This is a genomic window from Corynebacterium sp. H127, from assembly GCF_037482665.1.
Classification (GTDB): domain Bacteria; phylum Actinomycetota; class Actinomycetes; order Mycobacteriales; family Mycobacteriaceae; genus Corynebacterium.
In genome coordinates, this window is the sequence record NZ_JBBHKY010000012.1 from 1 (window position 1) to 57,262 (window position 57,262).

A 57,262-nucleotide genomic window follows, 5' to 3' on the forward strand; every position below is an offset into this window, starting at 1 on the left:
CGACTTCACCAAAGCCTGGACTACCGTACGCCGGCTGAGGTCGAGCACGAATTTTGGATGAGTAGCCCAGAACAAGAAATAATAGAAATCAAGGCAAACGCCTAGGAACAAAACCCGGGGCACTTCAATGCTATTGACGCGTCAGCAGTATTTAAAAGCGCGCTCACCGGCAGTTGAAGTGAGGTATCCACGAAAAATGTCAGTGATTTTACTACGAAAATGCATTGGCTGAAGTCGTCTACGGGCTGAGCACGAATGAATACCGACTCCACGAAAACCTCGGCTGTCGTACACCGTTGGAAGTTGAAGCGGAATATGCCGCCACCATATGTCGAACAGAAGCAATAAAATCGAGGGCTCTAATCTAGTTAGCAATCCGGGGTGGTTCATTGCATGGGTTTTCTTCTGCTCCCCAACTGCGGCATCCAGAACAATACGGGCTCGAGCAGCCACGCGCTATACGCGCTAGGCCTTCCGTGCGAAGTCCTGGTACTTGATCATCGTGCCGGTCACGAAGTCCCAAGCTTCCACCCGGACGCGGTCGCCGAAGACTTTGACGCGGAGACCGGTGGAGTTATCGCCATCCAGTTTGTATTCGTCGTGGTCGCCGTCGGGCATCGTGTTGTTCAGGAGCGCACCGGTGTTCACGACTGGGAAGCCAGCGTGGTTACCGGTGGCATCGTCGCGGTAAACGCCCCACCAGTCTTCGAGATCAAAGGAAGCGTGGGTGTGGGAGGTGAACATGACCACGTTCTGGTATTTGCCCACCACGGCAGAGAAGTCATTAAGGCTGGCGAAGTCATTTCCGTACCAAGCCGAGTGTGTCAGCGACACAGTGTTCGGCAGGACGAGGTGGGAAAAGAGCAAGACCGGTGTGCCTTGGGCTTCCCAGTATCCCAGGCGCTCGTCGATAAATCGGAGCTGTTCTTCAGACAGCACAACGTAGGGTTCTTTGCCTTCGCGCAGCCGGTCTTCGTAGTGCTCGGTGGAGATGGTGATGATCGGCTGGCCGTTCACGATTTCCTCGCGCCACACGTGCTCCTGACCAGTCATGTCCAGGAAGCGCTTCAGGTAGACATCGGATCCTTCTTGGCCGAGCATCTCATGGTTGCCGATGGTGAAGTATTCGCGCCCCGAGGCATGTGGGTACGCCTTGCGATCCGCCATGAAGGCGTCGTAGTCCTCTTGCGCGCCGACATCCACGTAGTCGCCGTTGAAAACGATCGCCCCGGCCGGGTCCGGCTGCGAGTTCAGGGTGTTCATGGCCCGCGCGTACTTTTCGGTGTGACCGTGAGTATCGGATAGGACGTCGATAATCGCGCTCGGCTTGTCGGCGCTGGCCCCCAGTGGCTGCGTCAGCGCCAGATTGTCGACGGCCCAGAACCAATCATCCTGGGCGTTGGCGTAGTCGAAGGTGAAATGAACACTCGTTGCGCCGGCTGGAGCATCCAGTGGCAGCACCTCGTGGGAGGAGAACTTGGTGGCATCCAGCTTAAGAAGTTCTTGGGTCGCGCCAGTGTTGTAGTGGGCGGTGACCTGTGCGAAGTTCTCTGCGGAACCCTGCTTGTAGTGAGAATCGAACTCAAAGGCAGCGCCCGGCTGGAGCGGGATCTCCGGGGTGCGCAGCGTGGTGCTCATTTCCTCGGGAGCTGCGATGCGGTGATGCTTGGATTCCGCCACGGCGTAGGAACCATGCCCGCGGGTGAAGTAGTGCCGCTCCTCGGTGCCCACCGCCCAGGTCCAATCGCGAGTGTTCGTCCAGGTCCAGCCCTTCCAGCGCTCCTCGCCAGACTTGATTTCGTTGGTGGCTACTGAGAACCCGCTCGGACCCTGCTTGTTGAAGCCACTCGTGGTGTCCACATCGTCGAAGCTTTCCTGCCACAGCACTGGACGGGTGGTGTCGGTCGCATAGGCCTGGTTGCCGGAGCCAGTCGGTGTGGTGCCGGTGTCGCTGCTCAAGGAGCCGCTGCTGCCAAAGATGTCGGAGCTGCTGAGGGCACTGGCAGGGATTGGGAACGCAAACAACGCGCTAGCCAGGATCAACGCCGGGATTCTTTTCATTTCATCTCACTATTGTTCAACAGGTATAGAGGGGACGAATGAAACCTAAACCCCGCAGCAGGCCGGAGGGATAAGTTCAGGTGAATATGAGATGAAAACTTCTGGACCGGGGCAAACGTTGCGATGCTTAAGGCTGGTACGGCGCTGCCACCAAGTTCGTCAGCGTCGGCGTGTTACCAACCAGCTCTAGCTCACTGTTCACCTGCATCACCGATGGCATCGCGCCGGGAGAACTCGCCACCCCGATCCACTGCACATGCAGGTTGCTCGCATCCCATGTGATGTCCTGAACTGACGCCTTGTATGCCTCGGCGCCGTTGATGTTCCAGCCTCGATACGAGGCCACAAAGTTCAGGTCATTGTCATAAATCAGCAGCGTATCTGGCCAGGAAGTGCCACCCATGTCGCAGTTGTAGGCCAGGACCGCCTCGTCTTTAGCATCACCATTGATGTCCGTGTAGCCGCCGAGCGGGGAGTTGTCATCGCGCCGCACCAGCTGATGGGTGCCGCGGTTGTCAGTCGGCAGGCGTCCACCGACCAGGTTGCCGGCGGGGTTTTCGCACAGCTCCGGCACCCACACCGACTCCAGCGCCTCAACCGGGATCTCCTTGTTGTCCGGCGCACGCCCCGCGAAACCAGCAGGCTGTGTGGGGCTGTGCTTAGCGACGTCCGGAGTCGCCACAGGCGGACTTTGCGCTTGCGTAGTTAAGGTCATAGTTTCAGTGGCTGTTGTTGTGCTTGGTGCTGCAGGCCGCAAAGACTGCAAGTCGGCGCAACCTGAAAGCGCGAGCCCCGCTACTGCGAGCACACCAGCGACGACGCTGAACGGTTTCCGATCAGTAGTGTTCATGAATCGGAGACTAACAAGCTATCTATTAGTCGGCGAGTGATGTTATCGAGCTGGTACGTAAAATGGCGGGAATGAACGCCGCCGAGTCGCATCCCAAAGGAAAACGGAGTCCAAAAGAGTGGGGGATTCCACTTTGTTTGTTAGCAGTGTTTTTGGCGCTGCCACCAGTAATGCAGCTGTTCATTGATCCGCCCGCGTTGGGCTGGGCAATTGTGGCTGCCTTGGCGGTGACGTCGATAAGCGCGGGCTTCATCGACGCCCGCAAGTTTCGCCCCACGGCGTCGTTCCCGATCCTGCTGGCTGTTGCATTCTTCTTGACGATGCGGTTGTACTTTGACGATCGAGCCTTGATCTACCTCCTGCTGTTTACGCTGTTGGCTGCGGCCGGGGAGTGTCTGGGTGGCCGGAAGGAAAAGGTGTAATCCGATGGAGATTTGGCAGCTTAACCACCCCAAATTGGGCCTGATTGAGGTCGAACGTGGTTTTGATGAGGAATTCCGAGAGCACTATCCTGACTGGCCTGCCGCGCCCTCGGAGAAGCCCTTCACTCACTTGGATGCCGATGCGAACCTGAAACAGCGCATGACTGCTTGGGTTCGCAACCCGCCCGCCCGTGTTCAAATCAAAGTCGCAGGCATTCCGATGAGCCGGATAAAGAAGGTTCCCAAAGCAAAATTTCCGCTGCAGGAGAAAGATCTGAGCAAGCTTGCCGACGGCGATGCGGTAACCATCCCAGGGAAACCGCAACTTGAGTTCGTGCGCAGTGCTTTCGACGAGATCCTCTCCATCAGCTACCGCGAGGGCGCGGAGATCGTGGAATTTGATCCACCTCCGGGATCCCGGGGCGCAAAACGCAAGCAGGCGATGGCAGAAAGCTCCTTCAAACGGATGGCATTCCCACTGCTCGCAGGCTTGGGGAAGAGCGGTTGGGCGATTTCCGTTCTCGTCCTTGGCCCGCTGGTGGGCCGGCTGATCACCTGGATTCTAGGTTTCCTCCCCGACCTGAATGTGCCGCAGATTTCCTTGCCGAAGCTGCCGGAGCTACCGGAACTACCCAAACCGCCCTATATTGCTTTGCCTTATCCGCACTGGTCGCTACCGGGGATAAGTTTCCCGCAGCTGCCAGAACTGCCAGCGTGGGTGCTCTTTCTCATGGAGTACTCGAAAGTGTGGGTGCCCGTTATCGTTGGCATCTTCTTAGCGATCATGGCGATTCGCAACCATAAGAAATCGGAGCGAATCAAACGCGAGTGGGAGAACCGCAGAGATCAACAGCCGGAGGAGACCTCCGGCGAGCAGACCTAAAGTGATGCCGCTTGGGTGCCTAGAGCTCCTCGATGGAGTAGTTCCCTGTTGGTGCGATGCGGGGGCCGCCCAAGGGCAAGCTGGCGTCTGACTGGTACCACATTGAGTCGCTGTTGATGCTCAAGCGGACGCGTTTGCCCACGTAGGGGCGCCATGGCCCGGTGGTATCTTCCGGGGTTCCGTAGGGCGACTCCTCGTGGTCCCCCAGCGCCAGGTAGGTCGCGGACTGCGTGGTGCTTTTCCCAGGTGAGCCACTTTTTGTTCCGGTGATTTCCTGGGGTGCGTCGAACATCAGCATGAGGTACTCGTTGTTCGGGCTCTCATTGTTCGGCGGGGTTTTGCCGTTGAGTACCTCGGCGGTGCTTTTGGCAACCACGGTGCCCTCTAAGGCGTATTCATAGGAGGATGCCGCAACCTGATCCGCGGTAGCGGGGGTCAGAACTACCAGGGCATTATTTCCGCCCGTGCAGCTGATGCGTCCTTCGGCTGCAGTGCAGTTCATGGAGTAGTTCTGTCCATTGCTGGGGCTGGTTGCTTGCACACTAAACGCCCCAGTTCGCTCCGGAGAGGCAGCTACGGCGCTTGCTACTGCTTTGGAGAACCCACAGGAGGTGGCCGCAGTGCCGGCGTGAACATTCACTGCGCCGACCGTGCCGCAGTTTTCCCCGGCTTCGCCCTGCGGAGTAGGGGCGCTGGCTTGCTGGCTCACGACGCCAGTTCCGCCACGTAGCTCAGCAAGGGCACTGCGATCTGATGCCGGGATCCACTTGACCTCCCGGTGCTCGGGGTCCGGAAGGAGCTTCAAGGGGATTTCGGTTTCGTCGCCAGTCTTGGTTAGTTTGCGGTCTGCCACCACGAACTGTTGTAGCGTCGCGTTGGGCCTGAGCGAATGCCACACGCTTTGGTACAGCCCCTGGCCGCTGGCGGAGACCATGACAGCTGACCTGCTGCCGCCAGCGGATGCTACTCCGCTAATAAGCACGTCCTGGGTATTAACCACTTCTCCCTGTTCAGGCTTAGTAAATACAGAAACTGGAGCAAAGTAATCTGTGACGTCGGCGCGGATCAGTAGCTCGGGGGAGTCGTCGCCAGTGGCCTCTGCGAGAGCATAAGAATAGGTGCCCGCGGGCTGGAATGGGTCGGTTTTATTGAATTGGTACGCGTCGGGGTTATCCAGCACTTTCTCATAAGCGTCGGCGAGTTGGGCACCGGGAGTGGGGCTGGCAGCAGTGGATTCATTGCCTGCTTGGCCCGCGGCCGTGCTGTCGGCACCGGACGGAGAGGCCGCATCGTTAGCGGAACAACTGGCAAGAGCAAGTGTGGAGGCCAACACCAGCACGGATAGGGGAGTACGTCGCATGGCGGTTCCTCGTCGGTAGCTATGGGGACGGTGATAGGGCCTATGGTATCCGGCGTTTTCGGTGTGCGGGGCCTTTTGGAGGTTCTTGGCCGCAAGATAAGGATTAAGCCCCCTGTTGCTCGAGCAGTGATCGGCACGTTCGCGGGCTATGTCTAAGGGGAAGGCCGTGGAAGCGGCGACGAATCACCATTCGTGCGGAATCGTTAGATGAGGGGCTAGGTGGCCTGGAGCACCCTCCTGACTATTGCTTCATAAATTTCGCAGAGTTCGTCGAGGGTGCGCTCTTCCTCTGGTCGGTACCAGTTAGCAATCCCGGTGCCCATATCTATGAGGAGGAAAGCTGACAATTTGGACTCTGTGGTGTGTAACTCCCCGGCGGCCACGCCATCGTTAATAATGGATACCCAGCGCTGCACGTAGTCGCGACGCAGTTGGCGCACGATGCTGGAATGTGGTTCTTGTAGCGCTTTGATCTCCCGGTGTCCCACTCGTACTTGCGCGGCATTGTCTGCGTGAAAGCGGGCGTGATTGCGCATGCTGGCCACCACTTTTGCTGTGGGTGAGGTGAGCCCTGCCATGGCGGCCGCGTGATCTCGCAGGAGCTGTTCGGTCACTGAGACGCAAATATCTGCGAGAACTTCCTGCTTGGAAGGGTAGTGGTTGTACATGCTGGAGGCGCGAATCCCCACCGCCTGCGCGATGTCCTCCATGCTCGTGCCGTAGAATCCGCGTTCGTCGAAAAGCTTGATGGCAGCTTCATAAATCTGGCTGCGGCGTGGTGGGCGAACCATGGCGTCCTTTGCGTGTGGGGGTGTCTTTTCAATTATGGTCAGAAACTCCTTGACAGTGAATGAGTCCTGGATCACACTTTAGGCTAACGGCCATTCGCTAAAAGTGTGAATTGGCCGCGCAGTAGCTCGCATTGCCCCCTTAGTCGCTCGCTTCCACGAAAGGCTCCCACATGGCCCACGAATTACTCGACCCCGCCACAGATTTCTACGCTCTCTTCTCTGATGTCTCTGGTGCAGACCTGGATTTTTGGAAGCGAGCCCGCACCTTTAGTGAAGAAGCCCAGCCGGAAGTCAATGATGCGTGGGAAAAGGCCGAGTATCCGCTGCACCTGATCAAGCGTTTGGGTGAGCTGGGTTTGGTCAATGATGGACTCGACGTACCCGGACGCGAGAAAATGTCACCACTTGCCGCTGGCCTAGTCCTCATGGAGGTCGCCCGCTGCGATGTCTCGCTGTGCACCTTCTTGGCCATCCAGGCTGGGCTGGTCATGCGTTCCATTGCGTACTGCGCCAGTGAAGAGCAAAAGGACGAGTGGCTGCCTGCGCTTGCCGACGTCGATAAGCTTGCCAGCTTCGGTCTCACCGAACCTGACCATGGTTCTGACTCTGTGGCGCTCGAAACCACGGCGCGCCGTGATGGGGATGACTGGATCATCAACGGCGAAAAATACTGGATTGGCCACGGCGCAATCGGGGGTCTCACCGTGGTGTGGGCGCGCATGGATGACGGCGAAGTGGGAGGCTTCCTCGTGCCACAAGATACGCCTGGTTACACCACGGAACCAATAACCGGCAAGGTCTCAGTTCGACCGATTCCCCAGGTCAAAATCATGATGAATGATATGCGCGTGCCGGAATCCTGTCGGATGCCCAATGCCAATTCCTTCAAGGATGCTGCTTCCGTGCTCTTTGCTACCCGCTCTGGCGTCTCCTGGATGGCGCTGGGTAGCGCAATGAATTGCTATGAGCAGGCCCGCAAGCATGCCCTCGAAAGGATGCAATTCGGTCGCCCGCTCGCCGCGAATCAATTGATCCAGCAGCGGCTGACCAACATGTTGCAAGACATCACGGCGATGGCGCTGTTCTGCCGTCGTATGGCAGAGCTGGATGCAAGTGGCAATATTGTGCCGCAGCAAGCCTCATTGGCCAAGCTGCATAACACTCGTGCGGCCCGCCGCGTAGCTGCTGAGGCTCGTGACCTGCTCGGCGGCTCCGGAATCCTGCTGGAAAACAACGTGATTCGGCAGATGGTGGATATCGAGTCCATGCACACCTTCGAGGGCACAGAGTCCATCCAGTCCCTCATCGTGGGCAAGAAGATCACCGGCATCGGCGCATTCCGCTAGCTGTTCGGAGTGGCATCGCTACTAGCGCGTATTCCCGCATTGATGCTGATGGCTCGGGAGAGGGTCGCCTTTCATTTCTAAACTCCCGGGCAAGCGCCGGGTGCGACAAATGAATGAGGATTCGCCCTCTACTGTAATCGGCATCACTTTCTACCATCAATGGGTAGGCTCGACATCATGAAGCTCATCCTCACCTCATTCCTGCACCCACGTTTATCTGAATACGCTTCCGGCACCCTTGCTTACATTGGCGATGCCGCCCGCAGCTATGGCGATGCCCCGTGGGTGCGTGCCGAACGCGAGGCCCTAACACAGCAGGGATTTGAGATCGTGGACTTAGCAGTCGCCGATACGCCTTTAGGGCAGATTCGCGAGGTCTTGGGGAGTGTTGATGGCGTATATGTCGCCGGTGGCGAAACCTTTGATCTGCTCCACGTGCTGCGCACCACTGGGGCCTTTGATCTGCTGGTGGAAAAGGTGCGTGCCGGGCTGACCTATATCGGCACCAGTGCCGGTTCAGTTGTCGCAGGTCCGAGCATTGAACCGATTTCCTTGATGGACTCGCCGGAAAAGGCGCCTGAGCTGGTTGATCGTGCGGGGCTCGGACTCACTGAATTCTGCGTGGTGCCTCATGCCTGTGGCTCCTTGAAGCCATATCCGATTTCAGTGATCGCCGAGATAGTGTCAAAGTATGGCGAGGGCTATCCGCTGATGCTGTTGCGTGACGGTCAGGCATTGGTCATCGAAGACGGCACAGTCACCCTGATTTAAGTGGTCGCTTGCGGCGCATTATTAGTATCTTTATTCCGTGGATACCCTGTACCTAATAGCGCTGCTGTTTTCTATCGTCGGAGGCTTGGCTGCATCTTTGCTGCGCCTACCACCGCTCATCGGCTTTCTTGGGGCAGGCTTTGTTGTTAGTGCCATAGGGTTACAACAGATTCCTTTCATTGACGTGATGGCCGATCTGGGCGTGACCACGCTGCTCTTCACCATCGGATTGAAACTGAACCCGCGCGATGTAGCCGGTCCCCGGGTGATTGGTTCGGCAACGGGTCACGCAATAGCTAATACCCTCATCTTCGCCGTCTTGTTTGGTCTGGCGAGCTTGCTGCCATTCGCGGAGCTCAGCGGGTTGGATTTGCGCTCGTTGATCTATATCGGCATCGCAACTTCTTTTTCCTCAACCGTCTTCGTGATGTCTCAGTTGGAGGAGCAAAACCGCAGCGGTTCCTCGGTGGGGCGCATCGCAATCGGTGTGCTCGTGCTGCAAGACATCATCGCAGTGGGAGTTCTCGTAGTATCCTCAGGTTCCACGCCCGAAGTTTGGGCGGTACTGTTGCCGCTGCTGCTGCTGTTCCGGCCACTGATCAAGCACATGCCGGATCGCATGTTCCGCCGAGAGATGTTGGTGCTCACTGGCATCGGCATCGCTGTCGGCGCATATTCACTCTTCGAACTTGCGGGGATCTCCGGTTCCCTCGGCTCACTTGTCGCGGGCATCGTACTTTCGGGACACCCTGTGGCCGAGCGGCTTTTCGACGCCCTCATCAGTATCCGCGAGCTGCTGCTAGTTGCCTTCTTTATCAAAATCGGCCTTGGCGGCTTGCCGGGGCCCGGCGGCTTCCTCATCGCGGGCATTTTGTTGTTATTCCTACTGGCGAAGGCCGCAATCTACATCGTGATGATCCACCGCGTTGGCATGTCCGCGCGCACCAGTGCGCTTTCCGGTTTGACGCTGGCAAACTACTCCGAGTTCGGGTTGATCGTCACGGCGGTGGCGGTGAGCAATGGGGCGTTGCCGGGGACGTGGACGTCGATAATGGCGATCGCCGTGGCCGGCAGCTTCATTATTGGTTCGCTCGTGACGGCCCGGGAAGAAGCCCTGCTGCACTGGCTGCTGCGCTGGATTCCGGAACGACCAGCCCACCGACTCGCACCCGATGAGCGACCTGTCCATATCAGCGAGGTTGATGCGCTCGTCTTCGGAATGGGCCGTGTCGGTGCCGGCGTCTATCACCGGCTCAGTGAGGAATACGGTCTGTGTGTCTACGGCATCGATTTTGATGAAGAACGTATCGAGCGGCTCCGCGATTCTGGGCACCGCATCATCGCCGGCGATGTGACCGACTCTGAATTGTGGCGGCGCATCAAAATGGAACAATCACCGCGCCTCATTGTGCTTGCGCTGCCGCTGCATCATGACACCGTGCATGTGTTGCGAGGCATCCGCGCCGCCAACTCCACCGCCGTCATCGCCAGTACCACCCAGGTGCGGGACCATTGCAGCGCGCTTCGCGACGGCGGGGCGGACGTAGCCGTCTACCTTTACGACGGTGCTGGTGAAGAACTCGCAGATCAGGCTATGCGGGCACTGCTCGAACGCTGAGCATTATCACCCACTGGGAACACTAATCCGGCCACCATTACGTGCATGGGGGTGAAGTCCTACGTCTGTTCTTACCCGAGTTTTATGGTACTTAGAGATGTGTGAAAGTACACATTTGGTTTCTTCTTATTGTCCTGGCCCGCTAGACTGACCACCGTATCTTCCTTCCTCGGGTGTCACTGATGTGATCAGGCATTACCGTGAATTTTCTCTGATACGAACAACTCGCTCCGCCGTCGGCACTGACAGGCAGGTGGCGTTGACCCCAGAGGAGGACCGCAATGGCTGAACTACGCATCATTCGTGTGCTGAGTAATAATGCCGTCCTAGCTGCAGGTGCGCCACACCCAGAGTCCGGAGCCCGTCCGGCGAACCGCGTCATCGTGGACAAAGGCATCGGCTTTGGTCGAAAAGTGGGGGATCAGCTACCGGAAACTTCTCGGCATCCGGAGGGGAAGGCAGAATACATTGAGCTCAGCCAGGAGCACGAGGATCTGCTCCAATACTTGGGAGATATCCATCCCCGCCTCCTTGAGGTGACAAGCGCCAGCATTGACCTCGCCGTCGATATCCTCGGGCCACTACACCCATCTGTGTATGTGATCCTGTCCGAACATCTTTCTTTTGCAATCGAACGCACCGGCCGTGGTGAGGTCATTCGCAGTACCCTGATCTCCGAGATGAAAGCAGCCTTTCCCGCCGAATTCTTCGCGGCCAGCCTTGTCTTGGACCATTTGAACGCGCAGTTGGGAAGTGTCCAGCTTCCGGAGGATGAAGCAACCTTCATCGCCTTACACCTGCGCGCGGCCCGCACTGGCGAGACAGTCAAACGCCCCTTGGAAACAGCCAATACTATCAATCGTGCCCGCACACTGGTGGAGAATCGGTTGCGCGTCGATCCCAGGCTGAACGCAGAACCACTATCCGTGCACCTGACCTTCATCCTGCGCAGGCTGCGCGAAGACAGAATGCGCACCAACGCCATCGCCAGCACGATATCCGCATCGTTGCCGGTGGAGATGTCCTTGGCGGAGGACGTGATCCGCATCCTGCTCAACGCCACAGAACTGCCTGCTGACATCGAGGGAGAAGCGGCGTTCCTCGCAGTATTCCTGCACGGCTGTCGCACCTGAAACCACAGCTAAAACTTCATTTTCAACCACTCCCGAAACAATCAACGAGGTGGAATCCACGTTATGAATGCAATAATGACCGCTTTGCAGCGGCTCGGTAAAGCCCTGATGGGTGCCGTCGCGGTGCTCCCCGTCGCCGCGATATTGATGGGCGTCGGCTACTGGATCGACCCGGAAGGCTGGGGCGCAGACAACGTCGTTGCCGCAGTCTTCATCAACTCTGGCTCCGCAATTCTGGATAACCTCGGATTGCTCTTTGCCATCGCCATCGCCTTTGGCCTGGCTAAAGACTCCAATGGTGCCTCCGCACTGTCCGCCTTCATCGGTTTTACCACCGTCACTAAGCTCATTGGCCCTAAAGCGGTGGCCTCCTACCAGGGGATTGAAGATCCTAAGAAGCTCAGCGGACAAGCCGCAATCGATTGGGCCTCCCATGGTTGGGACGCCGTCGGCCCGTCGAATGTGCTGTTCGGTATCATCGTGGGCGTATTGGCGGCGTGGGTCTACAACAGGTTCAGCAACGTCAAACTTCCGGACTACCTGGCATTTTTCTCCGGGCGTCGCCTAGTGCCAATCTTGACCTCGCTGCTGTCCATCGCGCTCGCCGGAATCCTCTACGTGGTCTGGCCAGTGCTTTACGGTGTGCTCTTTGACTTTGGTACTTGGATCCAGGGGATGGGCGCAGTGGGCGCCGGCATCTACGGCCTGATCAATCGTCTGCTCATCCCAACGGGTTTGCACCACGCACTGAATTCGATCTTCTGGTTCGATGTCATCCACATCAATGACATCGGCAACTTCCTTGCCGGCGGTGAGACCATCGCGATCGCGGCGCAAGCCACCGACGCTGCCAGCTGCCCTGGCATTTGGGAAAACGGTGCCTGCACCGTCGACGGCGTCATCGGCCGCTACCAAGCTGGTTTCTTCCCTGTGATGATGTTTGGCCTGCCGGGTGCCGCATTGGCCATCGTCATGCGTGCCGACGCCAAGCGTCGGAAGACTGTCGGTTCGCTGATGCTCGCCGGTGCGCTCGCATCCTTCCTGACGGGTGTTACCGAGCCGCTGGAGTTCTCGTTCATGTTCGCAGCTCCACTGCTGTTTGTGGTACACGCAATCCTCACGGGCATCTCCGTCGGTATCGCCGCAGCATTCCACTGGACCGCCGGGTTCGGCTTCTCTGCCGGTCTGATTGACATGGTGTTGTCTTCCCAGAACCCTCTGGCCAACCAGTGGTGGATGCTGTTGCTGCTGGGAGTGGCGTACTTCGGTATTTACTTCCTCGTCTTCTACAGCCTCATTGGTTGGTTCAATCTCAAGACTCCTGGACGCGGGGCTGATGAAGATAGCGCAGCAGCTGAGACGGACGATGCCGCCGACATGGATACGGCGAGCCAGGCACGGCAGATTCTTGCCGGTCTTGGTGGCTCCGCGAATGTCGCGGCCCTGGACTATTGCGCCACGCGGTTGCGGGTGACTGTGCATGAGCCCGCGCTGGTTGAGGAAGCGGCGATCAAGAAGTCCGGTGTTATCGGAGTTATCCGCCCTTCTCACTACAACGTCCAGGTCATTATCGGGCCTCAGGTACAGTTCATCCACGACGAGGTAGCACGTCAGCAATCGCTGGCCCGCCCAGACTCCACCATCAACTGAGTAGGAAAACCATTTGCATGTTTGGTCTAAAGAAGAAAACTGCAGTGTTCGCTCCCTGCGCCGGCAAAGTTTGTGAACTCGATATTGCCCCAGACCCTGCTTTCGCAGAGGCACTCATCGGGCCGGGTTTCGTCCTCGCTCCGGAAAATGAAGTGACGAATGTGTGCGCCCCGGTGGACGGCGAGCTGGTGACTGTTTTTCCCACCCGGCACGCCTTCGCGATGCGCACCGACGATGGTCTCGAGGTATTGGTCCACATCGGGATCGATACTGTCCGCCTCGGCGGGGCAGGATTTGAGGTCCTCCAGGAACAAGGCGCACGTTTGAAGCAGGGAACCCCAGTAATTCGCGCTGCCATTCAGTGCATCAGCACGGCAGGCCTGTCACCGCTGATCCCGGTGGTGATGACGAATAAGAAGAAGATTGACTCCGTCACCGTCAAGTGCCGGGAATCTGCGACGAGCGAGGATGTCGCTTGCCACGTGGCGTTGCGCTAGAGGCGTCGATAAGCCCGCTCGAGCAGTGCTTCGAGTGGGCCCCAGCCTCGCCTAGTGGCGGCGAGGGCGCACAGGGCGAGGGCAGCCAGTCCGATGAGTGGGTTGGTCCAGGACACAGCGTTAGCGAGAATGCCTGAGAAACTCGAGGTGGCGGGCAAATGGACGGCATCGCTGAGCGGCGAGTACATCGTCCAGCCAAAGGAGACAGAGCGCTCTTCTCCGAAGAAACGCGCAGTCAGCATGGTGACCACGTAGATCGAAACGGCATGCATGCCTATCGACGCCAACGGCCGCCATGCTGGCAGCATCCTGATCGCGCTCATGATGAGCAGTCCGATTCCCAGCAACATTGCCGAGGCTGTGACTACCGATGTGTCCAATTGCTCGTTGCTCATGAAAGAGATACCGGTATCGCTGAGCTGCCACCAGCCAAGTGGCAGGAAGACGACGCCGAGCACCCACCCCAGCGCAGGAGGGGATTTGAACATCACTATTCCGAGCACAGTGGCCAGAATCAGTAGAAACGGATCTGAATGCGAAATGTGGAACTGGGTAACCAGCACGTGGCCAAGAATAGTGAGTAGGGCGGTAGTGCCGAGCGCCCACCACGATTGGCCCACAAGCAGAGCTGCGACAATGAGGGCGATGCCCGCATGCTGAGCGAGGTCTTCAAATGTGTAAATCGTGTTTCCGGTGAGCCAAGCGAAGGCGATGAGGCCGCAACCTGCTAGTACCAAGCGGAAGCGATCTACCTTTGTCTGGGGAGCGAATTCAGCGACCGCGTACCCGATTCCGACGGACAACGCCCCAACTGCGGAATTCCACACGAAGAACTCTCCCAGCCCGGGGAGGCTAAAAAATCGCCACACCACGAGCAAAAGTGTGCCGACACCGATTGTCATCAAACCCTTCATAGGGATTGATCTTAGCCGGTCATGTGGGAGCAAGATTAGCGGTGAGTTGCCAGATTGACAAAGGGCTTCTCTGCTGGTCCCCAGGACTTGTGGCAGGCCACCAGAAAACACACAACTACTGCTGAAATCGCCAACACCACGCTCGGAGCCGCAGTCGCGGAGGTGAACATGTCGAGGAAGCTGGAGCTATAGCGGGCAGATCTGTCAGGAATCAGCACGTCCCGGAGCGTGCCGCCAGTATCAAAGGCGCTTTTCGCGCGTGCCGCGAGCATGGTGACAAAGTAAACGCTGACGCAGTGCTGTCCGATGCGCGCGAGTGGCCGCCAGGATGGTACCAAAATCAGCATCCCGATCACGATAAGCCCTGCGGCATGCATGAGTGCGAAAGTGATGGAGAAAGACTCGAAGAAGTCAAAGGCCTCCACAAACTGCGACGGCAGCTGGGAGATTCGCCAACTCCCAATCGCGAGGAGGAACGTTCCTAGGGCGAGAGCGCTTCCGGCAGCGATGTTGCGTGGCAGCTGCCCTAGGACCAGGCCCGCAAATGCTAGGAGTAGCCAGGTCCACGGTGCATCCCCAAACGCGCCTGCCGCAAAGTAGCCGAAGGTAAGAAACGCCAGCACAATGCCTGCGGCGGCGTAGTACCACCACCGTCTGCCCACCAATAATGCGCTGAGGATGATGCATAGCCCGGCGTTCAGGGCGAGGTACTCTTTGTTTACTGAAGCCCAACCCAGTATCGCTAAGGTGGCACCAGCCCACACCAGCACCCACCGAGTTCTGTTGTTGAAAGCCGGCGCTTCCGCAATGGCGTAGCCGATTCCAACGGCGATGCTTCCGATGCTCACGCTCCAAAGCAGCGCGTCCGCCCACAACGGGAGACTAAGGAAACGCCACAACGGCAGCAGGAGCGTACCGATGCCAATAGCCACTAAGCCTTTCATTAGGCCAGGTTACCTAAGATTTATAGGCGTGGTAGAACTGCTTGGACTCGATGGCATCCACCACGAATTTTGCGTCGTGCCAGCAACCGTAGATGAAACTGGATGCGCGTCGAGACTGCCAGGGCAGACCGACGAAGTAGACACCGTGCGCCGTACCGATTCCACGGTGGTGGCGCGGGTTGCCGTTTTCATCGACGGCGCCCTCAACTTGGAGCCAGTCATAGTTGCGTGAGAACCCGGTAGCCCAAATGATGGTGGAGATGCCAGCCTCTGCAAGCTGCAGAGAGCGGATCGGCTCCGTCAAACAGGTCGGATCTTCAGCGATGAGATGCGCTTCTGGTTCTGCGGGGAGGTCAATATTATTGGTCGCCACGTATTCGTCCGCCTCACGCAGCAACTCGAGGTAGCGGGCATCGCCGTCATGGATATTTTTGGCGAGGTCATCACCGAACTGCATCACGCCGTCAGCAAAGGATTCTGCGCGTCCCACCAGCTGCATGCCGCGGTTGCAGAGCTCACGGAAGTCCACAGTCAAGCCGCCCTTGGCGCCAGACATGGCCATGGCGACGGGCTTATCGTCGAGCGCATAGAGCGCATCGTCCCAGCGGTGCAGGGCTCCCATCCACCAAATGATGTCGCGGTCACGGTAACGCCGCGGAGGTCGATCATGTGGCCCAACGGCAAGATAGACTTCTCGGCCCGCATCCAACAATTCCTCGGCGATTTGGACGCCGGAAGAACCAGAGCCCACCACCAACACGCCACCAGCGGGAAGATCGCGTGGGTTGCGGTACTCCTCGGAATGGATCTGATTGATACCCGAATCGGCGGGCACCACCTGCGGCATGGTTGCCACTTGGAAAGCGCCAGTCGCCGCAATGACATAGGTAGATTCGAAGTCGCCGGCGGTGGTGCGGGTGAGGAAGCCACGGCCGTCGTTAAGCCGCGTGACACTCAGTACCTTCGTGCCTTCGCGGAAATCGCCGCCGTGGGTGTCGGCGTAGGAGGCAAAGTAGTCGGCCACCTGGTCTTTGGGGACGAAGCTGTCCTGGTGGGCAGCGTGACCTTTGCTCGGGAAGCGATCATGCCACGCCGGACCGTTAGTTACGAGGGAATCCCAACGACCGGTGCGCCAGCGCTCGGCCAAGCGATCCTTTTCCAAGACCACGTGACTCATACCTTTGGTGGTGAGGTGCTCGCTGGCGGCGATTCCTGATTGGCCGCCGCCGACCACAACAACGTCTACCTTTTCAACTGACATCTGGCTCCTTCTAATAGTGCTTAGAGGTGTGCTTAAAGCTGCGCCGCTTTTCAGCATGCGGCAGCGCGCCGGAACGCGCAGTGCAGAATCGCCTAATTTACCGCACAGTTGCAAAGATTGTGTAGTTGACTACGCATGCCAGTTATAAGCTCGCCGTTATTTTTCTGTTCAAAACAGCATGTGATGCTCGGTGTGAAAAGTCCACCTCAGTGCGCATTTCTGCGCGATGTTTTCCCGCGTGGATACACATCAAAATGTTGAACATCGGTGGCGAATTTATGCAGTTTGTTATGTCTAACTGTGCTGCCGCACCGCCGCTTCCACCATGGCCCAGAACTTATCAAAGTCCAGTTGCACCGCCGCCTGGGTGTGGCAGTCCGCAGGTGCGGGAGCGCGGAAGTCCGCCACGGTCATGCCCGTGGTCAGCGCTCCGGAAAGCTCAACGTCAATAGGCACCTTCACAGTGCTAAACACCGTCGGGTCAATAACATAAGCCACCGCGCACGGGTCATGGACTGGCGGGTTATCAAAGCCCTGTGCGTCCTGGTAGTTCTTACGGAACGCTGCAAACAGTGCGACCACAAAATTGGCGACATCGGAGCCGATATCCGCAATCTGCTTCTCGACGGCAGGAGTTGCCAACGCCTGGTGGGTGAGGTCAAGACCGACCATGGTGAGCGGCCAAGCCTCATTGAAAACGATGTGTGCAGCTTCCGGATCGATCTTGATGTTGAACTCGGCAACTGGCGACCAATTGCCGGTGTGGTAGCCGCCGCCCATCAATACCACTTCTTTCACCCGCTCCACAATGCGTGGCTCCTTGCGGGCTGCCAGGGCGATATTGCTCAGTGGGCCAGTAGGAACGAGAGTGATGGTGCCCGGCTCGTGGGCCATGATCGTGTCAATAATGAAGTCCACGGCGTGCTGGTCCTGCACTGAAACCGTCGGCTCGGGGAGTGGGTAGTTGTGGATTTCCATGCCGGTGTCGCCGTGAATATCTGCTGCGACCTCAACATCACGCACCAGTGGGCGGGTGCAGCCAGCGTAGATCGGGGCGGTGATCCCGGCGATGGTCGCCACCACTCTCGCGTTGTATGTCACCTTCTCCAGGGTCTGGTTGCCGCCGATGGTGGTGATACCGAGGAGGTCGATGTCCGGGTGTGCCGCTGCGAGCAGCATTGCCACGGCATCATCATGGCCTGGGTCGCAATCTAGAATGATTTTTTTCATGTTATGAGCGTCCTTCCGCGAGCTCAGCAGCCTTCTTGGCGGCCAGGGTATCTGAAATGGTCTCTGGTTTCGGGATGAAGAGGGAGGTTGCGAACGCGCAGGCGAGGATTATCGCGCCAGCTAAAATGCCGGCATGGTAACCGCCGCCCTCGTCTGCGAAGGCAGTAGCCACCGCGAAGAGAATAGCGAAGGAGATACCGGCGCCCAGGTTGAAAGCGCCCGCATTCATGCCTGGTAGGTAACCCTGGTTGTTTGCGGGGGAGAGCACGATGCCAAGACCGTTGAGCATGATGTTGGCGATGCCTGCGTAGGTGATGCCCACAAAGATAGAGATGATCAGCAGGGAAACCTTGCCGATGTTGTCGCTGAGCACTGCAGCGCCGATTAGGCCGAAGAGCGTGCCGAGGAGGCCGATCTGCAACACCGTCTTGTAACCGAGCTTGGCGGCTGCGGATCCGGCGATTGGGCCGAAAACCAGGCCAGCTAGGGCGTATGGGGTGAGAGTCCACCAGGAGACAACGTCGGCAGACATTCCGGCGCCGTTGACGGCGTCCTGCGCCAGATTGGGGATCAAACCATTCATGACTGCGAAGACGCCAGTCATGGTCAGCAGCGTGGTGAGCAAAAGCGCCCAGGTGCGTCGCTGCCCCAGGTACTCAACAGTGACCAGGGGATGCGCCACGCGCTTTTCCACGTTCCAGAACACCACGACGCCGATGATGCCGATGAGCGCTAGGGCAGCCACGAGCCACCAACGGGCGTCGGCAAGCTTGCCGGCCTCGTTGAAAGCAATGAGGAGGGCGCCGATCGCCACGGCCAGCGGGGCTACACCTGCCCAGTCCATTGGCGCGGTTTCCTCGGCGGTGGACTCTGCAGTGAAGAGCTGCACTACCAGCACCGAAAGCGCGCAAATGCCGGCCATGACCCAGAAGATGGAACGGAAGCCAAAGCTGCCAGCTAACCAACCTCCGAGCAGCGCGTCCACTCCGCCGATGCCACCGTTGACCGACGTGAGGATGCCGAGCAGTAGCGCGTATTGCTTTTCATTCGCCACCTGTTGCCGCAGCATAATCAGGCACAGTGGCACAGTCGGTCCAGCAACGCCTTGGATCACGCGGCCGACAAATAGCATCTCCACGTTTGGGGCGAGGGCGGAAACCACACAGCCTGCGGCGGTGAGGGCCATCATGCCGACGAGCACTTTGCGACGCCCGATGAGGTCGCCCCAGCGCGGCAGGAACAAGGAGAAAAGCGCAGCTGCGGTAAAGAACGCTGTTTGGCTCAAGCCGATTTGAGCGGCGGTGGTGCCCAGTTCCTTCTCCATCGTCGCCAGGGCCGGGGACAGCATGGACGCGTTGAGTTGGAAAGCAAAAACCGCGGCCAGTAGTGCCAGCATGAGCGGCACGGTGCGGGCTGCGGAAATCTTTGGGACTGCATAGTCCGGACTCATGAGATCTCCTAGTGGATCGATTCAGTATCTCTCAAGCATATGTCCGTTCACCTGGAGTTCTTAGGGGTTTTCTGGTGGGATGTGTTGCATTTGTTCTGGGGAGTGGCGTTGCCGAGCTAGGTGGCGGCCGCCGATGGCCATTCCCAGCAGCCAGCTCAGCCCGCACACGCCGATCCCACACCCGAACCACCAGGCTGACAATTCAGCCGTGGCACGCCGGTTTCCCGCCGAACATGACGCTCGAAATCCGCGGGATTCGCAACTTAAAACTGCAGTAAGTGCGTAATTTTCACGGTGTGCGGGTGCCACGACCGGCGGATAGCCCAAATATTCAATTGATTATTTGAAAATGAAGGCACATGCCGGTAAGAACTAAAGGAACATTGTTCTTTCGAAAGTAGGCACCATGCGCCGTGCGCTTCCCGTACTCACCCTGTTGGCACTGACTGGGTTGGGGGTGAGTGCGTGTGGCGACCCGGGGGCGACCTCAGCGGCCGTCGATAAGCAACACCCCACCCGCCTGGTGCTTGCCGACGGCGAATCCGACGTCAACTACCACCCGGCCACCGGATACGGACAGGCCGGCGTCAGCCCCGTCTACGACGGGCTATTGCGCCTCGCGCCAACCCAGCCGGGAAGAATTCCAGACTTCAAACCGGCGCTCGCACAAGACCTGCCACAAGCAAACGCGGATGCCTCGCAGTGGACAGTAAAGCTGAAGGAGGGCATCAAGTTCTCAGACGGCACCGACTTTGACGCCAATGATGTCAAGGCCAGTTATGACGTAGCTAAGGATCCCGAAACCGGCTCTGAGGTCGCTGCGGTCTACAACGTGATCAAGGACGTGCAAGCTCCAGACTCACACACCGTGGTGTTCACGCTGCAATACCCGCTTTCCCAGTTCAACTCATACCTGACGTATGCCATCGCTCCCTCGGAGCGAGTGGCGCAGGGGAAGGTCACCGAAAATGAGCTGAACCAGCAGCCAGTGGGCACAGGTGCCTATGAGCTAGTGGAAAAGCGCGGTGATGAAACCATCTTCAAGGCCAATGAAAGCTATTGGGATGGGGCAGCACCGGTGAAGGAGCTGGTGATCACAACCGCTGCGGACGATACTTCTCGTGCACAGCGCGTGGCAGCGCAGGAATTCGATGGTGCGGTGATTCCTTCCGCACTGGCGAAATCCGTTGCCGGCAACAAGAACGTGCGAGTCGATGCGGCGAAAGGCGCGGACTGGCGCGCAGTTTCCCTACCGGGAACACCTGAACTTCAGGATCCGAAGGTTCGTCAAGCCTTGAACCTCGCGGTAGACCGGCAAGCCGTCGTGGATGGCCCACTAGCTGGCTACGGCACCCCGCTGGGGACGCTGATCTCCGATATCTACGGTGATGCCCATGACCCAAGCGCAGTATTTAACCTTGACACTGCGAAGGCGGAACGCCTGCTCGATGAGGCGGGCTGGGCCAAGGGCACAAACGGAATACGGCACAAGGACGGCAAGCCGTTCCACGTCGTGTTGTACTACCACGGTAGTGACACTGGGCGCCGTGATGTCGCCATTGAATTCGCCGGGCAGATGAAGAAGCTAGGAATCGAGTTCGAGCCAAAGGCTGGAACCTGGGACGAGATTACCCCGAAAATGAATGAGGCAGCAGTGCTCCTCGGTGGCGGTGACACCCCTTACGATGTTGATATGATGGCCTACTCCAACATGCACACACGCACCGAAGCCACCAGCGAATACGCTAACCCCGGCAACTATGGTTCCCCGGAGCTCGATGACGTGTTGCAACAGGCGCGCACCGAAATCGACACCACGAAGCGTAATGAGTTGTGGCGCAAGGCCCAGCAGCTGTGGCTGGAGAACCCTTCCGTGCTGATGCTCGCACATGTTGACCACGTGTACGTCTCCCAGGTTAACGAGTGGCACAAGCCGGACCTGCTGCTGGAACCCCACATCCACGGTGCTACCTGGGGGCCGTGGTGGCGTGTCGCTGAGTGGACTAGCTAGGTGCCTCGGCTGAGTAACCGAGACAACCTGCATGGGGTGGGCCGGTTGGTGGCCGTGCGCCTGTTCAACACCGCTGTGACCACAGTGGTGGTCACCCTGGTGATATTCGCCCTCGCCGCTGTCTCACCCTTCGACCCCTTGGCGCACTACTTGGGCGCTCGCTACGGGCGCTACACCGAATCAGAACGTGAGGTCATCGCAACTACGCTCGGCTTTGATAAGCCCTGGTGGCAGCAGTGGCTGAGCTGGTGGGGAAATGTCTTGCAGGGGGACTTCGGCTGGTCTCGCGTCTACAACAAGTCGGTGGCCGAGGTATTCCAGGAGCGTCTCCCGTGGACGTTGTTGCTCTCCGGAGTCGGTTTGCTGTTGACGCTGCTCATCGCACTTGTGTTGGGATTTTGGTCTGGCCGTAAACCGCATGGGTTGGTCGGGCGTCTGATCACCAGTTTCGGAGTGTTCCTTGCCGCCACGCCTTCATACGTCTACGCGCTGGGAACGATCCTCATCTTTGGTGTCTTCTTCCATATGATCCCGCTAGGTGGCGCAGCCCCTGTGGGACATCCACCCGCGTTGGGCACGGTTAGTCCCTACCTCGTTGCTCCCGCTGTAGTGCTTGCCATTTCGCAGCTATCCTGGCCGTTGCTTTCCATGCATCAGGCGACGGTGGAAGCGCTGGAATCCCCGGCAGTGCTGGGGGCCCGGATGCGGGGCGTTCCGGAAAGAAAGATCCTGCATCACCACGTGCTCCCGCTCTCGTTGATGCCATTGCTCACCTTGATTGGTGCGCGCCTCGGTGAACTGGTGGTGGGCGCTGTGATTGTGGAAAGCGTGTTTGCCTGGCCAGGGCTGGCCCAAGCCACCGTGGAATCAGCGATTGCCGTGGATTTCCCGCTGTTGGCATTTACTACTGCTGCCACCACTGTGGTGGTCATGCTTGGTTCGCTAGCCAGCGACCTGTGCTACTTGGTCCTCGATCCCCGGGTGAGTGATGTTTAACTTTTTGAAAGCCCATCCAGCTGGCGTCGGAGTGCTGTTAGCGCTCATCTCTTACGCCTTAGTAGTGCCCGCGCTTTTCGACGCCGGCAACCCCTCCTTCGCAACTTCTCTCCAGCCGCCGAGTGTGCGTCATATCTTCGGCACGGATCACTTCGGCCTCGATGTCTTCGTCCGCACCGCCCAGAGTTTGCGAGTTTCGCTTGCGGTCGGTCTGATTTCTGCACTGGGGGCTACGTTCCTGGGGGCTGTGGTGGGTTTGCTGGCGGCATCGATTGGCGGCTGGGTAGATGGCGTGATCATGCGAATTAATGATGCGGTGAATTCGCTGCCGCAGCTGGTGCTGTCCGTGGTGGTAGTGGCCGTGTTTAAGGGCTCGTTGACTGCGTTGATTTTGGCGATCGCCTGTACCCACTGGTCGTCGGTTGCCAGGGTGGTGCGCTCTTCAGTGTTGGCTGCCCGTACTTCGGACTATGTGGATGCTGCTTATTCGGCTGGTGCGGGAACACGGTGGGTCACCCGGAAGCACCTCGCTCCGGCAGCCCTAGGGCAGTCTGCGGTGGCCGTGATCATGCTCATGCCGCATGCGGTGTGGCATGAGTCCACGCTGTCCTTCCTCGGTTTGGGCATTCCCGCTGATGGTGCGTCCCTTGGTACCTTGCTTGACCTTGCTCGCGCTGATGTGATCCGCGGTGCATGGTGGACGTTGCTGTTCCCGGCCTTGGCGTTGTTGGCAACTACGCTGTCTGCGATGTCGCTCACCCAACGCCGCAAGCCAGCGCCGCTAGGTGTTGTGACCTCAGAACAAGCGGTAGCTGATGGCGGCACTGGTGTGCAGCAGCTTTCGATCAACGTTGGGGATACGGAGATTTTGCGTTCGGTCAGCTTGGAGTTGCGCCCCGGCGCAGTGCATGGATTGGTGGGGGAGTCAGGTTCCGGCAAATCCACGCTGGGCAAGGTGCTTCTCGGAATTGCGCCTACGGGGGCGACCGTCAGTGGCGCCGTCCTCGTCGGCGGGGAGGGGCTCGTGATCGGATCCGATGACTTTGCCGCGGTGCGCGGCGGAGTGCTGGGGTTTGTGCCGCAAGCTGCCGCGCAGTCTTTCAGCCCAATCCGCCGAGTGGGGGCACAGGTGCAGGAAGTGATTGATAGTCACGGTGGCTCCCACACACTGGATGAGCTGTTCAGCCTCGTCAGCCTTCCGGCTGAGGCTGCGCTGTGCTTTCCACACCAGCTTTCTGGCGGTATGGCGCAGCGGGTCGCGATCGCGGCAGCACTTGCCGGTGATCCGCAGTTCCTTGTTGCCGACGAACCGACTAGTTCGCTTGACCCGGAGCTCACAGCGGCGCTGCTGCAGGTTTTAAGGCGCGTGGCCGATTCCGGCGTTGGTGTGCTGCTGATTAGCCATGATCTGGAAGATTTGCGGGAAACCCAGGTATGCGACCAGATTTCAGTCATGCACCGGGGCACGATCGTGGAAAGCGGTACGGAGATTTTCACTCAGCCGCAGCACGAGTACACTCGCGCGCTCCTTGCGGCCCTGCCGAGCGGGGGATTGCGTCATGACTAAGGGACTTACGGCAATTGACATTGCTGTGGCATATGCAGACTTTTCCGATGTCTCTCTTTTGATTCCCCCGGGCCAGCTTGTTGGTCTGGCCGGTCCTTCCGGCTCCGGAAAAACGACTATCGCGCGGGTACTCGCGGGGAAGATGAAGCCCACCAGCGGGCGCGTGCTTATCGACGGCCACCCTGTGTCAACCACACGCCGCCGGCGCACTACCGCCATAGCGACGATCAATCAGTCACCGCGTGCGGCCTGCAATCCGCGCTGGACTCTGGGCGAGATCATTGCCGAACCACTACTGGTACAAAATCTTCCCTTGGATGTGACAGCCTTTGCTGCGGCTGCGCAGCTTGGCGAGGATCTCTTGGAGCGCACACCGGACCAGGTCAGCGATGGGCAGCTGCAGCGAGCCTGCATCGCCCGCGCCATGGCCCAAGGAGCAAGGTATGTGATCTGCGACGAGCCAACCTCGGCTCTCGACCCACTTGCCACTGCGGCCGTAGTTAAGCTTTTGCGCGCACAAACTGCAGCAGGTGTGGGAGTGCTGTTTATTTCACATGACCAGCGGCTCTTAACTGCATGCGCAGACCAGGTGCTGCGGATGGAGGATCTGGTGATCGGCTCTGCTGGGAAGTCTTTCCCGTGAACCTGCGGATTTTGGGGGTTTTCTTGGGTTTCTGAGTGGTTAGACGGGGAAGATTTCGCTGACCCGCACCACTATTCAGGGTGGATCTGGTGACTTGATCTGCTGGGAAGTCTTCCCCGTGAGCCCGTGGAATTTGGGGATTTTTCTTGGGTTTCTGCGTGGTTAGGCGGGGAAGATTTCGCTGACCGGCAACCCTATTCAGGGAGAATCTGCCCGCCGTCTACGACAATCCCATGACCGTTGATAAAACCTGCGCCATCAGAGGCGAGGAAAGCGACGGCATGCCCGATGTCTTCTGGGCTTCCTAGTTTGCCACTAGGGACGGCAGCGGCCATTTGCTTGAGATAGTCCTCGGACAGTCCTTCCAATCCGCCGGTCAGGATATTGCCTGGTAGCACTGCGTTCACGGTGATTCCATAGGGGGCAAGCTCTACTGCTGCGGTGCGAACGTACCCCATTTGGGCTGCTTTGGTTGCGCCGTAGTGTGCCCACCCGGGATAGCCGGTTATGTTTCCTGTGATCGAGCTTGTGGCGATGATGCGACCAGCCCGCGATTCCTTCAATACAGGAAGCGCCGCTTTAACGCAATTGGCTAATCCGCCAACATTGATGCGGGTGATGTAGGCGAGTGCATCCGCATCGATGGTGTCCAGGGTTGCTTGTGGAAACACGCCGGCGTTGGCGGCCAGGATGTCCAGGCCCCCGAATGCGTCGATTGTTGCTGCCACGGCAGCTTCGCAGGAATCGTAGGAGGTGACATCGCAGGCGATGGGGAGGAATGCGGGATCAAGGTTGGTCAGGTGTTCGTCATCAAGCGCTGCGATAGCGACTTTAGCGCCAGCGGCGGCGAGGCAGCGGGCGATGCCGAGGCCAATACCGGATGAACCACCGGTGACGAGTGCGATGCGACCAGTGAGGTCAAATGCTTGGGACATGAGAGGCTCCTTGAGCTGGGAAAACCGTTCACTATCGAGCTTAACCCAAAACATCACTAGACTAAGCGGTCTATGTTGGGTAGGGTGGAGGCTATTGATCAAGAAGCTCAGCCGCTACGGCCCCGCCCGGCTGACTGGCAACCGCGTTAGCGAACACGGTGCCCGCGAGGGAGATCTGCTCGAGGTCCACTCCGTGATCCGAGAATCCGCTAGTAATGCAAAGGGGAATCCCATGTCTGATCTCATCGGTCCTTTCAATCTCGAATCCCAGGTACGTCCGTGCCGATATGCACCCGGCCACAAAATAGCTCCCGACGCTGCCCGTTTGAGCCTTTCCAAGTCTCGTGCCACGGATTGTCTTGTTCCGGTGCGGCTCCTAGAACAGCGCGGCAACAGCTATCAAATCTGTGTGGCTGGCGCCGGCCCGGAGTGGGTGTGGTCGCATAATGAACGGCACATCCGAACAGTTTTTCAGCGCTACCGTGCCGGTGGAGTGGCTTATTATGATGCGGAACTCAATCTGATTGTGGTCACTGGTGGTACAAGGGAATCGCTGCTCAATCCACTCTTCTCTCCGCGTGGGTGCAACCATCTACCCGACATGCTTTCCAGTGGAGACTGCATCACAAGCTGGCCGGCTCCTATTCTGGATGCCCCGGGAGTTTGTCAGGATCGCTAGGTTTTCGAACATGTAGCCGTACAGTGGGGGACGATGTCCGGTGGCGTTCCTACGCTGAAATCATGACCACCACGCATCTACGTTTGGTTGCATCGCAGCCGGCGAGCAACGATCCTCTCCATGTGATTCGTGAGGAACTTGCGGAATGTAGTCTGCCTGCAGATTGGGCACCGTTTATAGCCAAACTGCTCTGGTCCGATCCGGTACTGAAATCCCTACTTCGCCTTGCACGCCTGAGCAAAGCAAAGGACTTCAAGGGCGCCATTGTTCTGGGCGGCAATGGTGAGAGCTTGAATCAGCGCAGCGTGCGCTACCTTGCGGAGCGCAAGGTGCTTGCTGCATCGGGTCCGAACAAGGGCTGGGGGATCGGGCCGAGACTGCCTGCTGATGACATTCAAACTACTGTTGCAGCTACCGGGGTCGTTCTTATAGCGGATGCATTGGGGATGCTTGCTCAAGCCGGCGCCGTGCTGTTGCCCACCACTGCCTGCTGGGATATCGCTGTGGAGGACTCGCTTCGGGCACGAGCGCGGATCGCGGTGTGGCTCTACCAGTTTTATCGGGAAGAAGGCTACTTATCGCTGATGCAACGCAAGCTGAGACTCAGACTGCAGTGATGCCGTAGTGCCGCTTCGTTGTAATCGCGGTAATCTATCTTCGTGCTAAAACCGCTGAAAGTAGTGCATTTTGTGGACAATTACGGCCCTGGGTCTAATGGGCTGATGGTTGCAGTCCAGCAATTGGAAGGAAATCTGCTGGACGCGGGCCATGAGGTTGTTGTCGTCGCCCCGCGTGCCAAGGGGCCGAATCCGCATGCCCATCGTGCGGGGAGAACTGAGCTGCGGGTGCCTTCGATCCGGGTGCCACACATGCCTACTCGGGTGGCCAACGGGCGCAGGTTTAAAAAGACCATCAAGCAGGTCGCTGCCTTGGAACCGGATGTCCTCCATGTACATGGGCTCGGCCCCGTCGGGGTGCTCGGTGTGTGGACTGCACTGCGGTTGGGCAAGCCGCTCTTGCTCACTTGGCACACCGATTTTGAGGCGTATTCGGAGCATTATTCTGCCGTGGTTCCGCTGCTGCGAGGCGTGGTTGCCATGTTCGCCCGGATGAATCACGGTGAGGTGTATGACCGCAAAGCCATCCGGGCAGCAGAGGCGGACTTTGCAGCCTGCAACACGGCGTCCCTGATGGGACTGATGCGGGCAATGCTGACCAATGCTGACCTCGTCACTACGCCTTCGCCTAAGACTCTGACGCGTGCCAAGCAATTGGCGCCGGATGCTCCGATGCTGTGCGTGCCCAATGGCGTCGATAAGCTGCCGAGTGGCCCCGCACCGATGGCGCGCGGCGACGGACCTCTCCTCATGTACGCCGGGCGCGTGGCGCCGGAAAAGGGCATTGACCTGCTTATCGACGCCTTTGAATTGGTGCGCGAGGTCCATCCGGACGCGCAGCTGATGGTCGTCGGCGATTGGCAGCGGTATAGAAAGATCCGCAAGAAACTCGAGAAAGCTCGGGAACGCGGGAACGTGCTGCTGCCTGGGGAGCAGCGGCGCGAGGACTTGGGAGCCTTTTATGAAATGGCAGACATCTTCGCCTTTCCCTCAACGACCGACACCCAGGCATTGGTGTTGCATGAAGCGGCGCTGGCGGGGCTACCGATCGTTACCGCCGACCCGGAGTTGACCTTGGTCGTGGATTCCGGGGTCAATGGGCAGCTCGCCAGCCCGTCCCGTACAGCCTTCGCCGCTGGCCTCCTGCGCGTTATCGATGCCATGCGTGACGCAGAGTGGCGGGAGCGGGCCGCCGAGCGCTCGGTGGAGCTGGCTAGCCAATGGACGTCCGAATCGCAAGCTAAGGAAATGCTCCGACTGTATGAGGAACTCAGCACCACCCCACCTCAGCGATCGCGCGCTACCTGAGCTCCCGAAACGGAGGAGACTAGGTAGCCGGTAAGCCAAGAAACCGCGAGCACTCCCACAACGAGGAAAGCCAAAGGCAGCAAGGAGTCTTGGAGCATTTGCCAGGAGATTTCGTGCCAGGTTATGGCAAACATGAGCATCCCGGAGACAGTCGCGCCGATGACCCCCGCCAGCGTGATCACAAGGCCCTGCGCCGCGCTATAGCGCCGGATCACGCAGTGTTCCGCCCCGAGTGCGCGCAGGGTAGCGCGTTCTTGGGCCGATTCCATGCCAGACAGGAGTACCAGTAACAGGGTGATCGCAAAGACCAGCAGGAACGCCAGTCCGGACAGTGCCAGCACCACGAATGGATCAATTGGTGAGCCGGAACTGGTGAGCTGCAGTGGTTGGTAATCAAAGAGTAGCTCGCGCAACAGCGACTGATGTCCTCCGTCGAATTGGGTATTCGCGTAGATGGTCTCCAACCCGTGGCTGCGCGCAGTTTCCGGAGTGATTAATGCGTAGGGGGCGGTGTTATCACTATTATCCAGCGGGATTGCGGGAAACTCCGCAACTACTTCTTCATCGTATTTGATTCGCACCGAGCCGGTGGCTGCGAGATCTGGGCGGGAAACTATCGCCTTGCCCTCGGAAAGCTGCTTTTTGAGGTCCTCGACCTGCGCCGTGGTGAGGGTTCCGGGCAATTGCAAAGCGATGGCGTCGATAACGTTGGGCGTAGCAACAATCAAGTCGTGGTAATAGCTGCTGTGCACCACGGTGTTGATCGGACCAGTTTCCAGCTGGAAGCTGGATTCCGGGTCAAAACGAGGATCGTCTACGCTCAGCGGCTTTATGTAGTTGTGCAGCTCGTAGAAATCAGTGCGCAGCGGTGCCTGCAGATCCTGCTGAATTTCCTGGAGATGATTCTCTATCGGCGCTGGACCAGTGATCATGCCTCCGTGAATCCTGGCAACCGCGCTCGGCTGTGCCAGCTCTGTCGCGGTGGTTGAGCCAAGGACTCCCATTCCAGTGAGCAACAAGCAACCGATGATTGCGCCGATTGCAGGAACAGTACGCATGTAGCTGCGGACGGCATCTCGGGCTGCTAGTCGCAGCGGCATAGTCAGCCGGGTGGTGCGTGCGACGAGGAGCAGCATGAGCGGTCCGCTGAGGATGGCGGTGGCCACGCAACCGACGATTCCGAAGAAGAAGCCATCTCCGTCGTGTCGCGTGAGCAGCACGAAGCCTAGGAAGAAGGCGGGGGCTAGGAAGTGCCACCACCGCAGCGAACGCATACGTACCGAAGCGCCTTCGCTCAGCGCCTGTACTGGATCCATTCTGATTGCCAGGAGCGCCGGGACGAGGGCAGAGCACAGCCCACACAGCATTGCTGCAACAACGAGCAACAGCAGCAAATCCCAATAGAAGAGGATACCGAATTCGCCGCCACTGAATATGCGCGATGCTAGTCCGACGAGAAAAGTTGCTGCCAGTCCGAGGGCCGCACCCAGGCCACCGATGAGAGATCCTTGGATCAACATAATGCCGAACAACTGCTGGTTGGTTGCGCCGTTGGCCGATAGCATAGCGTTGATCCTAAGATTGCGGCGAGCCGCCACAGCGAATACCGGGCCAGTGACCGCAGCCAGAAAGATCACTGCCAATGCTGCCATCGCAATAGCGGCGGCAACCTCTGAAGCGGAAATTGATTCCTGGAATACCTCATCAAGGAGGGTCACGCCTCGTGGTGGTTGTTCGGACAAAGGCTTGGAGGAAGCCACGTAGACGTCCGGGGCATGAGAGGCGATAGCCAGCTCCGTGTCGGAACCCCAGCGGAGGTACCACTCATCTGGAAGCGATGCAGACTTGATCTCCGCTGGCGCGGGCAGCCCAGGGATATCCGCAACGTTTAAGGCGGGATTGGACACGTAAAAACTCGCTTTTGTGATCTCCTGGACGGTGAATTCACGTGGTGCACTGTCCTCTGGAACGGAAATCTGGACTGTGTCGCCGACATTTTTGCCTAGTGTCTGTGCCGTATTTTCGTCGAGTAAAATATGCCCCGGCTGGATCGGAGGGGTGGCTCCCAGTTCGTTGAATACGAGGTTCGTTCTAGTAAGTAACTGTTCGCTGCCGAATTCAATGCTGACTGGTACATCGTAGATCGGATAAAAGATGCCCCGCTGGCCGGTAGCTTCTTCAACGCGCTGCAGATCGGGAACCTCGTTGCGTGTCAGGTCAGAAAGGCACGCAGTATCTGAAGGATCCTCGCACGCTGTGGTGGCTACCGACGCGCTATACGTTGGTCCCTGCAGTGGGCGGCTGGAGATGTCGAAGACACCGAAGCTGGTGATGAACGCGATGGCAAAAACCGGGATTGAGAACAATATGATGGCAAGGATCGAGCGCTTCCAGTTCAAGTAAATGTCGCGCCAAGCGAGTTTGAGAATCATTGTGCACCGCCTTGCACACGGCCGTCGCGTAGGTAGATAGTGCGGTCCGCGTAGGCGGCAAGCCTGGGCTCGTGGGTGACCAAAATGCCGGCAGCGCCCGCCCGGACTCGGCTCACCAGCAGCTCCAACACCGATTCGGATGTCGCGGAGTCCAAAGCGCCGGTCGGTTCGTCGGCCAACAAGAGCCCACGCTCACCTACGACGGCGCGGGCGATCGCGACCCGCTGTCGCTGCCCGCCGGAAACCTCAGAAGGGTATCGATCCGCCAGTTCGGTGAGTTCTAGCTCCGCCAAGCTGGCAAGGGCGTGTTCACGGGTCTCCCGCGCTTTCATCCCATCCAGCTCTAACGGCAAGCCGATGTTTTCGGCGCAGGTCAGGGTGGGGATCAGGTTGAAGTCCTGGAAGATGAAGCCGATATGGCGGCGTCGGATTTCGGCGCGGGTTTTCGCGGAGACCTGGGAGGCATCGCGGCCGTCGATAAGCACGCGTCCGCTCGTTGGGGTATCCAGGGTGCCAGCGACGTTGAGGAGGGTTGATTTCCCGGAACCCGAAGGTCCCATGATGGCGACTAGCTCGCCGGGGTGCACCAACAAATCGACGCCGTCGAGCGCGGTGACCTCATTGGGGCCGTCTTGATGAACTTTGGAGACGTGTTCGAGGATCAATGCGGGGGAGGTCATGGCGTTGTTTCCTTCATGGTTTCGATGTGGTCGAGCCAGCGGTTTTCTGCTTCCAAGTTGAATATTTGTCGCTCAAGGATGAGCCGCTCTACGCTGAGCGCGCCGGGGTTACGCGGAGTAGCGCGGAGGGTGCGGACGGCAGCATGCATGTGAGTCATTACAGCTTCACGTTGTTGCTGAATGAGCATGGTGACGTCGTGCGATTTGGTGGTGTGGGCGATCGCAATTTTGATGATTAGTTCATCGCGTTCGCCGGGCGCGGGGAGCACCGGGGAACGCAGCCAAGATAAAAGCTCGGCGCGGCCCGATTCGGTGATCCGAAAGGACTCGGCGCTGCGACCGGTTTCGCCTTGCGTGACTCCCTGGCTTTCGATCAGGCCATCGCGGAGCAGTCGCTGCAGCGTCTGCGAGACTTGGCCCTGGTTGAGAGGCCAAGCGTTGCCGGTGGCAGTGTCGAAGTTGCGGCGCAGCTCGCTTGCCGACGCCGGTTGCTGGGCTAAAAAGCCGAGCAGTGAATGTGAAATGGGCACCGACCCTCCAAAGGTTACTGGGTAACTGACAGCCCTAAGGTTACCCAGTAACCGTCCTTAATGGAAGGGCCTTTCGGAATTTTCTTGTCGATGTTGTCTCTAGGGTTTGCGTGGCCCGGGTGGCCTACAGGTCGGGAAGTTGTGCGACATGGCGGCATGCGTTCGCTACGGCGCTGCCGAACTTGCGGTCACTTCTGTCCTTCTGGCTTAAAAGTAGCCTGTGCTGTCTATTTCTCGGGCGTTGTTCATCAAGTGTCGTAGCATGCAATTTTATGAGTTGAAAGGGGAAAGTCCACACTGTATAGACAGATATGTCTTGAAAGGGTGGACAGTTGTGTGTGGAATGGTCTATGTTTATTGAACTACTTAGTTTGTACTCGGGAAGGGAAGCTCCACATGATCGTGACTGGATTACTCCTCGGCATTGCGCTGGGCGCCGTTATGCAACGAGGTCGGTTCTGTGTCACGGGCATGCTCCGTGACATCTTCACCCTCAATTCGTGGCGGGGCATCGTCGCACTGCTGGTAGTCATCTCAGTGCATGCCGTCGGCATCGCAGGATTGACCGCCGCCGGCGTCATCACTCCGAAGGTCGATGATTTCGCTCCCGCAGCGGTAATCGTGGGTAGCGTGCTCTTCGGCGTCGGCATCGTGCTCGCCGGGGGCTGCGCCTCAGGTACCTGGTACCGCTCAGGCGAAGGCCTCGTTGGTTCCTGGCTGGCGCTCACCGCTTATGGACTTTCCGCGGCTGCAATGAAACGCGGTGTACTACAACCCCTCAATGATTTCCTTGGTGATCGCACGGTGAACCTGCGGACACTGCCAGAAACCTTCGGAATTTCGCCGTGGTGGTTCGCGTTGGGGCTCTCGGCATTCACCATTTACGCAGTGAACTACTTCCTGCAGCGTGATGCGCTGCGCGGGCCGGTAGCCAAGCTGGACGAGCCACTATGGCGTCGCCCGCTGCACCTTTACACAGCCGGCGCCCTCGTGGGCATCTTAGGTGTCATCGCATGGCCACTATCTGCAGCTTCGGGTCGCAACTCTGGGCTGGGCATCACCACGCCTTCGGCAGATGTCTTTTCCTATCTTGTTACCGCTAACACCAAGTACCTCAACTGGGGAACGCTCCTCGTGTTGGGCATCCTCGTCGGATCCTTCATCGCGGCAAAGGCCAGCGGCGAGTTTCGCGTCCGGCTCCCTGATGCGACCCAGGCGGTTCGATCTGTCGCTGGCGGCACGCTCATGGGTGTGGGCGCCGCATGGGCCGGTGGATGCACCGTGGGTAACGGTATGGTGCAAACCAGCCTGTTTAGCTATCAGGGCTGGGTTGCACTCGCATTCACGGCAGTCGGTGTGGGCATTGCCGCCAAGATCTGGCTGAAGCCAACCCAGGACACCGCGATCGTTTCGACTAGTGTAGTCGCAGCTAGTGGCGTCGATAAGCAGCAGGCGCCGTATGCGCAGCAGTCTGAGTCGCAACCGAGCTTCGCCGTAGCACCGATCGCTCTCAAGGTGCGCACCGAGCAACAGCAGGGGCTGCGTCAGATCGCAGAGCGCACCTACGCTTTAGATACTTTAGGGGCGGTATGCCCGTTCCCGCTGGTTGATGCCCGTGCAGCGATGGAAAATCTTGCAAAAGGTGATAGCTTGGTCATCGATTTCGACTGCACCCAAGCTACCGAAACGATTCCGCAGTGGGCTGCCACTGAAGGCTATACAGTCAGCGATTTTCGCAGGCAGGGCGATGCCGGCTGGCAGATCACGGTGCAGAAATAGCCCGGTCGGCGATGGCTGCGCCCATGAAGCGCATCGCCGTCTTCGGGCTCTCTGCCACCCGTCAGCTGCTGCTCAGCTGGTGGGCTAACATCTCAATGTGCTCGGCGGTGTGATCAGCCATCACGGTCACCCGGAGGATAGCTGCGCCACGGGCGACAGTCGGGAAACGGATCGCTGGCACCCACAGGCCTGCTGCTTTCAGCTCCGCAGCCGCAGCCAAGGCTGCTGTCTCCTCTCCAATCCGAATCGGAATGATAGGGGAGGAGGTTGCAGGGAGCCCTAAGCGCTGAGTGAGCAATTGGATGTTGCGGCGCAGCTTCGGCAGTTGCTCGGGTACCAGTGGCAGTGCAGCCAACACTGCGGCGGGCGCGGCGGCGGACGTGGACGTAGAGAACACGTAGGATCGCGCACGATCTCGCAACAGCGCGGCAATCTCATGCGAACAAGCGACAAATCCGCCCTCGGTACCCAACGCCTTGCTGGCGGTGCCAACCAGGATCTCCGGTAGCTGACAGGAGTGCAGCTCCGAGCTGCCCTTGCCGCTAGAGCCCAGCGTTCCGATGGCGTGGGCATCATCGATCATGAGCCACGCGCCGTGCTCCTTACACACCTGCTGCAGCGCCGGCAGGTCGGCGATGTCACCATCCATGGAAAACAAGCCATCCGAGATCACCAGCGCATCACGGCTGCTGCGACCTGCCAACATGCGCCCCAAACTGTGATAGTCCCCGTGCGGGAATACCTGCAGGTCCGTGCGAGCGATGCGACAGCCGTCGATGATGCTGGCGTGGTTCAGTGAATCGGAAAAGATGCAGAGATCGCCCGAGGTGGCAGCGAGGGTGGCGATGGTAGAGAGATTGGCCTGGTATCCGGTGGCAAACAGCACACAATCTTCCGCCCCAAGAAAGGTGGCAAGCGCCGACTCTGCTGCCCGGTGCAGCTCGGTTGTTCCAGTGGTGAGTCGAGAGCCGCCGGAGCCCGCGCCAAACCGTGCAGTGGCGTGACTGGCTGCGTGGATCACCTGCGGGTGCGCGCTCAAGCTCAAGTAATTGGAAGAGGAAAACAGCACATAGTCCCTGCCGTCAATACACGCGACGGGGTGCTGCGCGGAAGCGAAGGTCCCGGGAGTGCGGTGCAGTCCCCGGTCGGCCCAATCCCGGTTGTGCCGGCGCGCCAGTTCGCTCAGGTTCATTGGCGGGGCTCCACCAAAACCGGAGTGTTCTCTAAATAATCAATGGTGCTAGCAAGCTCAGCTTCTGGGCCATCGTAGAGAAACACCCGCGTGCCGCTGGGGGAGCCGAGTTCTTTGCAATTGCGCAAACGATAGTAGGTGCCAGCATGAGCAAGGTAGCCGGTGGTGTAGTCCGGGTCGTCTGAAATGCACAGCTCGGCGACGATATTCGGGTGGGCGCAGACCTTGCTGGCAAGTGCCAACGCTTCGGTGAAATGCTGCTTGCCTTTGGTCTCGGCGTTGCCACTGTCCTTGGCGGAGCCTGAGTGTGCGTGATCCATACAGGACACCCGGACACCGCGTTCGAGGTTGGTATCGAGGCGTGCGCCACTGTGGGCGTCGATAAGCATGGCGCCACGTAGCCCCCGGACATTACGCAGCAGCCTTAAAGCCGCGAGATCCCAACCGTTCTTGAGGAGGAAACTGTGCAGGAAGGCATCGGTTTCGGCAGTGCTGGCGCTCGGGATCTCCTGGACGCGCAGCGCTGGCACACGCAGGATGGGTTCGGGCACTGCTTCGACCTTGATGTTGAGGGTGTCGGGCTGGCCCTTGGGGTGGGAGAGCGCGCGGGCAGTGAGCTTCTCGACGCTCGCTGCTATCTCGTTAAAAGAAACAATGCGCTCAGCGCCAGAAATGTGGGCTCCACCCGCCGCGGCACGCATCTTGACCGAAAATAAGCTCATGAACACCCATCTTAAACGGTGTTCAGATCAGGATCGTGCCGATTACCGCAATCGTGATAACAACGCAGGTCACCGCAAGGCCGACCAAGAAGGGCTTCAAACCCGAACGACGAAGCGCAGCGAGCGTCACAGAGGTGCCGAGGGCAAACATCGCAGCAGCAAAGAGCCACGTGCGCAGCGTCTCCACACCGTGCAGGAATTCTCCAGGAAGCGGAAGAAACGTGCGGATAAGCACAGCAAGCAAGAATCCCTGGATGAAGAGTGGGAACATCGTCTTGACGGAAGGCTTCGCGCCCGAACCGAGGCCGATGAGCACCACTACCGGCGCAAGGAGCAGAACGCGGCCGAGTTTGATGGCTACCGCTAACTCCACGGAACCCAAAATGGATCCGGCTGCAACCACTTGACCCACTTCATGGGTGGCGCCACCGATAAACAAACCAGCCTGCTCCGGACTCCAACCCAGTCCCATCGCGGCAACCGGACCAACGAAGATCATCAGCGTTCCCAGCACCACGATGACGGCCACTGCTGAGGCGAATTCTTCAGCTTTCCGCTTAGGTAAGACGCTCTCCACCGCGCTGATGGCCGCGGCGCCACAGATCGAACAACCCGCGCCGATCATCAGCACGTGTTCCTTGGATAGTGAAGAGAACTTGGTGAGCGCATAGGTGCTGGCCAAGCCACCAGCCACGATCGCAACAATAGTGAGCAAGGTGCCCACGCCAAGGTGTGCGAGCGCAGATAAGGAGATGGAGAAGCCGAGGATCGCCACGCCGAAACGCAGGACCTGTTTGGCGGAAAAGGCCAGGCCTGGCAGCCAACGCTCGGAAAGGCGGGCGGAATTACCGAGCACGATTCCTAGCAAGATAGCCAGGAGGATGAGAACGCTGACACCCGTGCTTGCTTTGATCCAGTAATCAAGCAGGTAAGCCACCAGTGCTCCAGCAAAACTCAAAGCGAGGCCCGGAGCAATCTTCTGTACAGTCATGGCCTCCATTGTGCACCTGCCATTGCACAGAGAAAAACTACAGTGGTGGTTATGACTCTTGCTTCGCAACGCACACGCCGCCTCGGCCACACCTTCATCCAGCACACGCTCGAGGTGCCGCTTGATCATGGTGATCCGGCAGGTCCAGCCATCTCGATCTTTGCCCGGGAGATAGTCCGCGATGGTGGCGAAGCGCTCCCAATGCTGGTGTATCTGCAAGGTGGCCCAGGGTTTCCGGCCGCCCGGCCTACCGATCTAGGTGGGTGGCTGGGGCCGATGCTCGCCAACTATCGGGTCCTGCTGCTTGACCAGCGTGGCACCGGCCGCTCCGCACGGATGGACGCTGACACTGAGTTCGATGCACACACCCTGTCTTGCCTGCGTGCCGACGCCATTTGCGCTGACGCCGAGGCGCTCCGCCAGGCCTTGGGATTGCAGAAGTGGAACCTCCTCGGCCAGAGTTTTGGTGGCTTCTGCATCACCACCTACCTTTCCCAGTACCCGAATGCAGTGGACCGAGCCTTTCTCACCGGCGGGCTCCCGGCGGTCGGGGTGGATGTCGATGATATCTATCGCGCTACCTACACTGCGCTGGGGCGTCGTCACGAGGCTTTCTATCAACAGTTCCCATGGGCCCAGCAGCGGATACGGGAAATCTGTGCACATTTGGATGCTTCAGCTGAGCTATTGCCAACCGGGGAACGACTCAGCTCCCGAAGGTTCCGCACGATTGGCATTGAACTCGGGAGGGGAAGCGGTTTTGACTCTCTAGGCTATCTACTGGAGGAGCCGTTTCGGACGGTGCGCGGTGAAAAGAAGTTGCGATCCGATTTCCTCGTCGATGTTGGACAACGAGTTTCTTTCGCTGCGGCACCACTGTATGCGGCGCTACACGAGTCCATCTATGCGGGGCCGGGGCGGGCTACCGAATGGTCTGCGCAGCGCGTTCGTGCTGAAATGCCGGGTTTTGAGGAGGACGCGGATCCGCGTAGCGCCGATAAGTTTTATCTCACCGGTGAACACATCTATCCCTGGCAGTTTGAGGAGGATCCCGCGCTGCGGCCGTTCGCGGCGGTGGCGCAGGAACTGGCCGCAAAAGCGGATTTTCCGGAGCTCTATGATGTGCGCGGGTTGGCGTCGACAGGCGCTGTAGCGGCGGCAGCGGTCTACCTTGATGACGTCTTCGTTCCCTTCGCCTATTCGATGAATACTGCCGCGATGTTTCGTGATCTGCGTCCGTATGTGACCAATAGGTTCCAGCATGACGGGGTGCGTGTGGACGGGGCTGGGATAGTTGCCGAACTGCAGAGGCTTATCGACGACCATTAAATAGTAGCTTGCATCACAGCACAGCTTCCCATATATTGAGAATATCCAACCGCTAGGTGGGATATATTCTGTTGTTGAGATCGCAGGGGAGTCCGCTATGAGCGTCGAAGTACCGCACACCGTGCCAGAAGAAGATCGTTCCGCCGCGATCGCAGTCGCGGCCTTCCCGGCAGTGATTCTGCTCGCAGCAGTAGCAGCCTTCTTCTTTCCAAGCCCATTTTTGCCGTTGGCCAAGTACGTGACCACGATGCTCATGATCATCATGTTCACCATGGGGCTTACGCTCACCATCCCGGACTTCAAAGAGGTGGCCAAGCGCCCTGTCCCCATTTTCATCGGGGTCGTCGCCCAATTCGTGGTCATGCCGCTGGGCGCTGTCTTCGTGGCCAAGATCTTCGGTTTTAGCCCGCAGTTAGCAGTGGGGCTGTTGCTGCTCGGCGCAGTTCCCGGCGGTACTGCTTCCAACGTCATCGCGTACTTGGCTAAGGGAGATGTGGCATTGTCCGTGGCCATGACCTCCGTGTCCACTTTGCTGTCGCCGATCATGACTCCCGCCCTGATGCTGTTGCTCGCTGGCGCAGAAACAAACGTCGATGCCGCCGGCCTTGCGATGGGATTGGTGAAGACGGTGTTGGTCCCGGTTATCGGCGGCCTGGTCATTCATATCGTTGCGCCGAAACTGGTCAACTCCATCATCCCGATCCTGCCGTGGTTGTCCATCCTGGCAATTGCGGCCGTGGTGTGTCCCTCAGTGGCCAAGAGCTCAGCAAAGCTGGCTACAGTCGGTATCGCAGTATTCCTGGCGGTAATAGTCCACAACCTGTTGGGTTATGCCTTGGGATATTTGTCTGCCAAGGCAGCAAAGGAACCCGTCGCGGCGTGCCGAACCACCGCGATTGAAGTGGGCACCCAGAACTCGGGGCTGGCTACCGGCATGGCCGGCCAGTTCTTCTCAGCGGAGGCGGCGCTGCCGGGCGCGGTGGCTACGGTTATTCACAATGTGAACGGTGCCATCATCGCGCACTTCATGCGGCGTCACGACAAAACTGTGGCTACCCGCGAAAAGGTGCGTGTCTTCTCTTAGGGGCATCGCTGGTGGGCTACGCTTTGAGGAAAACGTCTGCATCCTTAAATCTAAGGAGTCAGGAGATTTCCATGGAGTTTCACACGCTGTCTGCCGCTGAACAGCAAGAATTCGATCGGCTTGTCTCTGAGCTCGAGGTGCCTGAAGAGCACACTCTCGATATCGCCGTAGTTGTGACTGCGGTGTACACCAGCTAACACCTGCTCCGAATCAGCCAATCAGCCCACCGAAAGCCGCGGAATCGCGGCTAGCAGTGCCTGAGTGTATTCGTGCTGCGGCTGTTCGTAGACCTGTGCCACCGTGCCAGATTCCACGATGCGTCCCCTATTCATCACGAGGACATCCGAACACACCTGGCCCACCACGGACAGATCGTGCGAGACAAAAATCATTGACATCCCATGCGCCGTGATAAGGTCCTCGATCACGTTGAGCACCATGGCGCGCACCGACACGTCGAGCGCGGAAACCGGCTCGTCGGCAAGCATGATTTTGGGTCGTACGGTCAGCGCGCGTGCGATGGAAATACGCTGGCGCTGGCCGCCGGAAAACTCGTGGGGAAAGCGCTCCAGGGCAGTGCTTGGAATACCAACCTCGTCGAGTACCTCGCGTACCCGCCGCTCCCGATCCGGTCGGGACCAGCCCCGCAGCGGTTCAGCAACGGAGTCTGCGATGCGCATGCGTGGATCCAGGGAGGAGAACGGGTCCTGGAACACCATCTGGGTTTCACCGTCCACTTGCACCGAGCCGGTGGTGGGCTGATCTAGACCAGCGATAATCCGCAATACCGTGGACTTACCGGAACCGGAGCCGCCGACTACGCCGAGACGCTGCCCCTCACGCAACGTCAGGCTGATGTCCTTGGCAGCCACCGTGGCAGTGCTGCGCAGTAGGGAGCGATGTCGATAAATCTTGCTCACGCCCTCCACTCGCACGATCTCTTCGCCCAAGGGTGGGCGCGGTGGAGTGCTGTGCGCAACACCGGGGCGGTAACTCCCATCCTGCGCGGACTTCACTGTGTAAAGATGCCCCGAAGCATCGCGTGCACTCAGATCTGATGCTGCGAGCAAGCCTCGCGTGTAGTCGTGCTGTGGTCGCTGCAGCACCTGCTCGGTGGCTCCGTCTTCTACGATCTGCCCATCTTTCATCACTAGGACGCGCTCACAGATCGTGGCGACGAGCCCCAAATCGTGCGTGATGAACAACAGTGCCGTGCCGCGTCGTTGCGCTAGTCGCACGATGAGCTCCACGATCTGCCGCTGTACAGTCACATCCAACGCCGTGGTCGGTTCATCGCAGAGCAACAGTTCGGGTTCATTAGCCAGGGCCATAGCGATGAGCACCCGCTGACGCTGCCCGCCAGACATTTGGTGGGGGAAGCGTCGTGCTAGCTCCGGGCTAAGACCGACATCCTCCAGCAGCTCCGACGTGCGTTGCTGTGCCTCGCTTTTCGACGCCCGGCCGTGCACCGACATGACCTCTGCAATTTGCGCTCCTACCGTCATCAGCGGATTCAGCGCGGTCATTGGTTCCTGGAAGATCATGGAAATGTTCTCGCCACGGAGTTGGGAAAGGTCGCGCTCACTAGTGGTGAGCAGCTCCCGACCCGCAAAGTCTACGGAACCGGTGGCGGTGAGATTACCCGCGAGCAAACCCATGATGGACAGCGCCGTGAGGGACTTTCCTGAGCCAGATTCACCGATGAGCCCCACGCGTTCTCCTGGGGCGATCTGCAGGTTCACATCGCGCACCAACTCAGTGCCGGACTTAGTGGTCACGCGCAGGTTTTCAATGTTGATCACAGGGCTTCCACCTTCATTGCGCGTCGTGACTTTGGGTCCACCGAGTCACGGAGACTATCACCGAGCAAATTGAACCCCAGCACGGTCAGCGCAATCGTCGCGCCGGGCCAGAAGGCAAGCATCGGGGCAGAGGCGAGGGAGCTTTGTGCGTTTTGCAGCAGCCTTCCCCAGGACGGTTCCGGTGGTGGGGTACCCAACCCAAGGAAGGAAAGCGCGGCTTCGGCCAAAATGGCGAGGGCAAAAGACACGGAAGCTTGCACGATCAACATGCTGGCAATGTTCGGCAGCACATGCTTGATAGCGATCAACCACGCGGGCAGATGGGCATCCCGGGCAGCCAAAATGTAGTCCTTGCTCATTACCTGCAGGGTTCCCGAGCGGGTGATTCTGGTGAAGCCAGGAACTGAAGCAATACCGATAGCAACCATCGCTGTCAGCGTCGAACTACCCCAAATTGCACCGGTGACAATCGCGAGCAGGAGAGCAGGAAACGCCAACAACACATCTGTCAACCGCATGATCAAGCCCTCGACTCGGCCACGAGACATTCCTGCCAGAATCCCGAGTGGGGTACCAATAGCAGCGCCAATACCGACGGCAACAACTCCTACCAGTAAGGCGATCTGGGAGCCGGCCATCATTTGGGAAAACACATCGCGTCCATAGCGGTCTGTACCCATGAGGTGTCGCAGCGAAGATCCCTGAAGGCGGTCTGCTGGGATGGCGTGGATTGGGTCATAAGGCGTCCAGAAGAATGACACCACTGCGGCGATGACCACCGTAGCGACGATGCACAGGCCAATGCGGCCAGAAAGATTGAGCCTCATGAGATCCTCGTTCGTGGGTCGATGATCGTGTTGGCCACATCCACAGCTAAGTTCACCAGCAAAGTAAACAGCACCAGGAGCATGACGATGGTCTGAACTGTGGTGATGTCTCGGCCCACAACTGCATCTAGCAGCATCGTTCCTAGGCCGGGGATTGAAAACACCCGTTCGATGACAACGGCACCCACCACCAAGGAGGTTAGCTGTAGGCCTGCGACTGTTACCACCGGCAGCGCTGCGTTGCGCAGACCATGCTTGCGCAACGCTTGGCTGGTGGTCAGTCCCTTGGCACGGGCGGTGCGCATGAAGTCATCGCCGAGGATATCCAGGACGGCACTGCGTACGTAGCGGGTCATGATCGCGCCCTGCACCGCGGCTAGTGCGCCCGCCGGCAGAATCAAGCGGGAGAGGAAACCGCTCAAGGAATGGTTCGGCGGCACCCAGCCGTTAGCAGGAAGCCAGCCGAGCTGCACTGAAAACAATGACACGGCAAGGACCGCAGCGAGGAAGGATGGGATGGCAATGCCGATCTGAGAGGCCGCGGTAATCGCAATGCCGTCGATAGCTCGGGCTCGCATGGCTGCCCAGGTTCCCAGCGGAATAGCGATGAGCAGCGACAGCAGCATCGCTGCGCTAACAAGAATCAACGACACCTGCATGCGATCCCAAACCAGTGGAGAGATTTCCGCGCCTGAGGTGAGCGAGGTGCCGAAATCTCCACGCAAAAGCCCTCCCATCCAGGTGAAATACTGTGCAACGAGCGGCTGATCCAAACCCAGCTGAGTCCGCTTCGCCGCGACTGCTTCGGCGGTGGCTGTCACGCCCAATGCGATTTCTGCCGGATCACCAGGCACTACGCGTAGCAGCAAAAACACCACCACGCTGGATACTAAGAAGGTTGCCGCGTAACGGGCCCCGAACCGGGCTAGTTGCAAGATCATGGTCGCTTTCCTAACCGGGCAAGCTCCAAGCCCTCCGTGCGCACATCCGGCTGGATTCCCGTTACATGCGAATCTGCGACCACAATGTTCGGGAAATTAAATAGCGTATCTGCGGCGGCGTCGTTCATGATCTGGTCCACTGCCTCACCCATATAACGATTGAACTCTTCCGGGGAACCAGCATCCGCTTTGGCGAACAGCTCAGCGGTAGTCGGGTTGTGATATCCCAAGTAATAATCCGGGCCGAACAATGTCGTGAGGTCACGGGCCTCCACATGGGCGATCAGCGACATATCGTAGTCGTGCCCTTTGAGAACCTTAGCCAGCCATACCGCAGGGAATTCGGTGGATTCGATCGATGCATCCAACCCAACTTCGCGGAGTTGCGAGACCACGAGCTCAGAGATCGCAGCAGCATAGGGGAGAGAGGGGACGGAAATGACAATCTTATTATTGCTCTCATTAACCCCCGCCTCATGCAGGAGGTCGCGGGCACGCTGCGGATCATAAGGGTACTGCGTGGACTCTGCGAACCACGGGTCGGACGGTGGCACGGGCACCCCGCCGGTATCTTGACCGTAACCATCCCATGCGGTGTCGATCACTGCCTGGCGGTCAATGGCATGCATGACCGCTTGTCGCACCCGGATGTCATTGAATGGTGCCCGGGCATTGTTCATTGATAGCAGCACTTCGCCGTTGGTGGTGCCTACCTTCACCTGGTACTCGCCGCGGGCGCGCAGGACGTCGATAAGCTCGGGGCTCTGCATGGCCCACACCATGTCTACGTCGCCCGACTGCAAAGCGTTGGTGGCCCCCACTGCGTCGGCGAAATAGCGGATCGCGGCGGTGGAATTTGCCGGTTGAGTACCCCAATAGTCCGAACGGGCTTTGAAGCTCAAGGACTGGCCCACGGCCCATTGCTCTACTTCATAGGGGCCGGTGCCCACAGGCCGCTGCGCTAAGTCGGATACGCCGGTTGGGCTCATCATCGCGCCGACGAGCGTCCCCATCGCCCACAGCCATTGGTTACTCGGGCGGGAAAGGGTCACTTTGAGGGTGTGGTCATCCATGACTGTGGTCTGAGAAACCACCTTCATCTGCGATTTCAGGCCGTTAGTCCACGCATCCGAATTCACGCGATCAATGGAGAACTTCGCGGATTCAGCATTGAAAGGCGCGCCATTGGAAAAACGAACCCCCTCTCGGAGGTGAAATACGTATTCCAGGCCGTCTTCGGAGCGTTCCCAGCTGCTTGCGAGCATGGGTTGGATCGTACCGTTGTCGTCGATCTGCACGAGGCCTTCGTATACGTTCTTCATCAGCGCGCCGGGGATCGCTGCGCCGGCCGAACGCGTGAAATCTAGGGAGGCGGGCGCGCCGAATGTTGCGACGACCACGGCATCTGCACCCGCGATGCGGCCTACGCGAGTAGCAGTACTCCCAGCTGCGCACGCACTCAGCGTCAACGCGAGGCAGACGGCTATCACCGTCCGCGCCACCGGGAATAAGCGAATGTTATCCCGCTCACTGTTTTTCAAAGACACGCTAGCAGTATAGGGGTTTGCTTCCTGCTTAAGAACCCGAGGTGGTTTACACTAACGCGTCGTGGACAAGATTCGAGTGCGTTCCGATTTCGGTGCCCTGTTGCGGTCTCGAGCGACCCGCACCTTTGTCCTGTTGCTGGTGCTTCTAACACCATTGACGTGGTTGCTCTACCGCGCGTTTGTCGACGCAAACAATGAGGCCATGCGCGTCCTCTACGGTATCGGGGTCATTGCACCTGCCTTGGGGATCGTGGTGACGGTACTGAGCTTCCTGGTGTTTCTAATCCGGCGGCGTCGCGTGGTGCTTGTAGTGGGGAAATACGTGAAAATTCCCCGTACCCGTATCAAGTTTCCGCTGCAAGAGCTTGCTGCCCTGCAACTGTATGCCGCGCATGGCCGGGACTATCTGGCGCTGATTCCCATTCAGATTTCAGAGCGCTTAGATCCCGCTTCCGCAGCTAGTGGCCAGCATGGGTTACATGACTACATCGTGGAATTTCCCCTCGCCCCGAACACTCCGACCTTTGAAATCGCAGATCGGATACTCCAGGAAAAACCCGCGACAACTGTGCATAAAATTGGCGCTGTTTAGGACCGAGTTTTGAGGTTGTCTAAATAACATCAATGTAACTGTTGTGTCACGGGTTTGCTGTTATGGCCAACTTAGTAGGGAGAGTGCAGCAGAAATTCCATAACGTTGACAGCACTTGTTTTATATCGAATTATTCAGTTATTGGAAAGCGTAGCTACATGGACTCCATCAAAGTGGTCGAAGAGTCTTCTCCGGAGAATCCGGCTGAGAAGAGATTCTTAGGACTTAAGACCGACCCATTCATCTTCCTTGTCGCCACCGGATTCATCGTGGTGTTCGTAGCAGGGACAATTATTTTCGGCGCACGTGCGCAGCAAGCTTTCTCCACAATCGCGGGCAGTCTGCTCACCAATCTCGGGTGGATGTACATCGCAGGTGTTTCGCTGGGATTAATCTTCTTGATCGCCGTGTTCGTCTCCCGTTTTGGCCGGGTAAAGCTCGGTGACGACGACGATGAGCCGGAACACTCCCTCCCTGTGTGGTTCGCCATGCTCTTTGCTGGCGGCACGGGCGCCGTGCTGATGTTCTGGGGAGTGGCCGAGCCGATCAACCACTTCTACAATGTGCCCCGCGCCGACATGGAGAGCGGTACCCGGGAGGCGGCGCGCGAAGCGATGGCCTTCACCTTCTACCACTTTGGAATCCACATGTGGGTGATCATGGTGGTACCGGGACTCTCGCTCGGCTACTTCATCTACAAGCGCAAGCTGCCGCCGCGGATATCTTCGGTGTTCGCCCCGCTGCTCGGCTCCCGCATCTACGGTACGCCTGGCAAGCTTATCGACGCCCTCGCCATCATCGGCACGGTCTTCGGTATTGCAGTCTCGGTGGGGCTCGGCGTACTGCAGATTAATGCTGGCCTCAACAAGCTCTACAACGTTCCTGTCATCAGCTGGGTGCAGCTGTCCATCCTGGTTGTGGTGACTGCGGCAGCGTGTCTGTCAGTCGCCTCGGGGTTGGAAAAAGGCATTAAAATCCTCTCCAACATCAATGTCGGCATGGCTGTGCTCTTCTTGGTGTTTATCCTCATTGCGGGCCCGACGCTGACCTTGCTGCGTGGCACGGTGGAAGCGTTTGGGATCTATGCCGGTGAGTTGCCTGAGTTGATGTTCTGGACTGACTCCTTTGACCAGAACCCCGGCTGGCAGGGCAAATGGACGGTGTTCTACTGGGCTTGGACGATTTGTTGGTCGCCATTCGTCGGCCTGTTCATTGCGCGGATCTCGCGTGGCCGTACGGTGCGTGAATTCATCGCCGGCGTGCTTGCATTGCCAAGTATCTTCGGCATGATCTGGTTTGCCATCTTCGGCCGTGCTGGCCTAGAACTCGAGTTCGCCAATCCTGGCTTCCTCACCAAACCGGTAGTAGAAGAGGGCGATGTTCCTGCTGCCTTGTTCAAGTTTCTGGAGGCCTATCCGCTCACCGGGATCGTGGCGCCATTCGCGGTCTTGATCGTGATCATCTTCTTCATTACCTCCATTGACTCCGCGGCGATGGTCACCGACATGATGTCTACCGGCGAGGAGAACCTCACCCCGACTTCTTACCGAGTGCTTTGGGCAGTCTTGATCGGCGCAGTGGCTGGCGCACTGTTGCTTGTTTCTCCGGACACTGGCATCGCCACGCTCCAAGAAGTGGTGATCATCGTGGCCCTGCCGTTCTTCCTCATGCACTTTGTGATGATGTACTCGCTGGTGAAAGGAATGAATGATGACTCAGCTGCTCGCCGACGAGTAGAAACTCGTCGCTGGGAAAAGACTGATACCCCGGAGAAGCTTGAAGCTCATGAAGCAATGCCAGCACCTGGCTATGACGAAGACGGAAACGAGCTGCCAACGCTCAAGGTGGAGCACGATGAAGAGGGGCGGATCGTGATCCCGGGCAATGTTGTTGTCGCCGGTGACCTTGGCGTGGTGGGAGATATGGATGATGATCCCCTGACAGATTCCACCCCACTGGGCGGTGGGCACCGCATCATCGAATCCTCCAGACCAACCGCTCGTGACGAGGACAGCTAGCAGATTCTCAAGCCATGCCCTAAGTGACATTTGAAAGCGTCAAGGCCCGACATCCTAGGTGTGGATGTCGGGCCTTGACGCTTTTGACGCGAGAGCCTACACAGTAGGAAGCTCTGCGGTGACGTCCTTACGGAAGACGATCTCTTCCTTGGGGCGCATGAAGTCCACGATCAGGCCAACAACCATAGTGATTAACACAGGCACAACCCAGCCGAGCTCCATGCTATGCATCGGAGACCAAGAGATGAGCGGTTCGATGAAGCTGGAACCCCAGCCGAGCGAGTTAAAGCTCATTAGGGCCGCCCAGATAATGGCAACTGGGAGAACGATTTTGAACACGGTGTTGATGCGGCGACCGAAGATCGGCTCAACCAGGGTCAGGAAGATCAATGCGATGGCTGGTGGGTACAGGAAGCCGATGATTGGTCCTGCCACTGCAAGCACAGCCTCAAGGCCTTGTACAGACAACAGCACTGCGACCAAGGTGAAGACCACGGCCCAAACTCGGTAGGAGATTGCTGGAACCAAGTGGTTGAAGAACTCTGAGGTAGCACCGATCAGGCCGACGGCAGTAGTGATGCAGGCCAAGAGAACGATTGCGCCGAAGACGATCATGCCTGGCTGACCCATTGTGATCCGGGCGGCGTCGGTAAGCAGCGCGGCGCCGTTCTCGTACTTGCTTGGATCCGGAATGACCTGGCCGATGAAGCCCAGTCCGACGTAAATGATGGCCAGGAGCACGCCTGCGATGACTGCGGATACGGACACGCCGCGGACTAGCTGTTTGCCTTCTGGGAAGCCCTTGTAGCGCAGAGCGTTGACGACGACGATGCCGAACGCCAAAGCCGCGAGCGAGTCCATGGTGAGGTAGCCGACAACAAGGCCATTAGCCATTGGGTGAGTGGCGTAATCCTCGGAGGCGGCGCCGGGGGTGCCGTTCAGGTTCAGCATCGAGAGTACGACGAGGACTACGAGCAAGATGAGCAGCATCGGGGTCAAGACTTTGCCCAAAGTGTCAACCAGACCTGCTGGGTTGAGCGCCAACAGCAGGGAAACGCCAAAGAAGACGAAAGAGAAGATCACTGCGGACGTGGTGTTGTCCTGGCCGGTGATTGGCACGATTGCAGTCTCAAAGCTTACGACGCCGGTGCGAGGAAGGGCGTAGAAGCAGCCGATAGAAAGATAAACGAGGACCGGGAAGATGAGGCCGAACACCCAGCCGCCGCGCTTAGCGAGGTCCTGAACGTTGTTACCGGTCAGAGCGATGGCAACGACGCCGATCACTGGGAGAGCAACGCCGGTGAGGCAGAAGCCGATAATTGCTGGGGTGAAACCGTTACCGGATTCTACGCCCAACATGGGTGGGAAGATCAAGTTTCCAGCACCAAAAAACATCGAAAACAGCATCAAGCTGGTTGCGACGATGATCAGTACAGGCGACTTTAAGCTCGCTGGTGTCGCTGTGGATTCAGCGTTGGTCATTGGATACCTTTCAAGAATTCCGTATCTCGTGCTGGTGACGAGGTCAACTGGGTGTGTGACCTGGATCATAGCAAGCATTTCTGAGAGATGAGCGGTAATTGGTATCCTAGTTTTTGTCCCACAGAATAGGAAATTACTCGGATTTTAGTCCAAATTTTTGAAGTTTCCTACGGTTTTCTAGGGAATTGCTTGCAGTAAGGGCCAAAAGCTCTGCATAAATGCCGCCGGTGTGCGCGAGTTCCGCGGGGCTACCGATCTCATCAACATGGCCGTCGACAAGCGTGATGATTTTGTCCACGCTGGCGATGGTGGACAGGCGATGCGCGATGATCAGAGTAGTGCGACCCACCATGAGCTCATCTAGACCCTTTTGTACCGCCCGTTCCGCCTTAGTATCCAGTGCCGAGGTGGCCTCATCCAAGACCAGCACGGGAGCATCCTTCAAGATTGCCCGGGCGACCGCGACGCGTTGTTTCTGACCTCCCGAAAGTCGGAGGCCACGCTCGCCGATGACTGTGTCGTAGCCATCGTTAAACTTCTCGATGAAATCGTGTGCGTTCGCTTTCAGCGCCGCCGCCATGACCTCGGCATCGCTCGCCCCAGGACGGCCGTAGGCGATGTTCTCCCGCACAGTCCCAGAAAAGAGTGCAGCCTCCTGGAACACCACGCCAACGGAGGAACGAAGTGTGGCACTGTCCAGCTCATCCACGTCCCGGCCACAGACCAGCATCCGACCAGCACTCGGTCGATACAATCCGAGCAGCAGATTGACCAGGGTAGATTTACCGCCACCGGATTCGCCGACCAGAGCGATCCTTTCGCCAGCACTAGCGGCGAAGCTGACGTCGTGGATTACCTGCTGCTCGGTGTATCCAAAACTCACCCCCTCGAAGGCGATGACTGGCAGCGCCGACGCTGGCGTCAGCGGTACTGGCTGCTCGGGGCTTATCGACGGCATGTCCGAGGCCTCCGTGGCGGCAAGCAACTGGCTATTGGCAGTGTGCTCGGGCAACTGTTCCATTACCTCGAAGTAGTCCTTAGAACCTGCGACAGCGCGCTGCGCACTGTCAACGAGGTAGCTCATCATGGACACCGGCTGTTTTGCCATGTTGATTAGCTGGAGCAGGAGGACCAAGTCTCCTAGCGAGAAGTAACCGTGCAGTGTGCGCCAAAACAGCAGAAGGTAGATTCCGAAGAAGATTAGGTTCATCACCCCGCCACGAGCGAAGTCCATGACATGCCAATGCTGAGATTGCTCCCGGGTGAGCGAAACCGTACGCGCATACCTGTGGCTGAAACTACCAAGCTCCCGCAATTCGGAAACAAAGGACTTGACTACCTTCACCTGCCCAATGACCTCGGCAAAGCGACCTCCCGCGGCATCAATGTCCTTGTTCTTATCGCCCTCGATACGCTGCCATTTTTTCGAAGTCAGGGTGGTGAGCCACATATAGAGCGGAAACACGATCGCGAGCAGTAATGCCAACGGCCAGTAGTACCATCCGGTGATGCCGAGCACCGCGAACGTGGTGATGAGCATGGGGAAGAAATTGTTCGAAAAGGACTGCAAGAATTGCGTGATGGACGTGATCGAACGATCCAAGCGTGCGATGATCGTGCCCGTAACTTGGTTGTCGAAGAAACTCTGCGGCAAGCTGAGCAGCCGCGCAAAGTAACGAGTAGACAGGATTTGGCGCATCCGCCCTGCCATCACATCACCGATGTAACCACCCACATTGTGAATCAGGGTGTTGGCCAACTCTGCGACAAACAGGCCGATCGCCAGTGCAATGATGACGGACGTGACGCTATCGGCCGTGACTTGGCCACTCACTGCGGAGACGATCGTGTTGGTGGCCGAACGCAAAATAAACGGCGTTACGAGGGAGAGCGCAGCCACCGCTACGGAGGAGAGAATGACTCCTAAATAGTAGGGCCACAGCGCTGAGGTACTGCGCAGAATTCGGGCTAAAGATCGCATGCAATATCAATTCTAATAGTTGGTGACTTAGCTACAATATCGCTTAGGGGCGGTGCTTCGCCTGCCCAACCGTACGACACCGAAAAATAAGAGGCATCATGACGTTGACACCACTGGTCCGTACCGCCGGCATCGTCCTGGTCACGCTCACACTTGCAGCCTCCTTAACAAGCTGCGCCACACTCGGTAGAAAAATCAATGGCGAGGTGCCCGGAGCCATCGCTAACACGAAGGAAGAGGTGCAGGTTTCCGAGACACCGGAAGCGACCTTTGCGCCGCAAAACGTTGCCCCAATTAAAGCCAGTAGCACCACTGCCGCAGTCGAAGACACTGGTATGGGGGTTCAGTGGCGCATCCTCACCGTCTATCAGGGCAACCAAGGCGGGGCGAAGTTCATTATCGCAATGAAGAACCTCAACGAGCAGGTAGCAGTCCCGCCCGCAGCCATTGGAACTCCCAAGCTCACTGTCGCTGGCAAGGAAATCGAATTGATGCAGGTGGAAGACCATGGTCTCGATGCACCACTCGGTGCGTTGTCTGAAACCAAGATCAGCTACACCTTTAACACCACGCCCTGGAATCTCAGCAATGCGGAGCTAACGCTGGGTAACGCAGTGTTCAGTGGCAACCTGAACATTTAGAGTTTGCCCTGTTCTCGCAGCCGGGTAATCACGTTGTCGGCGCTGATCAAACACATCGGTAGCCCTACTCCTGGCGTCGTGGTGGCACCGGCGAAGTAGAGGCCGTCCACCTTGCGGGAGGCATTTGTTCCGCGCAGGAATGCGGACTGTCGCAGGGTATGCGCCAGTCCAATGGCATTTCCCTCCCAGGCGTTGTAATTGCTGGCAAAGTCACTGGGACCCAAGCTATGCCGAACCACGGTGTGCTTCGCGATCACGGCACCCGTGCGGGACTCGATGAGCGCGATGACGTCGTCAATGATGCGCTCCACCTGTGGATCGCCACCCCGGCCGAAATCGGCCCGGGCCTGGACAGGAATAAGAACGAACACGTTCGAATGCCCTGCAGGAGCGCAGCCCGGATCAGTTGCAGATGCTTTGCAGACGTAAATCGATCGCGAATAATCGCCAGCACCGGAAATCGCAGCGAAGTCTTTGTCCCAGTCCGCACTGAGCAACAATTGGTGGTGGGTGAGCTCGGGGAGATCTCCGCGCACCCCGAGCATGGCCACCACGCAGCTGATGCCCGGATCTTTCTTCTCCCAGCGCACTTCGCGCAAGTGCTTCGGAAGTAACGTTTCAGTATGGTGCAGATCAGCACCGGAAACCACCACTGCTGCAGGGAGATGCTCTATGCCCTCCTGCGTGCGGATTCGCACACCTGTGACCGAGCCAGCCGAGGTAGTAATAGCCTCGGCGCTACACCCAGTGCGGATAGTAACGCCGCGGTCCACGGCGATCCGGGCGATCGCCGCAATCAACGCCGAGAATCCACCCATGGGGTAGCGCACCCCCTCCACTAGGTCGGTGTGCGAGAGCAGGTGATACATTGCCGGCGTCCGCTGCGGGAAGCTCGAAAGGAACACCGCTGGGTACTCAAGGACTTGCTGGATCCGTGGATCGGAAAAATCTCGAGCCACCCACTGGTGCAAGTTCAGGGTGAGCAATTGGGTGAGCAAGGCAAGGTTTCCGAGCACGGTTGCGTTCAGGAACGGTAGCGGTGAAGAAAACGTGGTGTACAGGAAAGTGTCCACTGCCACCCGATAAGTAAATGAAGCCCGCTCCAGGTACGCCTTCAATTTCTCGCCCGCGCCGGGTTCAAACTCTTCAAACAACTCCGGTACGCATCCGGTGACAATATCAAAGGAAGGCTTGCCCTCTGGAAAGACTCGGTAGGCGGGCACAAGATCCACCAGCTCCAATTGCTCCGCCGTACTCGTGCCCAGCGATTCGAAGAATCGATCGAAAGCCTCGGGCATGAGGTACCAACTCGGGCCGGTATCAAAAACGAACCCGCCATCGCTGATGCGTCCTGTGCGGCCGCCAACCTCGGTATTCTTCTCCACGAGGGTGACATGGCAGCCGGCGTCGGCAAGCAGTGCGGCGGAGGCGAGCCCGGCAATGCCGCCGCCGATGACGCAGACGTCCATTACTTCTCCTTCATTCGGGGTGCGATCGCCGCAGCGCGCGCCGCCAAAATCGCCTTCTTTGCGGTTGGGACGCGAACTCGTTCAGCCTTAATATCAGCAACGCTGGCAGCATCGAGGCGGTCGCTCAGCTCACTAAACAACAAATAGGCGGCGAGCACTCCGGAACGGGCGCCCAGTGGCAGCGCAGGAATCCCAAGGTAGGCGATGCGTAGGTCCTCGCGGATCTCTTGGATCAGCGCGTCCTTGCTGCCCGGAGTGAGATCAACATAGTGGCGGCCAAGAGCGGCATCGTCGGTGTGATAGTCACGCAGGAAATTGATCAGTTGGAAAGCCTTGCCCAAGTGGCGCGCCGCGACGCTACAGTTAGCGCGGGCGCGATCAGAAAGTCCATGCCCGGCGGTGAAAATGCTCAAGCACATCAGGCCAATAACCTCGGCTGAGCCAAAAACATAAGTATCTCGGGATTCTTCGGTGTGTACACAAGAAGTCACGTCCGCCCGCATGGAATCGAAGAAGGCCCTGAGATGAGCGCGCTCAATGCTGCAGGCACTGGCGGTGTGTGCAAAGGCGTGCAGCACTGGATTGGTGGAAAAGCCAGTGTCGAGAGCAGTGAAAGTCTCGGCTTCGAAGCGATCCAAGGTGTGCGCGATTTCCTGGCAATTGAAGCCAGCTGCCGCCGCGACGCCATCCACGATCTCATCAGCGATGCGAACCACGGCATAAAGGTTGCGAATATGACGACGCACCGGTGGGGCCAAGAGTGAACTCGCGAGGGAAAAGCTGGTGGAATACGTTGCGATGACGGCGCCAGCTGCCTGGGTAGACATGGTGGTGAATTTTTCCAAAGGAGTCACAGCCTAACTCGCCTCGCTCTTCGTCATGTATTCCATAATCTCATGCCCCGTCCCCCAAGCTGCACATCGACCGGCTACGGTGGGGAGCTATGACTGACAGCGTTGAAATGGTTGTGCTGACCGACCTCGCAGGAAACCCGACAGGTACCGCGCCGAAAGCCAACGTACACACCACAGACACCCCGCTCCATCTCGCGTTTTCCTGCTACGTGCGAGACAGCGCCGGACGACTGCTGATCACCCGGCGGGCGTTGCAGAAGCTGACGTGGCCGGGAATCTGGACCAATTCGATGTGTGGGCACCCCGCGCCGGGGGAGGATACGCTCGCTGCCATCCAGCGCCGCGCCCAGGTGGAACTCGGCCTGCCGCAGGGCGCACTTATCGACGTCCACCCCGTGCTGCCAGAATTCTCCTACCGGGCCACCGATTCTTCCGGGATCGTTGAGTGGGAGATCTGCCCCGTCTTCATCGCTACCTTGTCGGAGGGGATGGAGGTGCAGCCTTCGGCCGCCGAAGTGGATTCGCACACCTGGGTAGATCCGGCGGATCTCATTGCGGCCGTACAAGGCGCACCGTTCGCATTCAGTCCCTGGATGGTGGAGCAGTTGTCTTATCAGCAGCTGCGGGAAGCCATCACTCGTTAGTAACCAAGCGTTTGACAGCTTCCAGCGGAATGTGGATCCAGTCTGGCCGGTTGTTGGCCTCGTACACCACCTCGTACAGGGCTTTGTCTAGGACTAGGGCGTCGAGTAGCGGGCTGGGCTGGATGCCATATGACTCAAGCATCGCGGCGGAACACTCCGCGGCCCAGCCCTCCGGATCAGCCAAGCCGTTGGTGAAGTGGGCGGCGTAACCGAAGGACCGAATCAAGCCGGCGAGGTCCTGTAATGGGGAGAAATTGCCGCGACGCTCCGCCAGCGGGCGCGCAGGCTCGCCTTCGAAGTCGATGAAAAGGTAACGATCCGGTGTGCAGAGGATCTGGCCTAGATGCGCATCGCCGTGGATCCTTTGGACTTCAGTGCTGCCTTGCGCCGCCATCTTATAGGCCGCGCGGATAGCGCCTCGATACGGTGCAAGGACGCTGGCTTGGGCGACCAGGTTATCCAACCGCTGCTCTAGTTGACGAACCACCTGTTCCGCCGGGACGGTCTGCGTGCCAAACGCTGCAGCCAAGTCCCGGTGCACGCCCCGCAGCGCCGTTCCTACGTATCCGGCTTCGTGGGCGAAGGAACGGGACTCGGAGGCAAAATGGAGCGCCTTATCCCAGCCCTCCTGTGAATCAGCGGCGAAATCCTGGATCATTGCGGTGACATAGGTTTCACCCTCCCACTCCAGGGTGGAATAGCCGCGCAGTGCTGGCACGAAAACACATTGCTGCTGGGCGAGCCCTGCGAGCAGCTCGACCTCGGGATTGATGCCCGGCTCTAAGAGTCGGAAGAACTTCGCGATAGCCGGGGAACCCTCACCCGAAAAAACCATGGAAGTATTGGACTGCTCTGCGGTAGAGACCTTCGCCTTAGCGTTCTTCGGAAGTAGGGGAGGAGAGATCACATGCATTTCCCCGGCGCCAAAAGCGGCATCAGATTCGAAAGCACGCTGCACCTCGAGCAGCAGATCCGGAGCAGTGAGCACATCGTGGTCATCGCTCAGGACCAGCTGATAGAGGTAGCCATCGACGTCGGCAAGCACCCAGCGAGCTGGACCTACTTGAGTGGAGCGCAGCTCGGTGAGCGAGGTGATGCCGGTTTGCTTCGCCCGGAAAAAGCGGGCGGCAGCGATGCTTTCATACATGAGTGATCCTTAGCGGGTGAGGTCGAACCAGAAGAAGCCATGTGGGGCAAGCGTGACGGTCCATTCGCGGTCGTGAATCTTGGGGAAGTCTTCGCCGCCGGTCAATTCCCGCGGTGTCACGCGGACGAACTCGGACAGATCCAAGGACACCGCCTGCGGACGCTTAGAGAGGTTATTGACGCACAAGATGGTCTGGTTTCCGTATTCCCGCAGGTAGGCGAATACTGCCTCGTTCTCAGATTCCACCTCTCGAAAGTTCCCTAGCCCGAATGCCTGATGCTGCTTGCGCACGTGGATGAGGGCGCGGGTCCACTTGAGCAGGGAGTTCTCCTGGTCGGCCTGCGTTTCCACATTGACCGCGGCGTAGCCGTACTGCGCATTCTGGATGGCCGGGAGGTAGAGGCGCTCGGGATCAGCTTTGGAGAATCCGCCATTGCGGTCATCGCTCCACTGCATCGGCGTGCGCACACCGTCACGGTCATGCAGCCAGATGTTATCGCCCATGCCGATTTCATCGCCGTAATACAGCACGGGGGAGCCAGGCAGAGAGAGCAGCATGGCGGTGAACAGCTCGATTTGGTTGCGGTCGCCGTCAAGCAAAGGCGCTAGTCGACGCCGAATGCCCACGTTCGCGCGCATGCGTGGCTCCTTCGCATACTGCGAATACATGTAGGCACGCTCGTCATCGGTAACCATTTCCAAGGTGAGTTCGTCATGATTGCGTAGGAAGATGCCCCACTGCGCTGACTTAGGGATGGCCGGGGTATCGCGGATGATGCGGGAAATTGGGGTGCGGGATTCTTTACGAACCGCCATAAACAGGCGCGGCATCAGCGGGAAATGGAAGGCCATGTGGCATTCGTCGCCGATTTCGGGTTCGCCGAAGTACTCCACTACTTCCTGGGGCCACTGATTGGCCTCGGCCAGCAACACACGGCCCGGGTACTCTTCTTCCACTACGCGGCGGCACAGCTTGAGGAATTCGTGCGTCTCCGGAAGATTCTCGCCGTTGGTTCCTTCTCGTTCGTAGAGATACGGCACCGCATCGAGGCGGAACCCGTCCAGGCCGAGGTCCAGCCAGAAACGCATCGCGTCGAGCATCGCGTCCTGCACGGCAGGGTTGTCATAGTTCAGGTCTGGCTGGTGGCTAAAGAAGCGGTGCCAGTAGTACTGCCCGCGCACTGGATCGTAGGTCCAGTTTGAGGTCTCCGTGTCGATGAAAATGATGCGGGCCTCATTGTAGAGGTCCTCGGTGTCGCTCCACACGTAGAAGTCGCCATAAGGGCCATCGGGTTCCCGGCGGGACTCCACGAACCACGGGTGCTGATCAGAGGTGTGGTTCATCACCAAGTCTGTGATGATGCGAATGCCACGCTGGTGTGCCTGGTCCATGAGTTCCACGAAGTCATCCACTGTGCCGAACTCGGGGAGGATTTCGCGGAAATTGCGGATGTCGTAGCCGCCGTCCTTGAGCGGGGAATCATAAAACGGCGGGATCCAGAGGCAATCCACTCCGAGCCATTGCAGGTAGTCGAGCTTTTTAGTCAGACCTTTGAGATCGCCGATGCCGTCATTATTGTCGTCGGCAAACGCGCGGACCAGCACCTCATAAAAGACTGCTTCCTTATACCACTCTGGTTGAGGACGCTCCCATGGCTCCTCGCCAGGGGCGGGCGCTGGGGTCCGGAAATCGTCCGAAGATGGTTCAACAACGAAGCCGTGATCGTCAACAAGCGGGGTGGTCGAAATAGGTTCGGTCATATGATCCAGAGTAGGCAAAAGACTCCGAGCGTGTCAGATTGATCACTTTCCCCGGCGAATTCACATATGGTTAGACGTAACCAATAGGCAAAGGGAGACACCACCGTGAAGAAACGCAATTTGGGTGCAATCGCGCTGGCTGCAGGCACATCCGCACTCGCAGCCTACGACCTCATTCAGCCCAAGCATTCCATCCGACGTAACTTTCCAGTAGTCGGCCGTGCCCGGTGGATCGCTGAATCTTTACGCGATCCAATCCAGCAATATTTTGTCGAATCGGACACCGATGGTGCTCCTTTTGACCGTGAGACCCGAACCATGGTCTACCAGCAGTCCAAGAACATCGGAGCAGAAGAAGCCTTCGGTACCGAGCGAGACCTACTCAAACCGGGGCGCGACCACATTCTGCACTCCGTGAACCCTGCCCCGATGCTTACCCACGCCCCCAAGGTGCGCCTCGGTGGACCGCAGTGTGCGAAGCCCTTTGATATTCCACTGTTCAATGTTTCTTCTATGAGTTACGGATCTTTGTCCAAGAACGCGGTCTTGGCTATGAACAAGGGCGCCGCGATGGGTGGCTTTGTGCATGAGACTGGGGAAGGTGGCCTCACCCAGTACCACCTGGAATATGGTGCGGACGTCGTGTGGGAGATTGGATCCGGCTACTTCGGGTGCCGTAATGAGGATGGGACCTTCAGCCCGGAAAAGTTCGCTGAGAAGGCGCAGAAGCTGCAGATCAAAGCAATTTTGATCAAGCTGAGCCAAGGCGCAAAGCCTGGTATGGGTGGCATGCTGCCAGGAGATAAGGTCACCGCTGAGCTCGCGGAGATTCGTGGAATCCCAGAGGGGAAAGACTGCTTGTCTCCGTCCAGCCACAGCG

Annotated in this window: 50 protein-coding genes and 1 riboswitch (1 of these 51 cut by a window edge); of the genes, 24 read left to right on the forward strand and 26 right to left on the reverse strand. The window is 58.5% G+C overall.

Going from position 1 to position 57,262, the window contains the following annotated elements:
* Positions 1 to 465 precede the first annotated feature (465 nt).
* Both WG936_RS11005 and WG936_RS11010 read right to left on the reverse strand, forming a co-directional pair.
* A complete protein-coding gene (locus WG936_RS11005; RefSeq protein ID WP_339572935.1) occupies positions 466 to 2,061 on the reverse strand; it encodes a metallophosphoesterase in 1,596 nt (531 codons plus the stop codon).
* 127 nt (positions 2,062 to 2,188) lie between these two features.
* Positions 2,189 to 2,911, reverse strand: a complete 723-nt coding sequence (locus WG936_RS11010; protein ID WP_339572936.1) for a hypothetical protein — start codon at positions 2,909 to 2,911, stop codon at positions 2,189 to 2,191.
* A gap of 170 nt (positions 2,912 to 3,081) precedes the next feature.
* Here WG936_RS11010 and WG936_RS11015 point away from each other — a divergent pair, with 170 nt between their 5' ends.
* Both WG936_RS11015 and WG936_RS11020 read left to right on the forward strand, forming a co-directional pair.
* Complete coding sequence (locus tag WG936_RS11015; RefSeq protein WP_339572937.1) at positions 3,082 to 3,333, forward strand: hypothetical protein; 252 nt, start codon at positions 3,082 to 3,084, stop codon at positions 3,331 to 3,333.
* A gap of 4 nt (positions 3,334 to 3,337) precedes the next feature.
* Positions 3,338 to 4,216, forward strand: a complete 879-nt coding sequence (locus tag WG936_RS11020; RefSeq protein WP_339572938.1) for a hypothetical protein — start codon at positions 3,338 to 3,340, stop codon at positions 4,214 to 4,216.
* Positions 4,217 to 4,235: 19 nt separating this feature from the next.
* Here the strand turns inward: WG936_RS11020 and WG936_RS11025 are convergent, their stop codons facing one another.
* Both WG936_RS11025 and WG936_RS11030 read right to left on the reverse strand, forming a co-directional pair.
* Positions 4,236 to 5,576 carry a hypothetical protein gene (locus WG936_RS11025; protein ID WP_339572939.1) on the reverse strand — a complete coding sequence of 447 codons (1,341 nt, stop codon included), beginning with the start codon at positions 5,574 to 5,576 and terminating at the stop codon, positions 4,236 to 4,238.
* 215 nt (positions 5,577 to 5,791) lie between these two features.
* Positions 5,792 to 6,367 (reverse strand): TetR/AcrR family transcriptional regulator, encoded by a 576-nt coding sequence (locus WG936_RS11030; RefSeq protein ID WP_339565287.1) that lies wholly within the window; start codon positions 6,365 to 6,367, stop codon positions 5,792 to 5,794.
* Positions 6,368 to 6,537: 170 nt separating this feature from the next.
* Here WG936_RS11030 and WG936_RS11035 point away from each other — a divergent pair, with 170 nt between their 5' ends.
* The 6 genes from WG936_RS11035 to WG936_RS12295 all read left to right on the forward strand — a co-directional run bounded on the left by WG936_RS11035 (position 6,538) and on the right by WG936_RS12295 (position 13,382).
* On the forward strand, positions 6,538 to 7,713 hold the full coding sequence (locus WG936_RS11035; RefSeq protein WP_339565286.1) for an acyl-CoA dehydrogenase family protein: 1,176 nt from the start codon (positions 6,538 to 6,540) through the stop codon (positions 7,711 to 7,713).
* A gap of 177 nt (positions 7,714 to 7,890) precedes the next feature.
* A complete protein-coding gene (locus WG936_RS11040) occupies positions 7,891 to 8,484 on the forward strand; it encodes a Type 1 glutamine amidotransferase-like domain-containing protein (protein WP_339565285.1) in 594 nt (197 codons plus the stop codon).
* Positions 8,485 to 8,521: 37 nt separating this feature from the next.
* Entirely contained in the window at positions 8,522 to 10,102 is a 1,581-nt protein-coding gene (locus WG936_RS11045) for a cation:proton antiporter family protein (protein ID WP_339565284.1), read from the forward strand.
* A 281-nt stretch (positions 10,103 to 10,383) separates the two neighbouring features.
* Positions 10,384 to 11,235: a PRD domain-containing protein gene (locus tag WG936_RS11050; protein ID WP_339565283.1), complete on the forward strand. Its 852-nt coding sequence runs from the start codon at positions 10,384 to 10,386 to the stop codon at positions 11,233 to 11,235.
* A gap of 75 nt (positions 11,236 to 11,310) precedes the next feature.
* Positions 11,311 to 12,885, forward strand: a complete 1,575-nt coding sequence (gene nagE, locus WG936_RS11055) for an N-acetylglucosamine-specific PTS transporter subunit IIBC (RefSeq protein ID WP_445227960.1) — start codon at positions 11,311 to 11,313, stop codon at positions 12,883 to 12,885.
* A 17-nt stretch (positions 12,886 to 12,902) separates the two neighbouring features.
* Positions 12,903 to 13,382 carry a PTS sugar transporter subunit IIA gene (locus WG936_RS12295; protein WP_445227823.1) on the forward strand — a complete coding sequence of 160 codons (480 nt, stop codon included), beginning with the start codon at positions 12,903 to 12,905 and terminating at the stop codon, positions 13,380 to 13,382.
* On the opposite strand, the gene WG936_RS11060 is transcribed toward WG936_RS12295, so the two are convergent.
* The 5 genes from WG936_RS11060 to uriT all read right to left on the reverse strand — a co-directional run bounded on the left by WG936_RS11060 (position 13,379) and on the right by uriT (position 19,181).
* Positions 13,379 to 14,296: a hypothetical protein gene (locus WG936_RS11060; protein WP_339565282.1), complete on the reverse strand. Its 918-nt coding sequence runs from the start codon at positions 14,294 to 14,296 to the stop codon at positions 13,379 to 13,381. The genes WG936_RS12295 and WG936_RS11060 overlap by 4 nt on opposite strands.
* Before the next feature lie 35 nt (positions 14,297 to 14,331).
* Positions 14,332 to 15,240 (reverse strand): hypothetical protein, encoded by a 909-nt coding sequence (locus tag WG936_RS11065; protein ID WP_339572940.1) that lies wholly within the window; start codon positions 15,238 to 15,240, stop codon positions 14,332 to 14,334.
* Positions 15,241 to 15,253: 13 nt separating this feature from the next.
* Positions 15,254 to 16,501, reverse strand: a complete 1,248-nt coding sequence (locus WG936_RS11070; RefSeq protein WP_339572941.1) for a flavin-containing monooxygenase — start codon at positions 16,499 to 16,501, stop codon at positions 15,254 to 15,256.
* Positions 16,502 to 16,795: 294 nt separating this feature from the next.
* Positions 16,796 to 17,731, reverse strand: a complete 936-nt coding sequence (gene uriH, locus WG936_RS11075) for a uridine-preferring nucleoside hydrolase UriH (RefSeq protein ID WP_339565279.1) — start codon at positions 17,729 to 17,731, stop codon at positions 16,796 to 16,798.
* 1 nt (position 17,732) lies between these two features.
* Positions 17,733 to 19,181 carry a uridine transporter UriT gene (gene uriT / locus WG936_RS11080; protein ID WP_339572942.1) on the reverse strand — a complete coding sequence of 483 codons (1,449 nt, stop codon included), beginning with the start codon at positions 19,179 to 19,181 and terminating at the stop codon, positions 17,733 to 17,735.
* A gap of 406 nt (positions 19,182 to 19,587) precedes the next feature.
* On the opposite strand from uriT, the gene WG936_RS11085 reads away from it, so the two are divergent.
* Genes WG936_RS11085 through WG936_RS11100 form a run of 4 tightly spaced genes read left to right on the forward strand, consistent with a single transcriptional unit; the run spans position 19,588 to position 24,398 of the window.
* Positions 19,588 to 21,192, forward strand: coding sequence for an ABC transporter substrate-binding protein (locus tag WG936_RS11085; protein WP_339572943.1), 1,605 nt, complete (start codon positions 19,588 to 19,590; stop codon positions 21,190 to 21,192).
* Between the two features lie 9 nt (positions 21,193 to 21,201).
* Entirely contained in the window at positions 21,202 to 22,188 is a 987-nt protein-coding gene (locus tag WG936_RS11090; RefSeq protein WP_445227827.1) for an ABC transporter permease, read from the forward strand.
* Entirely contained in the window at positions 22,181 to 23,755 is a 1,575-nt protein-coding gene (locus WG936_RS11095; RefSeq protein ID WP_339565276.1) for a dipeptide/oligopeptide/nickel ABC transporter permease/ATP-binding protein, read from the forward strand. Before WG936_RS11090 ends, WG936_RS11095 begins: the two co-directional genes overlap by 8 nt.
* Positions 23,748 to 24,398 (forward strand): ABC transporter ATP-binding protein, encoded by a 651-nt coding sequence (locus tag WG936_RS11100; RefSeq protein ID WP_339565275.1) that lies wholly within the window; start codon positions 23,748 to 23,750, stop codon positions 24,396 to 24,398. Before WG936_RS11095 ends, WG936_RS11100 begins: the two co-directional genes overlap by 8 nt.
* A gap of 194 nt (positions 24,399 to 24,592) precedes the next feature.
* Here the strand turns inward: WG936_RS11100 and WG936_RS11105 are convergent, their stop codons facing one another.
* A complete protein-coding gene (locus WG936_RS11105; RefSeq protein WP_339572944.1) occupies positions 24,593 to 25,333 on the reverse strand; it encodes an SDR family oxidoreductase in 741 nt (246 codons plus the stop codon).
* Between the two features lie 96 nt (positions 25,334 to 25,429).
* Positions 25,430 to 25,540, forward strand: a riboswitch (SAM riboswitch).
* Positions 25,541 to 25,565: 25 nt separating this feature from the next.
* On the opposite strand from WG936_RS11105, the gene WG936_RS11110 reads away from it, so the two are divergent.
* From WG936_RS11110 to WG936_RS11120, 3 genes are all read left to right on the forward strand, one after another.
* Positions 25,566 to 26,012 (forward strand): hypothetical protein, encoded by a 447-nt coding sequence (locus WG936_RS11110; protein ID WP_339565273.1) that lies wholly within the window; start codon positions 25,566 to 25,568, stop codon positions 26,010 to 26,012.
* A 62-nt stretch (positions 26,013 to 26,074) separates the two neighbouring features.
* Positions 26,075 to 26,629, forward strand: a complete 555-nt coding sequence (locus WG936_RS11115) for a hypothetical protein (protein WP_339565272.1) — start codon at positions 26,075 to 26,077, stop codon at positions 26,627 to 26,629.
* A gap of 42 nt (positions 26,630 to 26,671) precedes the next feature.
* Positions 26,672 to 27,937, forward strand: coding sequence for a glycosyltransferase (locus tag WG936_RS11120; RefSeq protein ID WP_339565271.1), 1,266 nt, complete (start codon positions 26,672 to 26,674; stop codon positions 27,935 to 27,937).
* On the opposite strand, the gene WG936_RS11125 is transcribed toward WG936_RS11120, so the two are convergent.
* From WG936_RS11125 to WG936_RS11135, 3 genes are read right to left on the reverse strand one after another with little or no spacing between them, the layout of a single operon-like run.
* The gene (locus WG936_RS11125) at positions 27,916 to 30,369 is read right to left on the reverse strand and encodes an FtsX-like permease family protein (RefSeq protein ID WP_339572945.1); all 2,454 of its coding nucleotides are present in this window, start codon (positions 30,367 to 30,369) and stop codon (positions 27,916 to 27,918) included. The genes WG936_RS11120 and WG936_RS11125 overlap by 22 nt on opposite strands.
* Complete coding sequence (locus WG936_RS11130; RefSeq protein WP_339572946.1) at positions 30,366 to 31,049, reverse strand: ABC transporter ATP-binding protein; 684 nt, start codon at positions 31,047 to 31,049, stop codon at positions 30,366 to 30,368. Before WG936_RS11130 ends, WG936_RS11125 begins: the two co-directional genes overlap by 4 nt.
* Positions 31,046 to 31,579 (reverse strand): PadR family transcriptional regulator, encoded by a 534-nt coding sequence (locus tag WG936_RS11135; protein ID WP_339565268.1) that lies wholly within the window; start codon positions 31,577 to 31,579, stop codon positions 31,046 to 31,048. The genes WG936_RS11130 and WG936_RS11135 overlap by 4 nt, the downstream gene beginning before the upstream one ends.
* Before the next feature lie 396 nt (positions 31,580 to 31,975).
* Between WG936_RS11135 and WG936_RS11140 the strand changes: the two genes are divergently transcribed.
* A complete protein-coding gene (locus WG936_RS11140) occupies positions 31,976 to 33,358 on the forward strand; it encodes a YeeE/YedE thiosulfate transporter family protein (protein ID WP_339572947.1) in 1,383 nt (460 codons plus the stop codon).
* A gap of 61 nt (positions 33,359 to 33,419) precedes the next feature.
* Here WG936_RS11140 and WG936_RS11145 read toward each other — a convergent pair whose 3' ends face one another.
* From WG936_RS11145 to WG936_RS11155, 3 genes are read right to left on the reverse strand one after another with little or no spacing between them, the layout of a single operon-like run.
* On the reverse strand, positions 33,420 to 34,550 hold the full coding sequence (locus WG936_RS11145; protein ID WP_339572948.1) for an aminotransferase class I/II-fold pyridoxal phosphate-dependent enzyme: 1,131 nt from the start codon (positions 34,548 to 34,550) through the stop codon (positions 33,420 to 33,422).
* The gene (locus tag WG936_RS11150) at positions 34,547 to 35,272 is read right to left on the reverse strand and encodes a 6-carboxyhexanoate--CoA ligase (protein WP_339572949.1); all 726 of its coding nucleotides are present in this window, start codon (positions 35,270 to 35,272) and stop codon (positions 34,547 to 34,549) included. Before WG936_RS11150 ends, WG936_RS11145 begins: the two co-directional genes overlap by 4 nt.
* A gap of 22 nt (positions 35,273 to 35,294) precedes the next feature.
* A complete protein-coding gene (locus WG936_RS11155) occupies positions 35,295 to 36,263 on the reverse strand; it encodes a YeiH family protein (RefSeq protein ID WP_339565264.1) in 969 nt (322 codons plus the stop codon).
* Positions 36,264 to 36,314: 51 nt separating this feature from the next.
* Here WG936_RS11155 and WG936_RS11160 point away from each other — a divergent pair, with 51 nt between their 5' ends.
* The 3 genes from WG936_RS11160 (at position 36,315) to WG936_RS11170 (ending at position 38,873) form a co-directional block, all read left to right on the forward strand.
* Complete coding sequence (locus tag WG936_RS11160; RefSeq protein ID WP_339572950.1) at positions 36,315 to 37,592, forward strand: alpha/beta fold hydrolase; 1,278 nt, start codon at positions 36,315 to 36,317, stop codon at positions 37,590 to 37,592.
* A gap of 97 nt (positions 37,593 to 37,689) precedes the next feature.
* Positions 37,690 to 38,676 carry a bile acid:sodium symporter family protein gene (locus WG936_RS11165; RefSeq protein WP_339565262.1) on the forward strand — a complete coding sequence of 329 codons (987 nt, stop codon included), beginning with the start codon at positions 37,690 to 37,692 and terminating at the stop codon, positions 38,674 to 38,676.
* A gap of 71 nt (positions 38,677 to 38,747) precedes the next feature.
* Entirely contained in the window at positions 38,748 to 38,873 is a 126-nt protein-coding gene (locus WG936_RS11170; RefSeq protein WP_339565261.1) for a hypothetical protein, read from the forward strand.
* A 21-nt stretch (positions 38,874 to 38,894) separates the two neighbouring features.
* Here WG936_RS11170 and WG936_RS11175 read toward each other — a convergent pair whose 3' ends face one another.
* From WG936_RS11175 to WG936_RS11190, 4 genes are read right to left on the reverse strand one after another with little or no spacing between them, the layout of a single operon-like run.
* Positions 38,895 to 40,478 carry an ABC transporter ATP-binding protein gene (locus WG936_RS11175; RefSeq protein WP_339572951.1) on the reverse strand — a complete coding sequence of 528 codons (1,584 nt, stop codon included), beginning with the start codon at positions 40,476 to 40,478 and terminating at the stop codon, positions 38,895 to 38,897.
* Complete coding sequence (locus WG936_RS11180; RefSeq protein ID WP_339565259.1) at positions 40,475 to 41,305, reverse strand: ABC transporter permease; 831 nt, start codon at positions 41,303 to 41,305, stop codon at positions 40,475 to 40,477. Before WG936_RS11180 ends, WG936_RS11175 begins: the two co-directional genes overlap by 4 nt.
* Positions 41,302 to 42,246, reverse strand: a complete 945-nt coding sequence (locus tag WG936_RS11185; protein ID WP_339565258.1) for an ABC transporter permease — start codon at positions 42,244 to 42,246, stop codon at positions 41,302 to 41,304. The genes WG936_RS11180 and WG936_RS11185 overlap by 4 nt, the downstream gene beginning before the upstream one ends.
* Entirely contained in the window at positions 42,243 to 43,763 is a 1,521-nt protein-coding gene (locus WG936_RS11190; protein WP_445227961.1) for an ABC transporter substrate-binding protein, read from the reverse strand. Before WG936_RS11190 ends, WG936_RS11185 begins: the two co-directional genes overlap by 4 nt.
* A 91-nt stretch (positions 43,764 to 43,854) precedes the next feature.
* Here WG936_RS11190 and WG936_RS11195 point away from each other — a divergent pair, with 91 nt between their 5' ends.
* Positions 43,855 to 44,385, forward strand: a complete 531-nt coding sequence (locus WG936_RS11195; RefSeq protein WP_339572952.1) for a hypothetical protein — start codon at positions 43,855 to 43,857, stop codon at positions 44,383 to 44,385.
* 158 nt (positions 44,386 to 44,543) lie between these two features.
* Entirely contained in the window at positions 44,544 to 46,403 is a 1,860-nt protein-coding gene (locus WG936_RS11200; RefSeq protein WP_339565256.1) for a BCCT family transporter, read from the forward strand.
* A gap of 96 nt (positions 46,404 to 46,499) precedes the next feature.
* Here the strand turns inward: WG936_RS11200 and brnQ are convergent, their stop codons facing one another.
* On the reverse strand, positions 46,500 to 47,885 hold the full coding sequence (gene brnQ / locus WG936_RS11205; RefSeq protein WP_339572953.1) for a branched-chain amino acid transport system II carrier protein: 1,386 nt from the start codon (positions 47,883 to 47,885) through the stop codon (positions 46,500 to 46,502).
* Between the two features lie 133 nt (positions 47,886 to 48,018).
* On the reverse strand, positions 48,019 to 49,866 hold the full coding sequence (locus WG936_RS11210) for an ABC transporter ATP-binding protein (protein WP_339572954.1): 1,848 nt from the start codon (positions 49,864 to 49,866) through the stop codon (positions 48,019 to 48,021).
* Between the two features lie 98 nt (positions 49,867 to 49,964).
* Here WG936_RS11210 and WG936_RS11215 point away from each other — a divergent pair, with 98 nt between their 5' ends.
* Positions 49,965 to 50,507 (forward strand): hypothetical protein, encoded by a 543-nt coding sequence (locus WG936_RS11215; protein WP_339572955.1) that lies wholly within the window; start codon positions 49,965 to 49,967, stop codon positions 50,505 to 50,507.
* Here the strand turns inward: WG936_RS11215 and crtI are convergent.
* Both crtI and WG936_RS11225 read right to left on the reverse strand, forming a co-directional pair.
* Entirely contained in the window at positions 50,504 to 51,976 is a 1,473-nt protein-coding gene (crtI, locus tag WG936_RS11220; protein ID WP_339572956.1) for a phytoene desaturase family protein, read from the reverse strand. The two genes, WG936_RS11215 and crtI, sit on opposite strands and share 4 nt — an antisense overlap.
* On the reverse strand, positions 51,976 to 52,830 hold the full coding sequence (locus tag WG936_RS11225) for a phytoene/squalene synthase family protein (RefSeq protein WP_339572957.1): 855 nt from the start codon (positions 52,828 to 52,830) through the stop codon (positions 51,976 to 51,978). The genes crtI and WG936_RS11225 overlap by 1 nt, the downstream gene beginning before the upstream one ends.
* Before the next feature lie 89 nt (positions 52,831 to 52,919).
* On the opposite strand from WG936_RS11225, the gene idi reads away from it, so the two are divergent.
* Entirely contained in the window at positions 52,920 to 53,474 is a 555-nt protein-coding gene (idi, locus tag WG936_RS11230; protein ID WP_339565250.1) for an isopentenyl-diphosphate Delta-isomerase, read from the forward strand.
* Here the strand turns inward: idi and WG936_RS11235 are convergent.
* Together WG936_RS11235 and treS are read right to left on the reverse strand one after the other, a co-directional pair.
* A complete protein-coding gene (locus WG936_RS11235; protein WP_339572958.1) occupies positions 53,464 to 54,621 on the reverse strand; it encodes a phosphotransferase in 1,158 nt (385 codons plus the stop codon). The two genes, idi and WG936_RS11235, sit on opposite strands and share 11 nt — an antisense overlap.
* A gap of 9 nt (positions 54,622 to 54,630) precedes the next feature.
* Entirely contained in the window at positions 54,631 to 56,382 is a 1,752-nt protein-coding gene (gene treS, locus WG936_RS11240) for a maltose alpha-D-glucosyltransferase (protein ID WP_339572959.1), read from the reverse strand.
* A gap of 105 nt (positions 56,383 to 56,487) precedes the next feature.
* Between treS and WG936_RS11245 the strand changes: the two genes are divergently transcribed.
* Positions 56,488 to 57,262: the 5' portion of an FMN-binding glutamate synthase family protein gene (locus tag WG936_RS11245; protein WP_339565247.1), read on the forward strand. Its footprint extends 785 nt past the window's final position; 775 of the gene's 1,560 nt are visible here — the first part of the coding sequence; the start codon lies at positions 56,488 to 56,490; its stop codon lies beyond the right edge, outside the window.

What these genes read in the sequence shown, in the direction of transcription:
- treS (WP_339572959.1), bottom strand. Translation starts at nt 56,382, where the DNA reads ATGACCGAACCTATTTCGACCACCCCGCTTGTTGACGATCACGGCTTC.
- WG936_RS11065 (WP_339572940.1), bottom strand. Translation starts at nt 15,240, where the DNA reads ATGAAAGGCTTAGTGGCTATTGGCATCGGTACGCTCCTGCTGCCGTTG.
- WG936_RS11125 (WP_339572945.1), bottom strand. Translation starts at nt 30,369, where the DNA reads ATGATTCTCAAACTCGCTTGGCGCGACATTTACTTGAACTGGAAGCGC.
- WG936_RS11010 (WP_339572936.1), bottom strand. Translation starts at nt 2,911, where the DNA reads ATGAACACTACTGATCGGAAACCGTTCAGCGTCGTCGCTGGTGTGCTC.
- WG936_RS11140 (WP_339572947.1), top strand. Translation starts at nt 31,976, where the DNA reads ATGATCGTGACTGGATTACTCCTCGGCATTGCGCTGGGCGCCGTTATG.
- WG936_RS11030 (WP_339565287.1), bottom strand. Translation starts at nt 6,367, where the DNA reads ATGGTTCGCCCACCACGCCGCAGCCAGATTTATGAAGCTGCCATCAAG.
- WG936_RS11130 (WP_339572946.1), bottom strand. Translation starts at nt 31,049, where the DNA reads ATGACCTCCCCCGCATTGATCCTCGAACACGTCTCCAAAGTTCATCAA.
- WG936_RS11160 (WP_339572950.1), top strand. Translation starts at nt 36,315, where the DNA reads ATGACTCTTGCTTCGCAACGCACACGCCGCCTCGGCCACACCTTCATC.
- WG936_RS11215 (WP_339572955.1), top strand. Translation starts at nt 49,965, where the DNA reads ATGACGTTGACACCACTGGTCCGTACCGCCGGCATCGTCCTGGTCACG.
- WG936_RS11095 (WP_339565276.1), top strand. Translation starts at nt 22,181, where the DNA reads ATGTTTAACTTTTTGAAAGCCCATCCAGCTGGCGTCGGAGTGCTGTTA.
- idi (WP_339565250.1), top strand. Translation starts at nt 52,920, where the DNA reads ATGACTGACAGCGTTGAAATGGTTGTGCTGACCGACCTCGCAGGAAAC.
- uriT (WP_339572942.1), bottom strand. Translation starts at nt 19,181, where the DNA reads ATGAGTCCGGACTATGCAGTCCCAAAGATTTCCGCAGCCCGCACCGTG.
- WG936_RS11155 (WP_339565264.1), bottom strand. Translation starts at nt 36,263, where the DNA reads ATGACTGTACAGAAGATTGCTCCGGGCCTCGCTTTGAGTTTTGCTGGA.
- brnQ (WP_339572953.1), bottom strand. Translation starts at nt 47,885, where the DNA reads ATGACCAACGCTGAATCCACAGCGACACCAGCGAGCTTAAAGTCGCCT.
- WG936_RS11145 (WP_339572948.1), bottom strand. Translation starts at nt 34,550, where the DNA reads ATGAACCTGAGCGAACTGGCGCGCCGGCACAACCGGGATTGGGCCGAC.
- WG936_RS11210 (WP_339572954.1), bottom strand. Translation starts at nt 49,866, where the DNA reads ATGCGATCTTTAGCCCGAATTCTGCGCAGTACCTCAGCGCTGTGGCCC.
- WG936_RS11110 (WP_339565273.1), top strand. Translation starts at nt 25,566, where the DNA reads ATGTCTGATCTCATCGGTCCTTTCAATCTCGAATCCCAGGTACGTCCG.
- WG936_RS11170 (WP_339565261.1), top strand. Translation starts at nt 38,748, where the DNA reads ATGGAGTTTCACACGCTGTCTGCCGCTGAACAGCAAGAATTCGATCGG.
- WG936_RS11115 (WP_339565272.1), top strand. Translation starts at nt 26,075, where the DNA reads ATGACCACCACGCATCTACGTTTGGTTGCATCGCAGCCGGCGAGCAAC.
- WG936_RS11020 (WP_339572938.1), top strand. Translation starts at nt 3,338, where the DNA reads ATGGAGATTTGGCAGCTTAACCACCCCAAATTGGGCCTGATTGAGGTC.
- WG936_RS11180 (WP_339565259.1), bottom strand. Translation starts at nt 41,305, where the DNA reads ATGAGGCTCAATCTTTCTGGCCGCATTGGCCTGTGCATCGTCGCTACG.
- WG936_RS11200 (WP_339565256.1), top strand. Translation starts at nt 44,544, where the DNA reads ATGGACTCCATCAAAGTGGTCGAAGAGTCTTCTCCGGAGAATCCGGCT.
- WG936_RS11050 (WP_339565283.1), top strand. Translation starts at nt 10,384, where the DNA reads ATGGCTGAACTACGCATCATTCGTGTGCTGAGTAATAATGCCGTCCTA.
- WG936_RS11185 (WP_339565258.1), bottom strand. Translation starts at nt 42,246, where the DNA reads ATGATCTTGCAACTAGCCCGGTTCGGGGCCCGTTACGCGGCAACCTTC.
- WG936_RS11060 (WP_339565282.1), bottom strand. Translation starts at nt 14,296, where the DNA reads ATGAAGGGTTTGATGACAATCGGTGTCGGCACACTTTTGCTCGTGGTG.
- nagE (WP_445227960.1), top strand. Translation starts at nt 11,311, where the DNA reads ATGACCGCTTTGCAGCGGCTCGGTAAAGCCCTGATGGGTGCCGTCGCG.
- WG936_RS11100 (WP_339565275.1), top strand. Translation starts at nt 23,748, where the DNA reads ATGACTAAGGGACTTACGGCAATTGACATTGCTGTGGCATATGCAGAC.
- WG936_RS11035 (WP_339565286.1), top strand. Translation starts at nt 6,538, where the DNA reads ATGGCCCACGAATTACTCGACCCCGCCACAGATTTCTACGCTCTCTTC.
- WG936_RS11015 (WP_339572937.1), top strand. Translation starts at nt 3,082, where the DNA reads ATGCAGCTGTTCATTGATCCGCCCGCGTTGGGCTGGGCAATTGTGGCT.
- WG936_RS11085 (WP_339572943.1), top strand. Translation starts at nt 19,588, where the DNA reads ATGCGCCGTGCGCTTCCCGTACTCACCCTGTTGGCACTGACTGGGTTG.
- WG936_RS11150 (WP_339572949.1), bottom strand. Translation starts at nt 35,272, where the DNA reads ATGAGCTTATTTTCGGTCAAGATGCGTGCCGCGGCGGGTGGAGCCCAC.
- WG936_RS11040 (WP_339565285.1), top strand. Translation starts at nt 7,891, where the DNA reads ATGAAGCTCATCCTCACCTCATTCCTGCACCCACGTTTATCTGAATAC.
- WG936_RS12295 (WP_445227823.1), top strand. Translation starts at nt 12,903, where the DNA reads ATGTTTGGTCTAAAGAAGAAAACTGCAGTGTTCGCTCCCTGCGCCGGC.
- uriH (WP_339565279.1), bottom strand. Translation starts at nt 17,731, where the DNA reads ATGAAAAAAATCATTCTAGATTGCGACCCAGGCCATGATGATGCCGTG.
- WG936_RS11165 (WP_339565262.1), top strand. Translation starts at nt 37,690, where the DNA reads ATGAGCGTCGAAGTACCGCACACCGTGCCAGAAGAAGATCGTTCCGCC.
- crtI (WP_339572956.1), bottom strand. Translation starts at nt 51,976, where the DNA reads ATGGACGTCTGCGTCATCGGCGGCGGCATTGCCGGGCTCGCCTCCGCC.
- WG936_RS11235 (WP_339572958.1), bottom strand. Translation starts at nt 54,621, where the DNA reads ATGTATGAAAGCATCGCTGCCGCCCGCTTTTTCCGGGCGAAGCAAACC.
- WG936_RS11105 (WP_339572944.1), bottom strand. Translation starts at nt 25,333, where the DNA reads ATGTCCCAAGCATTTGACCTCACTGGTCGCATCGCACTCGTCACCGGT.
- WG936_RS11005 (WP_339572935.1), bottom strand. Translation starts at nt 2,061, where the DNA reads ATGAAAAGAATCCCGGCGTTGATCCTGGCTAGCGCGTTGTTTGCGTTC.
- WG936_RS11025 (WP_339572939.1), bottom strand. Translation starts at nt 5,576, where the DNA reads ATGCGACGTACTCCCCTATCCGTGCTGGTGTTGGCCTCCACACTTGCT.
- WG936_RS11070 (WP_339572941.1), bottom strand. Translation starts at nt 16,501, where the DNA reads ATGTCAGTTGAAAAGGTAGACGTTGTTGTGGTCGGCGGCGGCCAATCA.